We start from the raw sequence: 55,995 nt of genomic DNA, 5'->3' as shown, positions 1-55,995 counted from the left end.
GCCGCCGACTTCATGCAGATCTTCTTCGGCTGGGAAGGCGTGGGCCTGGCCTCCTATCTGCTGATCGGCTTCTGGTTCAAGAAGCCGACCGCCAGCGCCGCCGCCATCAAGGCCTTCGTCGTCAACCGCGTCGGCGACTTCGGCTTCGTGCTGGGCATCATCACCATCTTCTGGATGTACGGGACGATCGAGTTCGCCGAACTGTTCCCGCTGGTGGCGACCAAGGCCAGCACGACCTGGGAGTTTCTGGGCGTCCATTGGTCCGCGCTGGATCTGGCCGGCTTCCTGCTGTTCATCGGCGCCATGGGCAAGTCGGCCCAGTTCTTCCTGCACACCTGGCTGCCGGACGCGATGGAGGGCCCGACCCCGGTTTCGGCCCTGATCCACGCCGCCACCATGGTGACCGCGGGCGTCTATATGGTCTGCCTGCTGTCGCCCATCTATGAGTACGCCCCCGGCGCGTCGCAGATCATCGCCATCATCGGCGCGATCACGGCCCTGTTCGCCGCCACGGTCGGCCTGACCCAGAACGACATCAAGCGGGTCATCGCCTATTCGACCTGTTCGCAGCTGGGCTACATGTTCTTCGCGGCGGGCGTCGGCGCCTATCAGTCGGCCATGTTCCACCTGTTCACCCACGCCTTCTTCAAGGCCCTGCTGTTCCTGGGCGCCGGTTCGGTGATCCACGGCATGCACCACGAGCAAGACATGCGGAAGATGGGCGGGCTGTGGAAGCTGCTGCCGATCACCTATGCCGTCATGACCATCGGCACCATCGCCATCACCGGCCTGGGCATTCCCGGCGTCGGCGGTTTCGCCGGCTTCTATTCGAAGGACTCGATCATCGAGAGCGCCTTCGCCTCGGCCGCCTCGGGTCATTCGGCGGTCGGCATGTTCGCCTTCTGCATCGGCCTGATCGCCGCCGGTCTGACGGCCTACTACTCGTGGCGCCTGATCTTCATGACCTTCCACAACAAGCCGGTGTGGAAGGAAGAGGGCGACGCCCATCATGCGGACGATCATGCTTCGCACGCCCAGCTGGAAACCCATTCCGAGCCGGTCGCGGATTCGCACGCCCACGACGACCATGCGCACGACGACCATGGCCACCACGGCCCGCTGCACCCGCATGAGAGCCCCTGGGTCATGCTGGTTCCGTTGATCCTGCTGTCGGTCGGCGCGGTCGCTGCGGGCTTCGTGTTTGCGCCGCACTTCATCGGCCACCACGAGCATGAGTTCTGGCGCGGGGCCATCTTCACCGGCGAGCACAACCATGTGCTCCACGAAAGCCACGACGTTCCGACCTGGGTGAAGTGGTCGCCGCTGATCCTGACCCTGACCGGCACGGCCTTCGCCTACTGGATCTATGTCGCTCGCGAGGGCATGGGCCGTCGCATGGCCGAGCGGGACGGCGCGATCTACCGCTTCCTCTACAACAAGTGGTATTTCGACGAGCTGTACGACTTCGTCTTCGTGCGCGGCTTCAAGGCCATCGGCGACTTCTTCTGGAAGATCTTCGACGTGAAGATCATCGACGGCCTCGGCCCCAACGGCGCCGCCTGGGCGTCGCTGAAATCGGCCGGCTGGCTGTCCAAGTTCCAGTCCGGTTTCCTCTATTACTATGCCTTCGTGATGCTGCTCGGGGTGGCCGGTCTGCTCACCTTCGCCATCTTCGCGTGGGGAGTCTGAGCCCGTGCCCTACATCCTGAGCCTCGTTACATTCCTGCCGCTGGTCGGCGCCCTGGCGATCTTCCTCGCTCGGCTGGCGTCCAAGACCCAGGACGCCGCCGCCCCGGCCGCGCGCTGGATCGCCCTGATTACGACCCTGGTCGTGCTGGGCGTGTCGGTCGTGCTGGTCGCCGGCTTCGATCCGTCGAACGTCAGCTATCAGTTCGTCGAGATGGTCCCCTGGTTCGCCGGGGCCAGCTATCATCTGGGCGTCGACGGGATCTCGATCCTGTTCGTCCTGCTGACGGCCTTCCTGATGCCGATCTGCATCCTGGCCAGCTGGAAATCGATCGAGACGCGCGTCGTCGAATATATGATCGCCTTCCTGGTGCTCGAGACCCTGGTCATCGGCGTCTTCACGGCGCTGGACCTCTATCTCTTCTACATCTTCTTCGAAGGCACCCTGGTGCCGATGTTCCTGATCATCGGCATCTGGGGCGGCGCCAACCGGATCTACGCGGCCTACAAATTCTTCCTCTACACCCTGCTGGGGTCGGTGCTGATGCTGCTGGCCATGCTGTGGATGTCGCACACCGCCGGCACCACCAGCATCCCCGAGCTGAAGCAATACGCCTTCGACCCGGCGGTTCAGCCCCTGCTGTGGCTGGCCTTCTTCGCCTCCTTCGCGGTGAAGATGCCGATGTGGCCGGTCCACACCTGGCTGCCCGACGCCCACGTTCAGGCGCCGACGGCGGGGTCGGTCATCCTGGCCGGCATTCTGCTGAAGCTGGGTGGTTACGGCTTCATCCTGTTCAACGTGCCCATGTTCCCGGTCGCGTCCGAGATGTTCCGTCCCCTGGTCTTCACCCTGTCGGTGATCGCCATCGTCTATACCTCGCTGGTCGCCTGGCGTCAGACGGACATCAAGAAGCTGATCGCCTATTCCTCGGTCGCCCACATGGGCTTCGTCACCCTGGGCATCTTCTCGGGCAATGATCAGGGCCTGCAGGGCGCCGTGTTCCAGATGATCAGCCATGGTCTGATCTCGGGCGCGCTCTTCCTCTGCGTCGGCGTCGTCTATGACCGGATGCATACGCGTGAGATCGCCTTCTACGGCGGCCTGACCTCGCGCATGCCCTGGTTCGCCGCCATCTTCCTGATGTTCACCATGGCCAACGTCGGCCTGCCGGGCACCTCGGGCTTCATCGGCGAAGTCCTGACCATGACGGGCGCCTATCAGGCCTCGACCTGGGCGGCCCTGGTGGCGGCCTCGGGCGTCATCTTCTCGGCGGTCTACGCCCTGACCCTGTATCGTTCGGTCATGTTCGGCGAGATCACCAATCCGAAGCTGATGACCATCGCCGACATCGACAAGCGTGAGCTTGCGCTGTTTGTGCCGTTGATCCTCGGCACCCTGTGGCTGGGCGTCCATCCGGCCGCCGTCCTCGATTACACCGGGCCCGCCGTCGAGGCCCTGACCAATGCCTATCGCGTCGCGATCGGCGGGTGAGACCAAGCATGCCTGATCTGTCCTCCGCCCTGCATCTCGCCGCCTCGGAGCTGACCCTCGCGGTCGGCGCCCTGGTCCTGCTGATGGTCGGCGCCTTCATCGGCGACAAGAGCGCCCGGCTGGTGTCCATCCTGTCGGTCCTGCTGCTGATCGCCGCCGCCGTCATCGCCTTCATGGGACCGTGGGGCGTCGCCTTCAACGGCGCTTATGTGGCCGATCCCCTGGCCATCTACGGCAAGAGCGTCATCTATCTGTCCGCCGCCGTGGCCATCGTCCTCGGCGACGGCTGGATGAAGCGGACCCACATCGCCAAGTTCGAATATCCGGTCCTGATCGTTCTGGCTTCGGTCGGCATGGGGATGATGGCGTCCTCGGGCGACCTGATCTCCATGTACGTCGGCATCGAGCTGCACTCGCTGGCCCTGTACGTCCTGGCCGCCTTCCACCGCGACGACGTCAAGGCGTCGGAAGCGGGCCTGAAGTATTTCGTCCTGGGCGCCCTGTCGTCGGGCCTGCTGCTGTACGGCTCCAGCCTGATCTACGGTTTCGCCGGTTCGATGCGGTTCGAGGACATCGCCGCCTTCGCTCAGAACAACCCGGGCCCCGGCCTGGTGTTCGGTCTGGTCTTCCTGATCTGCGGCCTGGCGTTCAAGGTCTCGGCCGCGCCGTTCCACATGTGGACGCCTGACGTCTATGAAGGCGCGCCGACGCCGGTCGTGGCCCTGTTCGCCACGGCCCCCAAGGTCGCCGCCATGGTCCTGATCGCCCGCGCCCTGGAGGGCGGCTTCAGCGAGGCCCACGCCCAGTGGTCGCAGGTCCTGGTCGCCATCTCCCTGCTCAGCTTCGTCGTCGGCGCCTTCGGCGGTCTGGCGCAGAAGGACATCCAGCGCCTGCTGGCCTATTCGTCGATCGCCAACATCGGCTACGCCCTGCTGGGCATCGCCGCAGGCACCAGTGAAGGCCTGCAGGCCATGCTGATGTTCATGACCCTGTATGTCATCGACCAACTCGGCTTCTTCGCCATCCTGCTCAGCCTGTCCAAGTCGGGCCGTCCGATCCGTCGCATCGCCGATCTGGCGGGACTGAAGAAGGATCGTCCGGTCACGGCCGTGGCCCTGACCATCCTGTCGCTGTCGGTCCTAGGCATGCCGCCGTTCTCGGGCTTCTGGGGCAAGTATTATGTCTTCGGCGCCGCCGCCGACGCCGGCCTGTGGCCGGTCGCGGCCGCGGGTCTGGTCGCCTCGGTCGTCGCCGCCTTCTACTATCTGCGCATCATCAAACTGATGTGGTTCGATGCGCCGCTGGACGAGATCGCCACCGACAAGGCCTCCCCGGAAACCAGCCTCATCGGCTGGGCCTGCGCCGCCTTCGCCTTCCCGCTGGTGATCGTGGGTCTGACCTGGCTGGAGCCGCTGACCAAGGTTGCGAGCGCCGGCTTCGGGAACGGGTAGGGCGTTGACGCCCGCCCCCCTGGTCATCCTCGACGAGATCGACTCGACCAACGCTGAGGCCCGTCGCCTGGCCGAGGCCGGAGAGGCCGGGCCGCGCTGGATCGTGGCGCGTCGCCAGACCGCCGGTCGCGGGCGGCGTGGCCGCAAATGGGATACCGAACAGGGCAATCTGGCCGCCACCCTGCTGGTGACCACGCCCAAGTCGGCGGCCGAGGCGGCCCAGGCCACCTTCGTTGCGGCCCTGGCCGTCGCCGACCTGCTGGACGTCTTCGTCTCGCCGGCCCTGGTGTCGATCAAATGGCCGAACGACGTCCTGCTGGACGGAACCAAGGTCTCGGGCATCCTGGTCGAGTCCGGCGCCCATGCGAACGGCGACCTGTGGCTGGCCGTCGGCATCGGCGTGAACCTGGCCCATGCGCCCGAGGACACCGAGCGGGGCGCGACCGCGATCGCCGCCCGGCTGCGGGCCGACCTGGCCTATGTCCCGCCCATCGAGGCCGCCGCCGAGATCCTGGCCGAGACCTTCGCGGTCTGGTGGGGCCGCTGGCAGACGCTGGGCTTCGAACCGGTGCTGGACGCCTGGACCAGCCGCCTGACCGGGCTGAACGGCCCCTGCGTCGCCCGCCTGGACAATGAGACGCTGGAAGGCTTGGCCGAGGGTGTGGAGCCTGACGGCGCCCTGCGCCTGCGTCTGGCCGACGGCTCCGTGCGGCTGATTTCCGCCGGCGACGTCTTCTTCGGCCCTGGATCGCAGCGGGGGGCGGCCTGACATGCTGCTCGCTATCGAACAGGGCAACACCAACACGCTGTTCGCCGTGCACGACGGAACGGACTGGATCGCCCAGTGGCGCGCCGCAACCGAGGCCAGCCGCACCGCCGACGAATACGCCGTCTGGCTGAACCAGTTGATGACCATGAAGGGGCTGGAGTTTGGGGCCCTGACCGGCTGCATCATCTCCAGCGTCGTGCCCCAGTCGATCTTCAACCTGCGCAATCTGGCGCGCCGCTATTTGAACATCGAACCCCTGGTCATCGGCGAGAACGCCGAGCTGGGCATCGATGTCCGCATCGCCAAGCCCAGCGAGGCCGGCGCCGACCGTCTGGTCAACGCCATCGGGGCCAAGCTGGTCTATCCCGGCGACCTGATCGTCATCGACAGCGGCACCGCCACCACCTTCGACATTGTCGCCGACGACGGCGCCTTCGAGGGCGGCCTGATCGCGCCGGGCATCAATCTGTCGCTCCAGGCCCTGCACGAGGCGGCGGCCAAACTGCCCCGCATCGCCATTCAGAAACCTGAACACGTCATCGGCAAGGGCACGGTCGAGGCCATGCAGTCCGGCGTCTTCTGGGGCTATATTTCGTTGATCGAAGGCCTGGTCCAGCGCATCAAGGCGGAATGGGCGCGGCCCATGACCGTCATCGGCACCGGCGGCGTCGCCAGCCTGTTCGAAGGCGCGACCGACAGCATCGATCACTTCGATCCCGACCTGACTATTCGCGGCCTCCTGGAAATCTGGCGTCGTAACGCCCATTTGACTGACTGAATGAAAAAGCAAACCCAAGACGAACTCGTTTTCCTGCCGCTGGGCGGCTCGGACGAGGTCGGTATGAACCTCAACGCCTATGGCTTCGGGCCAGAGGCCAATCGTGAATGGCTGATCGTCGATGTCGGCGTCACCTTCGGCGACCTGTCCACGCCCGGCGTGGACGTGATCGTGCCCGACCCTTCCTATCTGGAAGGCGAGACGATCAAGGGCATCGTGCTGACCCATGCGCACGAAGACCATATCGGCGCCCTGGGCTGGCTGTGGCCGCGCATCAAGGCGCCGATCTACGCCACCCCCTTCACCGCCTATCTGATCCGGGACAAGCTGCGCGAGCGCGGCATCCTGGACGAGGTGCAACTGATCGAGGTGCCGCTGGGCGGGACCGTCGACATCGGCTCGTTCGGCGTGACCTTCGTCAATATGAGCCATTCGATCGCCGAGCCGAGCGGCCTGGCCATCGACACCCCGTTGGGCGTGGTGTTCCACACCGGCGACTGGAAGATCGACGACCAGCCGATCATCGGCGAGAAGACCGACGCCCCCGCTATTCGCGCCATGGGCGACGAGGGCGTGCTGGCCATGGTCTGCGACTCGACCAATGTCTTCGTGCCGGGCGTCGCCGGGTCCGAAGGCGATGTGGCCGTCGCGATCACCAAGCTGATCTCCAGCCTCAAGGGCCGGGTCGCCGTGGGCTGTTTCGCCTCCAACGTCGCCCGGATGGACAGCGTCATCCGCGCGGCCGAAGCCTGCGGTCGTCGCGTGTCCCTGGCCGGCCGCTCGATGCACCGGATCACGGCGGCGGCCAAACACGTCGGCATGCTGCAGGACGTGAAACCCTTCCTGTCGGACGAAGAGGCCCGCGTCTGGCCCGCCGACCAGATCCTGTACCTGTGCACCGGCAGCCAGGGCGAGGCGAGGGCGGCCCTGTCCCGCGTCGCCGACGGCACCCACCCGGTCGTCAAACTGGGCCTGGGTGACCACTGCATCTTCTCGTCGCGTCAGATCCCCGGCAATGAACTGGCCATCGGCAATCTGCAGGATCGCCTCGCGGACCGGGGCGTGCGCCTCTACACCGAGAAGGATCATCCCGGCATCCACGTCTCGGGCCACCCGTGCCGTGATGAGCTGAAGCAGATGTACGAATGGGTGCGGCCGCAGATCGCGGTTCCGACCCACGGCGTGCGCCGCTTCCTGCTGGAACACGCCAACCTGGCCAAGGACATCGGCGTCAAGGAAACCGTCACCCCGCGCAACGGCGACATGGTGCGCCTGGCCCCCGGACCGGCCAAGATCATCGACGAGGTGCCGAACGGTCGCCTGTACGTCGACGGCGGCATGCTGGTGACCGAACAGGGCGAGGCCCTGAAGGAACGTCGCCACGCCTCGACCAACGGCGTGCTGATCGTCAGCTTCGCCCTGGACAAGCGCGGCCGCATCGCCAGCGACATCGATATCCGCAGCGTCGGCCTTCCCGGCGACACCGCGACGCCGCTGGGCGACGCGCTGGATAATCTGGCCGAGCGCGTCGAACAGGTGATCAAGAACCTGAAGGGCGACGCCCTGGACGACGAAATGGTCATCGAACAGGCCGTCGCCCGTGTGTTGAAAAAGGCCAGCCAGCAGATCTGGGATCGCCGTCCCATCGTCGAAACGGTCGTCCTGCGGGTTTAAAGCGCGATCCTCCAAAACAACGCGTCACCCTCGGGCTCGTCCCGAGGGCCCACCTTTCCGCCTCACGGATAGCTGGGATAGGGTGCCGACCTTGCTTCACTCCAGCAAGCCCGCGTGCTGAACCGTGGGCCCTCGGAACAAGTCCGAGGGTGACGGAATCTGAAATCCGACCTCATGCAACCTTGACCGTTCGCGCGCATTTTTCTGCGCGAACGGTCAAGGAGCACCCGATTGATGTCCAGCAAACCCGGCCCCACGCGCGGCCGCCGTCTGCTGGAACGGGTGCGTCACGCCCGTCATCCCTTGCACGGCTGGCGCCGCTGGGCGGTCATTGCGGGGCAGGGGATCGGCGGCTTCGTCGCCCTTTTCGCCGCAGTGAATCTGGCTCTCAGCCTTTCGACCTTTCGCGGCGACGAGCCGCTGTCGCGCACCGTCCACGAACTGCGCGTCCTGTGGTTCAGCCCGCCGGACGGCCAGCCGATGTCGCCGACGGCCTTTCCGACTGTCTATGGCCGCGACCTCGGCCCCGCGCCCGACACCGCCGCCATCCACGCCTATCTGGAGCGGGAGGCCGAGGACGGGGTCTTCCTGCTAGACCACGTGATGGTGGACCGGATCCTGAAGCTGAACGGACGGATCGACGCCCGCAGCCTGCCGTCCGGCGTCTATGTCGGCGCCCACGCCCTTGGGCCGGACCGCCTGCCTTTGGTGCCCGTGACCAAATACATGGCCCACTATCTGCTGTTCCCGCGCCACGCCTATATCCTGGTGGTGCCCGAGAGCGGACCGGCCATCGCCTTCTCCGCCAGCCAGAACGCCAAGTTCGGCATCGACGTCCATCCCGAGCGTCTCTCGGCGGAGATCGCCCCCTATACGCCCGACGCCTACGACTTCCCCAGTTCGGGCGAGGCCCTGCACGAGATGACGCGGATCACCAGGGACCCGGCTCGCGTCGAAGAAGCCATTGAGGCCCTGAAGGGCGCCCAGGGCCGTCTGGCGGCCGAAGGCCTGACCTACGGCCTTCTGGCGCCCAACTCGAACACCGCCGTCGGCTGCGTGCTGCAGGAATCAGGGGCGATCACTCAGGAGGCGCGCTCGTCGATCCTGCTGGCCCTGCGTGCGCCGGGCTTTGGCGCGAACTGCGATTAGCCGTCTCGAAATCCGCCCGAGGTCCGCTATATCTCGTCCATGACCGAACGACTTTTCCTGCTGAATCCCGACTGGCACGACGACCAGGGCGGACCCTGGTTCTGCCCGCCCGGCGCCTATATCGAGGGCGTGCTGGCCTTCTATCCCCAACTGCGGGACGTCCTTGAGGTGGTCTATCTGGACCATGCCCGGCCGCGCCCGCCGGTCATCGCCGAGCTCGGCGAGGCGCATCAGAGCTGCCCGGTTCTGGTCCTGGACGGCGAACTGGACTGGCCCGAGGCTCAGGTCAGCGAAACGACCGGCCGTCGCTTCCTGCAGGATCAAGCCATCGCCCCCTATCTGGCGGCGCGGTATGGCGTGGGCCGGCCGCACCCCTGAGGGCGGCCAAGCCGGTATCCGTTTAGCCGATCGTGGCCTTGCGATAGGTCTCGTTCAGTTCGAACACCTCGGCCGACACCTCGACCTTGCCGGTCGGCTGGGGCAGCGCCGCAGTCAGAATTTCCAGCACCCGCTCGCTCAGGGCGCTCTTCTGCTCCGGCGTGCGGCCCAGCATCAGGCCGATGCGACAGGCCAACATGGCGGTCCCGGGGGCGTCGTCGGCGATGACGACATGGTCCAGGGCGATCAATCGGGTCTTGCAGGCCGACAGGGCGGCGCCGGCGATCTCGACGGCGGCCTGGTGGATCTCCAACGCGACGGGGGACCAGTCGGTCTCGGCCAGGTGGCGGGTGTATTCCAGGGTGATCTGCGGCATGGCGGGGACTCGTCGTGGGGAGGCTGATCCTCTAGACCGGTTTCAACCGGACGCCAAAGTCCGGACAGGAGGTCTCATGCCCATCGGCCCCATGACCATGTTCGGCATCTACATCATCGTCTGGTGGACGGTGTTGTTCGCGGTGCTGCCGCTGGGAACCTCGCGCGAGACCCACACGCCGCCGACGGACGGGGCGCAATGGGGCGCGCCGACCACGCCGAACCTGAAGCGCAAATTCATCACCACCACCTGGGTCGCCGCCATCGTCTGGGCCTTCGTCATGGTGCTGATCTTCACCGGCTGGCTGCCACTGCCGGACTTCTCGCGCGCGCCGGCGGTCTAATCCCCAACCCGGCCTAGCTTTCGCCCCGGTCCAGCGGCTAAAGCCTTGGTCTCTCTCTACGCCTAGGATTCCCCATCATGCGCCTGTCGCGCTTTTTCCTGCCCACGCTGAAGGAAGCCCCTTCGGACGCCCAGATTGTCTCGCATCAGCTGATGCTGCGCGCCGGCATGATCAAGCAGGAGGCCGCCGGCATCTACGCCTGGCTGCCGCTGGGCCTGCGGGTGCTGCGCAAGATCGAGCAGATCGTCCGTGAAGAGCAGCAGAGGGCCGGGGCGGTCGAACTGCTGATGCCGACCCTGCAACTGGCCGACCTGTGGCGCGAGAGCGGCCGCTATGACGCCTATGGCCCCGAGATGCTGCGCATCACCGACCGGCACGAGCGCGAACTGCTGTACGGGCCGACCAATGAGGAGATGATCACCGACATCTTCCGGGCCTATGTGAAGTCCTACAAGTCGCTGCCGCTGAACCTGTTTCACATCCAGTGGAAGTTCCGCGACGAGCGCCGCCCCCGCTTCGGCGTCATGCGCGGCCGCGAGTTCCTGATGAAGGACGCCTATTCCTTCGACGTGGATGAGGCCTCGGCCCGCAAGGCCTACAACCGCATGTTCGTGGCCTATCTGAACACCTTCGCCCGCATGGGCCTGAAGGCCGTGCCGATGCGCGCCGACACAGGCCCGATCGGCGGCGACCTGAGCCACGAGTTCATCGTTCTGGCCGAGACGGGCGAGAGCGCGGTCTTCTGCGACAAGGCCCTGGTCGAAATGCCGGCGCCGGGCGCGGACGTGGACTGGGACGACCTTCAGTCAATCGTTGATCAACGAACGGCGCTCTACGCTGCGACCGAGGAAATGCACGACGAAGCCCGGTTCGAGGCCGAGACCGCCGAGGGCGACCGCCTGTCGGCGCGCGGCATCGAGGTCGGCCACATCTTCTATTTCGGCGAGAAATATTCGGCCCCGATGAAGGCCAAGGTCGCCGGGCCGGACGGCCAGGACGCCAATGTCCACATGGGCAGCTACGGCGTCGGCGTGTCGCGTCTGCTGGGCGCCATCATCGAGGCCAGTCATGACGAGGGCGGCATCATCTGGCCCGACGCGGTGGCCCCGTTCGACGTGGTCGTGATCAATCTGCGCGCCAATGACGCCGCTGTCTCGGCTGCCTGCGAGGACGCGGTCGCCCAGCTCGAGAAGCTGGGCAAGGACGTGCTGTACGACGACACCGACGAACGGCCGGGCGGCAAGTTCGCCACCGCCGATTTGATCGGCGTGCCGTGGCAGCTGACCATCGGTCCCAAGGGCCTGGCCGACGGCGTGGTCGAGCTGAAGCGCCGCGCCACCGGCGAGAAGGTCTCCGTGCCCCTGGCTGAAGCCATCGAAAGGTTGACTGCTTGAACCTGCCGTCCCGTCCTTCCGGCGCCTTCTCCTCGTGGGAGATCGGCCTGGCCCTCCGCTACCTGCGCGCCAAGCGCAAGGAGGGCGGGGTCGCCACCATTGCGGTGATCAGCTTCATCGGCATCATGCTGGCTGTCGCCGTGCTGATCAGCGTCATGAGCATCATGGCCGGCTTCCGCTCGGAACTGCTGGGCCGGATGCTGTCGTTCAACGGCCATATGTACGCCCAGGGGCCTGTCCTGACGTCGGAAGACCGCGACGCCGCCCTGAAGCGGATCGCCGACGTGCCCGGCGTGGTCAGCGTCACCCCGCTGAACGAGAGCCAGAGCCTCGTCCGGGTCGGCAACTTCACCACGGGCGCCATGGTGCGCGGCGTGCGGCCCCAGGATCTGGCCACCACCAAATACGTCTTCGACAGCCTGACGCCCAAGGAACGGGCCGACTTCGGCAAGGGCGCCTATGGCGGCGACCGCATCCTGATGGGCGCCGCCCTGGCCAACTCCCTGGGCCTGCGGGTCGGGGATCCCGTCACCCTCTATTCGCCGACCGGCGCCGACAGCGCCTTCGGCAATCTGGGCGGTCTGGAAAAGACCTATTTCGTCGGCGGCCTGTTCCGCTCGGGCACGGCCGACTTCGACCGCGCCTTCCTGTTCATGCCGCTGGAGCAGCAGCAGCTCTTCTTCGGCAAGGAGGGGGTCTGGGACGCCATCGAGATCAAGGTCGACGACCCCGACCGCGTCGGCGAACTGACCCCCGCCATCCGCGACGCCGCCGGGCCGGGCTCGGTGATCAGCGACTGGCGCGAGCGTCTGGCCGCCTTCTACGGCGCCCTGCGGGTCGAGCGGGTCGCCATGAGCATCATCCTGGGTCTGGTCGTCGCCATCGCCGCCATGAACATCATCTCCGGCATCGTCATGCTGGTGAAGAACAAGACGCGCGACATCGCCATCCTGCGCACCGTGGGCGCCAGCCCCTCCGCCATCCTGCGCATCTTCTTCATGTCCGGCGCCATGATCGGCGTGGCGGGCACCCTGGCCGGTCTGGCCCTGGGCCTGCTGTTCTGCTGGAACATCGGCGCCATCCAGCACGCCATCGAGGCCGTGCTGGGCGTGCAACTGTTCAACGCCGACGTCTATCAGCTGGACGCCATCCCGGCCCTGGTGGATCCGATGGACGTGACCTGGGTCGCCCTGCTGTCCTTCAGCATGAGTTGCCTGGCCAGCCTGCCGCCGTCCTGGACGGCCTCTCGCATCGATCCCGTGGAGGCGCTCCGCTATGAGTAGTCCCATTCTGTCGGTGCGCGGCCTGACCCGCACCTATGACACCGCCAACGGCGGCCTGACCGTGCTTAAGGGCGTGGATCTGGACGTCATGCCGGGCGAGATCGTCGGCCTGATCGGCCCCTCGGGCTCGGGCAAGTCGAGCCTGCTGCACGCCGCCGGCCTGCTGGAGAAACCGACCGAGGGCACGGTCGCCATCGACGGTGAAATGGTGGGGGATCTGGACGAGCGCGCCCGCACCCGCCTGCGCCTGTCGCGGATCGGCTTCGTCTATCAGTTCCATCATCTGCTGGCCGAGTTCGACGCCCGCGACAATGTCGCCCTGCCGATGCGGATCGCCGGTCTCAGCCTCGCCAAGGCCCGCGCCCAGGCGGAGGAAACGCTGACGGCCCTTGGCCTGGGCGAACGCCTGACCCACCAGCCGGCCCAGCTGTCGGGCGGCGAGAAACAGCGCGTCGCCATCGCCCGGTCCCTGGCCAACAAGCCGCGCCTGCTGCTCGCCGACGAGCCGACCGGCAACCTGGATCCGACCACCAGCCAGTCGGTGTTCGAATCCCTGCGCGACCTGGCCAAGACCACGGGCGTCGCCGCCCTGATCGCCACCCACAATATGGAGCTGGCCGGCCACATGGACCGCGTCTTCGCCCTGAAGGACGGCCACCTGGAAGAGCGGGCGGCCCAAAGCCAGGCGTACTGAGTCAAGCCTACTGAGCTAGGCCTACTGAAGGCCCGCCCGCGTCACCCCACGGCCGCATCGCCCCAGATGGCGCGCAGCTGCTGGGGCCGGCGGCAGCCCTGGCGGTAGGCTTCGTAGTGGGCGCGGTGGCGGCGGGCGTAGTCCTGATGCTCCGGCCCGGCGGGCCAGAACCTCTGGACCCCGACGACCGGGGTCGTGAAGCTCTTGCCCAGCACCCGCATCGCCGCGTCGCGCGATGCAACCGCCGCCGCGCGCTGATCCGCCGTGGCGAAGACGGCCGTCCGATACGACGGCCCCTGATCGCAGAACTGTCCGTCCGGGTCTGTCGGATCGATGGTGCGCCAGTAGCGGTCGACCAGGGCGCGATAGCTGACCACGCGCGGATCGAAGGTGACCTGCACCGCCTCCATATGGCCGGTGCCGCCGCGCACCACCTGCTCATAGGTCGGGTTGGCCGTCTGGCCGCCGACGAAGCCCGACACGGCCGAACGCACGCCGGGCAGGCCGTCAAACGCCTTTTCCTCAGACCAGAAGCAGCCGCCGGCGAAGACGGCGGTCTGGGTGGCGGCTTGGTTCTGCGCGTCGGCGCGGCCCAGCGGCGACACGCCGGCGATCAGCGCAAGGGCCAGGGGGGCGGCGAAGGTGCGGGTCTTGGGCATGGGACATCTCCCTTTCTGCAAAGCCCATACGACGCGCCGGGGCGATTGGTTTCAACCCGTCCGCCTGGGGCTAAGAGCGGGGGTTGACGAGAACAATGAGAGAACATAGAACAAGTCAGGAACATTGATCGACCTGGGGATAAGACCATGCCGCGTTTGATGAGAGATCTGCTGTCGCTTGCATCATGCGGCGGCTTCGTCTGGATGGCCTGGCAGGCGGCCCTGATGGTCACCTCGGTCTGACCGGCAGGTTTGGCGCCTTTGGCACGTTTGGCGCCTTGTCACCCTGTTTTAGCGCCAAGGCGCTGAGCGCCATTGGTGTGGTGGCCGAGTCGGGGTCTTATCTGCGGTCTAGGTGAAGGAGTGGACGGGTGAGCGCGGCAGAAGGTCAGGGTTTCGTCCATCTGCGGGTCCGCTCGGCCTATTCGCTGCTGGAAGGCGCGATCAAGGCGGGCAAGCTGGGCAAGCTGGCGGCGGACGCGGGCATGCCGGCCGTGGCCATCGCCGACCGGTCCAATCTGTTCGGCGCGCTCGAGTTCAGCCAGTACACCAAGGACGCGGGCGTCCAGCCGATCGTCGCCTGCGCGCTTCCGGTCCTGGGCATCGGCGGCCAGCAGGCCGTCCGCTGGGCCAAGACCCCGACCGTGGTTCTGCTGGTCCAGAACGAGACGGGCTGGCGAAACCTGTGCGCCCTGTCGTCCTCGGCCTATCTGGACGCGGGTGAAATGGCCGAGCCCGGCGTGGCCTGGAGCCTGATCGAGGCCCGCTCCGAAGGCCTGATCCTGCTGTCGGGCGGCCCCGACGGCCCGGTCGATCCCCTGTTCGTCCAGGGCAAGACGACGGAGGCGGCGGCCGCTCTGGCGACGATGAAATCCGTCTTCGGCGACCGCTTCTACGTCGAGCTTCAGCGCCACGGTCTGGACGACGAGCGGCGGGCCGAGCCCGGTCTGGTCGAATGGGCCTATGCCAACGACACGCCCCTGGTCGCCACCAATGACGTCTATTACGCTAAGGCGGCCCAGGCGAAGTCCCATGACGCCCTGCTGTGCATCGCCGACGGCGCCTTCACCGGCCAGGAAGACCGCCGCCGCATCACCGGAGAACACTGGTTCAAGTCGGCCGAGGCGATGCGGACCCTGTTCGCCGACCTGCCCGAGGCCTGCGACAACACGATCGACATCGCCCGGCGCTGCGCCTTCCTGGTCAAGACCCACGCCCCCATCCTGCCGCGCTTTGACACCGGGGCGGGGCGGTCCGAGGCCGACGAACTGGCCCACCAAGCGCGCGAGGGGCTGAAGGTCCGCCTCAGCCAGATCACCCCCGCCGTGCCGGTCGAGGAATACTGGACCCGGCTGGAGTGGGAGGTCGGCATCATCCAGCAGATGGGCTTCCCCGGCTATTTCCTAATCGTGTCGGACTTCATCAAATGGGCCAAGGAGCACGGCATTCCGGTGGGGCCGGGGCGGGGCTCCGGGGCCGGCTCGCTGGTCGCCTGGTCCCTGACCATCACCGATCTGGACCCCTTGCGGTTCGGCCTGCTGTTCGAGCGGTTCCTGAACCCCGAACGGGTCTCCATGCCCGACTTCGACATCGACTTCTGCCAGGAGCGGCGCGAAGAGGTGATCGACTATGTCCAGGCCCACTACGGCAAGGACCGGGTCGCCCAGATCATCACCTTCGGCACGCTGCAGGCGCGGGCCGTGCTGCGCGACGTCGGCCGGGTGCTGCAGATGCCGCTGGGCCAGGTGGACCGGCTCTGCAAGATGGTGCCGAACAACCCGGCCGCGCCTGTCACCCTGGCCCAGGCCATCGACCTCGAGCCGCGCCTGAAGGAGGCGAGGGACGCAGAGCCGGCGGTCCGCACCCTGCTGGAAACCGCGCTGGAGCTGGAAGGGCTGTATCGCAACGCCTCGACCCACGCCGCCGGCATCGTCATCGGCGACCGGCCCCTGGTCGAACTTGTGCCCCTGTACCAGGATCCGCGCTCCACCATTCCGGCGTCCCAGTTCAACATGAAATGGGTCGAACCGGCGGGTCTGGTGAAGTTCGACTTCCTGGGCCTGAAGACCCTGACCGTGCTGGACCGGGCGCGCGGCTATCTGGAGCGGCGCGGGGCCGCGCCGGACTGGAGCGGCCTGCCGCTGGACGACGCCCGCACCTATGAGCTGATGGCCTCGGGCCAGACCGTCGGGGTGTTCCAGCTGGAATCCCAGGGCATGCGCGACACCCTGCGCAAGATGCGCTGCGGCTCCATCGAGGAGATCACCGCCCTGATCTCGCTCTATCGGCCAGGGCCGATGGAGATGATCGACACCTATATCGACCGCAAATTCGGCCGGGCCGAGGTCGACTATCTGCACCCCAGCCTGAAAGAGGTGCTGACCGAGACCTACGGCGTCATCATCTACCAGGAACAGGTGATGAAGATCGCCCAGATCCTGGCGGGCTACAGCCTGGGCGAGGCCGACCTGCTGCGTCGGGCCATGGGCAAGAAGAAGAAGGAGGAGATGGACTTCCAGCGGGCGCGCTTCGTCAAGGGCGCCCTGGAGAAGACCGTCCCTGAGACCCAGTCCGGTTCGATCTTCGACCTGGTGGCCAAGTTCGCCGGCTATGGTTTCAACAAGTCGCACGCCGCCGCCTATGCCCTGATCTCGTTCCAGACAGGGTGGCTGAAGGCCAATCACCCGGTCGAATTCTTCGCGGCGTCCATGAGCCTGGACCTGTCGAACACAGACAAGCTGGCGGTCTTTTATCAGGACGCCAAACGGTTCGACGTGCCGGTGCTGCCGCCCGACATCAACCGCTCCTCGGCCGACTTCGACGTAGCCTGGGACGATAGCCGGGGCTCGGTCCTCTATGCCTTGGGCGCCATCCGCAACGTGGGCCTTGAGGCGATGCGCCACGTGATCGAGGTGCGCCAGACCGGCGGTCGGTTCGCCGACATCTTCGACTTCCTCGAGCGGGTCGATCCCCGCAGCGTCAACAAGCGGGCGCTGGAAGGCCTGGCCAAGGCCGGGGCCTTCGACAGCATCCACCCGAACCGCCGCCAGCTGGTCGAACAGGCCGACGTCCTGATGGCCTATTGCCAGAGCGTGGCGGCCGAGCGCGCCTCGTCCCAGGTCAGTCTGTTCGGCGGCGACCAGGCCCATGTGGGGCGGCCGCGTCTGAAAAGCGTCGATCCCTGGGTCGGGCCGGAACGTCTGGACCACGAACTGTCGGCGGTCGGCTTCTATCTGTCGGGCCACCCGCTGGACGAGATGACCTCGGCCCTAAAACGCAAGCGCGTCACCTTCGTCGCCGAGGCCATTCCCCTGGCGGAATCCGGCCACGAGGCCTTCCAGATGGCCGGGGTGGTGCGTCGCAAACAGGAACGCGCCAGCGCTCGCACCGGCGAGAAGTTCGCCTTCGTCACCTTCTCGGATCCGACCGGCGAGTTCGAATGCCTGTTCCCGCCCGAACAGCTGCGCAAATGCCGTGAGGTGCTGGAGCCGGGCGCCTCGGTCATGGTGCGGGTCCGCGCCAAGGCGTCCGAAGGCGAGGTGCGGTTCTTCGGCGACGACGCCAGCCGGATGGACAATCTGCTGGACGACGCCAACATCGGCCTGCGTATCCACGTCTCGGCCCGCACCGCCGACGCCGACGCCCTGAAGGCCCGTCTGGAGCGGGCGCGTTCGGGCGCTATCGGCAAGGGCGGCGAGGTGTCGCTGATCGCCTCGCTGGAGGGGCTTCAGGAAGTCGAGGTCAAACTGCCCGGCCGTTACCGCCTCGACGGCGCCCTGCGCGGCGCCCTGAAGTCGGCGCCGGGCGTGCTGATGTTGGAGGAGGCTTGATGATCGCCCTCATCCTGACCGCCGCCCTGTTGGCCGCCGTCTCCGATCCCGCCCCCAACGCGACCGCGGCTGCGCCCGCCGTCAGGAGCATCGTCATGTCCCACGCCGTCGGAACCTTCGACGTCCAGATCACGCCCGTCGCACCAGACCCGGACGCGCCCGCCGGCGCTCCGGGCCGAATGCTGCTGGCCAAGACCTTCCACGGCGCATTTGAAGGCGGCGGTTCGGGCGAGATGCTGGGCGTCCTGAAGGGCGGGTCGGGCGCCTATGTCGCCATGGAGCGCGTCAGCGGCGTGCTGGATGGCCGCCGTGGGTCCTTCGCCATGGTCCATCGCGGCGTGATGGACGCCGGCGCGCAGGACCTCCTGATCACCATCGTCCCCGGTTCGGGCGAGGGTGAACTGGCCGGCATCAGCGGCGTCTTCCATCTGACCATCGTCGAAGGCGAACACCGCTACGACCTGGAATACAGCCTGCCCGACGCTCCTTGACGGGGTCAGGCCTCGCCGGGGGAGTTCAACAGCCGTCCATAACTGTCCACCAGGCTGGTATAGACCGGCACGAAGATCACCGCCGTCGATCCGCCCGAGGTCACCGGCGCCTTGATCTCGAAGTGCAGATGGATCGTCGTCGCGTTCCCGCCGAAGTCGGCCGAGACCGTGCCGATCTTCTGCCCCCGGGTCACGGCCTGACCCTCATGGATCAGGGCCCGCACGCCCGGCATGTCCATGTGCAGATAGCGGTAGATCCGGCCGCTGGCCCCCTGGATGAAGACGGTATAGCTGCCGATCGAGGTCACGGTTCCGGACTCGGCCGCGACTACGGCGTGAACCTTCTTCACGCAGGTCGAGGGCCGAATGTCCTGCCCTTGGTGCCCCTTGCCGCTGGGACACATGCCGTTGGTCCAGGACCGGCTTTCGCAGAAGTTGTCCCGCCACGGATAGGCGTAATTCCGGCTGTCGCACTGCCCGCCCGGCCCAGGCGCCTGATAGCCGCCGTATCCATAGACCTGGGAGTTGGCGAAGGCCGGCGCCGCCTCGATGGGAAACCGCATGCCCGGCGCCCACAGGGTCACGTCCGTCGCCCCTGCGCCTGATCCGGGATAGAGGGCGCCCGGGGGTTCGTGCGGCCAGGTAACGGGCTCGGGCGCCGGCGGGGTCGGCGGCGCCTCCGCCTCTGCGACCGGGGGTGTCGGCGTCGCCGGAGCATCGGCTGGAGGCGGTGTCTGACCGCACCCTGACGGCGAACAGGCGGCCAGCAGAAGAAGGGCAGGAAGGGCCAGGCGTTTCACTGTCCGCCTCCGCCGAGCAGTTGAAGAGACGCCGCAAAGGCCACGGCAGCCGCCTCCGTACAGTCCGGCGGCCCCAGGGTGTCGCAGACGAAGGTCAGATTATAGGCTGCGCCGAAGCGGACGAACGCGACATCGACGCCGTATTCGGTCTGCTCTGTATGGACCTGCGTCAGCCCCCGCTCCGCCGCCAGCGCCCGTGCGGCCGCTGCCGGCGCCGCTGCTCGAACAAAGGCTCGAGATTGCGCCGGGACGGGAGCCGGCGCGGCGGGCGCAACGCCCGTGGGCGACTGGAGGGCCCGGACAGATCCAAAGATTTCGACGATCAGTCCCTCCTTTCGCACCACCAGCGTGTACTGCCGGTCGCCGGGATAGAAGCGGGCGCTGCTTAACAGGCTTGGATCGGCAGGGCCGAGCACCGGCACGGGCGAAGCCTCGATCTGTGCGAGGATGGGTGCGGTCGTGCGACCCTGACCCAAGAAGCCTCGAAGCCGCCCGGCCAGGGGATCCTGCCGTGCGAGGGCTAGCGCGGCCTGGTCCGCCCTACCTCGCGCCAAGGCGGCTTCAGTCGGAGTTGGTCCGGTCGGCGGAGCCTGTCTATTCGGCTGGGGCTGAACCTGCGTCCAGGCGACGCCGGCGCCCAAGGCCGCCGCCGCTCCAATGGCCCCAAGGCTGGTTCTCCAAGCCATGGCGTTTCCCCCGTTCCCCGAGTTACACATATCACTGATAGTCGAGGCGGGCGAGGCGGAAAATCCCGCTCAGACAAAGGCCAAGCTTATGAATTTACGGAACCTCACACTTCCGTGAGGGGTTTCACCTGTCTCTAGGGAGACATCAAATGAAAAACATCCTCATCGTCAGCGCCGCCTCGCTGGCCCTGCTCGCGGCTTGCAACCAAGGGGACTCCGCCGGGCAAAATGCCGGAGAAGCGGTGAACGCCACCCAAGACGCCGCCTCCGGCGTCGTCGGACAGACCTCGGCCACGACGCTCGGCGCCAATACCATAGACGGTTTCGTCACCGGTCTCGCCACCGGCAATATGTACGAGCTTCAGTCCGCAGAAATCGCTGCGTCCAAATCGACTAACGCCGACGTAAAGGCGCTTGCCGCGATGATCGAGAAGGACCACACGGCTGCAGGCGAGAAGTTGGCCGCAGCCGTCCCGACAGCCGCGCCGAACGTCGCCCTTCCCACCGCCCTGGATGAGCGTCGCAAGGGGCTGATCGACAACCTCAATGCGGCGACTCCCGGCGATTTCGACAAGGTCTACCTGACCCAGCAGGTCGCAGCGCACAACGAGACCCTGACCCTGCTCGACGGCTTCGACGACAATACGGACGCCCCGACGTTGGCGTCTCTGGCGCGGGAGCTGACCCCGACGGTCATGGCGCACCGCGACCGCGCTCAGGCCCTGCTTGACGCCATGAACTAAGGCCTGCGGGCATGACTTTGGAAGGCGGTCTCGAAAGAGGCCGCCTTTCTGTCTGTTCGACGAGTGCTTGCTATTTGGGCGTATCCCGCCTAAACGGCCCCCGCACTTCGCAACGCGGGCGAGGCGCGTTTCGGGGAGACATCCCGACACGCTCCATTCCGAGGGTCCTCAGGCCTTTAATCCCCGCGCCACGTTTGATCGGAAAAAGGAACTAACGATCATGGCTCTGCCTGAATTCTCGATGCGCACCCTGCTGGAAGCGGGCGCTCACTTCGGCCACCAGACTCACCGCTGGAACCCGAAGATGGACCGCTACATCTTCGGCTCGCGCTCGAACATCCATATCATCGACCTGTCGCAGACGATGCCGCTGTTCCACCAGGCTCTGGTGGCTGTGCGTGACGTCGCCGCCAAGGGCGGTCGCGTCCTGTTCGTCGGCACCAAGCGCCAGGCCGCCGATCCGGTCGCCGAAGCAGCCAAGCGCTGCGCCCAGTACTATATGAACAACCGTTGGCTCGGCGGCACTCTGACCAACTGGCGCACCGTCTCGGGCTCGATCGCTCGCCTGCGCGAGCTGGAAGGCATCCTCGAGAACGGCGGCGAAGGCCGCGTTAAGAAGGAGCTGCTGAACCTGCAGCGCGAGAAGGACAAGCTGGAACTGTCGCTGGGCGGCATCAAGGACATGGGTTCGATTCCGGACATCATGTTCGTGATCGACACCAACAAGGAAGCGATCGCGATCCAGGAAGCCCGCAAGCTGAACATCCCGATCATCGCCATCCTGGACACCAACTCGGATCCGGACGGCATCACCTATCCGGTCCCCGGCAATGACGACGCCGCCCGCGCCATCCAGACCTACTGCGACCTGATCGCCGACGCCGTCCTGGACGGCCTGGCCGCCGGCGCGTCGGCTTCGGGCGTGGACCTGGGCGCTGCGATCAATCCGGAAGAGCCCATGCTGCGTGAAGCCTCGACCCCGGTCGAAGCCGACGCCGCGCCGGCCGGTACGGAAGAAGTCGCTGCTGAACTGCTGGCCTCGGATGACGCCTCCGCCAACACTGAAGCTCTGGACGCGGTCGAGACCGAACAGGCTGCAGGCTAAACGTCTGACGGCCTTCGCGCTAAAGCAGCGAGCCGCCGTGCGGCAAGCGATAGCGCAATATGAGGGCCGTGGTTTGAACTGACACACGGCCGGGCTAAGTCAGCCCGGCCGTTCCCACATACGAAATCCCCCAAGGAGAAGAACATGGCCGAGATCACTGCCGCCCTCGTGAAGGAACTTCGCGAGCGTTCGGGCGTCGGCATGATGGACTGCAAGAAGGCGCTGGTCGAAAACGACGGCAACATCGAAGCAGCGATCGACTGGCTGCGCGCCAAGGGCCTGTCCAAGGCCGCCAAGAAGGCCGACCGTGTCGCCGCTGAAGGTCTCGTCGCCGTCGCGTCGAAGGAAGACGGCAAGGGCGAAGTCGCCGCCGCCATCGAGTTCAACGCTGAGACCGACTTCGTCGCCCGTAACGAGCTGTTCCAGAACGCCGCCAAGTCGTTCGCCCAGCTGGGCCTGGAGCATCACTCGGTCGAGGCCCTGCACGGCGCTGAACTGGAAGCCGGCAAGACGGTTCAGGACGAAGTGACCAATATGATCGCCACCATCGGCGAGAACATGCAACTGCGCCGCGCCGCCCGCCTGTCGGTGTCGGAAGGCGTCGTCTCGACCTATGTCCATAACGCGGTTTCGCCGGGCGTGGGCCGTATCGGCGTGCTGGTCGCCCTGGAAGGCGAGGGCGACAAGACCGCTCTGCGCGAACTGGGCCGCAAGATCGCCATGCACGTGGCCGCCACGGCGCCGCTGTCGCTGAACACCGACGACCTGGACCCCGCCGCCATCGAGAAGGAACGGACCGTTCTGACCGAAAAGGCCAAGGAAGAAGGTCGCCCGGAAGCCATGATCGCCAAGATCGTGGAAGGCCAGATCAACAAGTTCCAAAAGGACGTGGTGTTGTCCAAGCAGCCGTTCGTGATGGACCCGGACGTGACCATCGAACAGCTGGTCGCCAACTCGGCCAAGGAACTGGGCTCTTCCAACCTGCACCTGGCCGGCTTCGTCCGCCTGGCGCTGGGTGAAGGCGTCGAGAAGGTCGAAGGCCCCGATTTCGCGGCCGAAGTCGCCTCGATGATGGGCGGAAACTAAGCCTCACTCCCTCATTCGTGAGGGATTTCTATCAGAAGGGCGCGTTCGGCTTTGATGGTCGGCGCGCCCTTCGTCTATAAGAAGTCGCCTGATTCAACGGCGCCGCAGACAACGGACCCACCCGCATGCCCGACGCCCCCTCGAACTTCCGCTACAAACGCGTCCTGCTGAAGGTTTCCGGCGAGGTGCTGATGGGCGATCAGTCCTTCGGCGTCGACATGAAGACCGTGGACACGGTCGCCAAGGCCGTGGCGCAGGTCGCCGCCGAGGGCGTCGAGATCTGCCTGGTGATCGGCGGCGGCAATATCTTCCGCGGCCTGTCCAAGGCCGCTGCGGGCATGGAGCGCGCCCAGGCCGACTATATGGGCATGCTGGCGACCATCATGAACGCCCTGGCGATGCAGTCGGCGCTGGAGAAGATCGGCGTCTCGACCCGCGTGCAGAGCGCCATTCCTATGGCCGCCATCGCCGAGCCCTACATCCGCCGTCGCGCCCTGCGTCATCTTGAAAAGGGTCGGGTGGTGATTTTCGCCGCCGGCGTCGGCGCGCCTTTCTTCACGACGGACTCGGGCGCCGCACTGCGCGCCGCCGAAATGGGTTGCGACGCCCTGTTGAAGGGCACCAGCGTGGACGGCGTCTATACCGCCGACCCCAAGAAGGATCCGGCCGCGACACGTTACGAGACCCTGACCTATCAGGACGTTCTCGCCAAGGATCTGCGGGTCATGGACGCCTCCGCCATCGCCATGATGCGCGATACGGGCATTCCGATCGTCGTCTTCTCGATCCGGGAAGACGATTCCCTTCGCCGGGCGCTGACCGGCGAGGGCACCTGCACGATCATTCAGGATCCCGCCTGACCGATCGGTAGATTACGATAGACGAGAGAGACCAAGACCATGGCCAAGCCCGAACTGAAGACCTATCGCGACCGCATGGACCGGTCCGTCGCCGCCCTGAAGGAAGAGTTCAGCGGCTTGCGCACCGGCCGGGCGAACGCCGGTCTGCTGGATCCCGTACGTGTCGAAGCCTATGGTTCGGCTTCGCCCCTGACGGCGGTGGCCGCCGTCAGCGTGCCTGAGCCCCGCATGATCAGCGTCAATGTCTGGGACAAGGGCATGGTCGTGGCGGTCGAAAAGGCTATTCGTAACGCCAATCTGGGCCTGAACCCCATCGTCGACGGCCAGACCCTGCGCATTCCCGTACCCCCCCTGACCGAGGAGCGCCGCAAGGATCTGGTCAAGCTGGCGGGGAAGTACGCCGAGCAGCAGAAGATCTCAGTGCGCAATGTGCGCCGCGACGCTAACGACGACCTGAAGAAGGCCGAGAAAGCGGGCGAGATCAGCCAGGACGAACAGAAGAAGATGGAAACCGAGGTCCAGAAGGAAACCGACGCCGCCATCAAGCGGATCGACGAGACCTTGAAGACCAAGGAACAAGAGATCATGCAGGTCTGAGGCGGATCACTTGGGCCTGAAGGGATCGAACGACAGATGACGGCAGACAGCGCCGCGCCTTCAGGCCCGGGTCCGGATGGACCGCGTCATGTCGCCATCATCATGGACGGCAATGGCCGCTGGGCCAAGGCGAAGGGGTTGCCGCGCGCACTGGGCCACCGTGAGGGTGTGCAGGCGCTGAAACGGACGATCCAGGCCGCGCCGGACTTCGGAATTCGTTGCTTGACCGTCTTCGGCTTCTCGACCGAGAATTGGAGCCGCCCCGCCGAAGAGGTCTCGGACCTTATGGGACTGGTGCGGACCTATGTCGCCAGCGATCTGGCGCGACTGGAGAAGGCGGGGGTGCGTCTGCGCATCCTTGGGCGTCGCGAGGGGCTGCCCGCCGACATCGCCGCTATCATCGACAAGGCCGAGGCGCAGACGGCCCACAATGACAAATTCATGCTTCAGGTCGCCTTCAACTATGGCGGCCGGGCCGATCTGATCGACGCCGCGCGGCGGCATGCGGAGCGCATCCTGGCCGGCGAGACCACCGAGCCGTTGAATGAAGAGAATTTTGCGGCCGGACTGGCGACGGCGGGGTCGCCGCCGCTGGATCTGATCATCCGCACCTCGGGCGAGCAGAGGCTGTCGAACTTCCTGCTCTGGGAAGCGGCCTATGCCGAACTGGTGTTCCAGGACATCCTGTGGCCCGACTACGGCCCGAAGGCCTTGGGCGAGGCGGTCGCGGCCTTCGCCCAACGTGAGCGCCGCTATGGCGGACGAGAACCCGCGCCTGCCCGTGTGTCGGCCTGATGGCGGTCAAGGGACGTGATATTGCGCTGAGGGCGGCCTCAGCCGCCGTGCTTGCGCCGGCTGCGGTCGCGGCCACCTGGTTCGGCGGCGTCTGGTTCCTGGCGCTGGTTCTGGCCGCCAGCGTGGTGCTGTCTTTCGAATGGGGCGCGATGAGTGCGCCGAGAGCCCGACGCACGGTTGGGGGCGCAGTGGCTCTCGCAGTCATGGCTGCGGTCGTCAGCGCCTATTTCGGCGTCATGTCCGTGGCCTTTGTCGTTCTGGTGTTCGGCGCGGCTGCGGCAGGTCTCTACGCCCGCAAACAGGGACAGCAGGCCATTGATGCGGCCTATGGCGTGCTCTATCTGGGTTGGCCGTCCGTTCTGCTGATCTGGCTGCGTGACGGCGAAAGTCCGGTCGGGTTGCACTGGACGGCTCTGGTCTTCGCGGTCACCTGGTCGGCGGATATCCTGGCCTATCTGGCCGGTTCCACTTTCGGCGGTCCCAAGCTGTGGCCGCGCTATTCGCCCAACAAGACCTGGTCCGGCTTTGTCGGCGGCATTCTGGCGGGCGCAGTCGCCGGCGCCGTGCTGACGGCTTGGTTCGACATGGGGCGGTTGACGATTTTCTGGGGCGCGATCCTGGGGCTGGCGGCGGCGCTGGCGACCATGGCGGGCGACCTTTGGGAATCGGCGCTCAAGCGGCGGTTCGGGGTCAAGGACGCAGGCAACACCATACCGGGGCATGGTGGGCTGCTGGACCGCGTGGACGGAATGATGTTCGCGGTGGTGGTCGTGGCGGCGGGGCGCCTAGCGGTGCTTCTTCTGGAACGGGGCGCGTCTTGATCCGTCGTCGCGTCACGGTTCTGGGCTCGACCGGCTCGGTTGGCTCCTCGACTCTCGATCTGATGGAACAGGCCGAGGCGTCGGGCACGGGCGGTTTCGAGGTTGAGGCCCTGACAGGCGGCGCCAATATCGTGAAGCTGGCCGAGCAGGCGCGGCGGTGGAAGCCCAAACTGGCTGTGACCGCCGATCCGGCAAGATTGTACGATCTGCGAGACGCCCTGGCGGGAACCGGCGTGGCCGTGGCGGCTGGGGAGGCGGCGATCGTCGAGGCGGCGACGCGGCCGGCGGACTGGATCATGGCTTCGATCGTCGGTGCGGCGGGTCTGAAGTCGGCGTGGGCGGCGGCGGACACAGGCGCGATTCTGGCTCTGGCCAACAAGGAGAGCCTGGTCTGTTGCGGACCGGCGCTGATCGAGCGGGTCAAGCGGGCAGGGGGGCGGCTGATCCCGGTCGATTCCGAGCATTCGGCCATCTTTCAGGTCTTTCCCGCCGAGGCGCCTGAACAGGTGGCGAAACTGGTGCTGACGGCGTCCGGCGGTCCTTTCCGGCAGACGTCGCTCGCCCAGATGGCGGGGGTCACGCCCGAACAGGCCGTCGCCCACCCGAACTGGAGCATGGGCGCCAAGATTTCGGTCGACAGCGCCACCATGGCCAACAAGGGCCTGGAGATGATCGAGGCTGCCTATCTGTTCGGCATGCCGCAGGAGCGTATCGACGTGGTGGTGCACCCGGAGTCGATTATCCACAGCCTTGTGGAATATGTGGATGGCTCCACCCTGGCCCAGATGGGCCCCCCGGACATGCGCACGCCGATCGCCTGCGCCTTGGCCTGGCCGGATCGGATCGCCTGGCCTGCACCCAGGCTGGACTTGGCCGCCTTGGGGCGGCTGACGTTTGAAGCGCCCGATCTGGCGCGGTTTCCGGCCTTGGATCTGGCGCGCCAGGCGTTGGCCGCAGGGGGCGCCGCCCCAGCCGTGTTCAACGCCGCCAACGAGGTGGCGGCTTTCGCATTTCTTGACCGCAAGCTGGGCTTTCTCAATATTGCCGCAGTCGTCGCCGAAACCCTTGAGCGTGCGACGAAAGCGGGGATGGTTTTCGGCTCTGGAGACGCCTGTGGCGCGGCCCTTTCGGTCGATGCCGAGGCCCGTCTCATGGCTGAAACTATAATCGCCGGATTGGCGAACGTGGCCTGATCGGCCTGGGGAGACGATTTTACAATGCTGGGCGCCCTGGGTCAGATCCTGATCTACATCGTGCCGTTCCTGCTGGTGCTGACCTTCATCGTCACCATCCATGAGCTGGGTCACTTCCTGGTCGCCCGCGCCTTCGGCGTGAAGGTGGACCGTTTCGCTATCGGCTTCGGCAAGGCGATCTTCAGCCGCACGGATCGCCACGGGATCGAATGGCGGTTCGGCTGGATGCCGCTGGGCGGCTATGTGAAGTTTTCAGGCGATCTGGACGCTTCCAGCGTGCCTGACCAGGCGGGGTTGGCTGAACTGCGGCAGCGAGTGATCGCCGAGGGTGGGCCGGGCGCCGAGCGCGACTATTTTCACTTCAAGCCGGTATGGCAGCGCGCGCTGATCGTCGTCGCCGGGCCCGCCGCCAATTTCGTCCTGGCAATCACCATCTTCGCGATCGTCTTCATGAGCGTGGGGACGCAATTGCGTCCTGCCCGCGTGGCTCAGGTTCAGGCCGGTTCGCCGGCCGCAGCTGCGGGCTTCCAGGTCGGCGACCTGATCACTGGCGTGAACGGCAAGGCGATCAAGGACGGTGGCGAGGTGACACGCACCGTCATGCTGTCCAGCGGTGATCCGGTTCGGTTTACCGTTGAACGTCAGGGACGGGCCGTCGAGCTGACGGCCACGCCCGAACGCCGCGAGGAAAACGATCCCATCGCCGGTCGAGTCAAGGTTGGGCGTATCGGCCTGGGTCTCGCGCCTGCGGCCGGCGATTTGCGCCACGTCCGCTATGGACCTGTCGAAGCTGTGGCCGAAGGCGTACGCCAGACGGGCGATGTCATCGGCTCGACCCTAACCTATCTGGGACGTCTGGTGACGGGGCGTGAGTCCGGCGATCAGTTCAGCGGCCCGCTGGGCATAGCCAAGGCGACCGGGTCCCTGACAACGGCTGCGGTCGAAGCCAATCCGGACCCCGGCGCCATTGCGATCAACCTTCTGCTGACGTTGACAACCTTCGCCGCCATACTTTCGATCGGAATCGGCTTTCTAAATCTGTTGCCCATTCCTGTGCTGGACGGCGGCCATCTGCTTTTCTACGGCTATGAAGCCGTAGCCCGGCGGCCCGTGGCGGCGCGGTATCAGGAGATGGGCTATCGCGCAGGTCTTGCGCTTCTGGCGGGATTTATGTTGTTCGCGACGTGGAACGACCTACAGAAGCTCAACATCTTCCAATTCCTCGGCGGGCTCGTCTCGTGAGCCGACGCCAGCCCCCGATGGTTTTCAGAATGAACGACATGAAATCTCGCGCCGCCGTCCGACTGGGCGCCCGTTCCAGCCTCCTCGCGCTGGCCGTCGCCGCCGGGCTCGGCGCCCCCGCTCTGGCGCAATCGGCGCCGGCGCCGGCCCCGGCTCCGCAGACCGCGCCCGCTGACGGCCAACCGCCGCGCGTCGAGATCGCCGCGCCTCAAACGCTGACCGTCAACCGCATCCTGGTCCAGGGCGCGCAACGGATCGACCAGACGACGGTCCTGTCCTATCTGCCGATCCGACCCGGGGACAATGTCGACGCCCAGGTGCTGGACGTCGCAGTGCGGACCCTGTCGCGCACCGGCCTGTTCGCGGACGTGCAACTCGGCGTCCAGAACGGCGACCTGATCGTGCAGATCGTCGAGAACCCGATCATCAACCAAGTGGTGTTCGAGGGGAACAGCGCCCTGTCCGAGGACAAGCTGACCAAGGAGGTCACGCTCCAGCCTCGCGGCATCTACACCCGCGCCAAGGTGCAGGAAGACGTCGGCGCCATCGTCGAACTGTATCGCCTGCAAGGCCGTATTTCCGCGACCGTGACGCCCAAGCTGGTCCAACTGGAGCAGAACCGCGTCGACGTCATCTTCGAGATCAACGAAGGCGCCGAGACCGGCATCAGCGCCATCAATGTGCTGGGCAACCAGGCTTTCTCCGACAATGACGTCCGCGACGTCATGGTGACGGAACGATCGCAGTGGTGGAAATTCTTCTCCAGCAACGACAACTATGATCCGAACCGTCTGGACTATGATCAGGAGCAGCTGCGCAAATTTTATACGAACCGCGGCTACTATGACTTCCGCATCATCTCTTCGGTCGCTGAGCTGCAGCCGGATGATCAGGCCTTCCAGATCACTCTGACCCTGAATGAAGGCGACAAGTACAATTTCGGCAAGGTCGACGTCATCACAGAGAATGACCGCCTGAACGCCGAGTTCCTGAAGGCCCTGGTGCCGATCCGCGAAGGCCAGCTCTACGAGAGCGACAAGATCGAGCAGGCGGTCGACGCCCTGACCTTCGCCGCCGGTTCGGCCGGCTACGCCTTCGTCGAGATCAATCCGACCTATCGCGCCAATCCCGAGACCGACACGGTCGACGTGACCTTCAACGTCTCCGAAGGCCAGCGCGTCTATATCGACCGCATCAATGTGGTCGGCAACACCCGCACCATTGATCCGGTCATCCGGCGCGAACTGATGCTGACCGAAGGCGACGCCTTCAATCGCGCCCTGATGGAGCGTTCGCGCAACAATCTGCGCGCACTCGGCTTCTTCAAGGATGTGACGATCGAGGAGACGCGCGGCAGCGCGCCGGACCGTTCGGTCATCAACGTCAATGTGGAAGAACAGCCGACGGGAGAGCTCTCGGTCGGCGCCGGCTTCAGCTCGGTCGACTCCTTCACGGTCAATCTGGGCATCTCGGAACGGAACTTCCGCGGCCGGGGCCAGAACGTCGTCGCCCGGATGGAATGGGGCTCGCTGCGCCAGCAGGTCGATTTCCGCTTCACCGAGCCGAAATTCCTCGGACGCGATCTGCGCGCCGGTTGGGATCTGTTCCACTCGCGCTACGACCTCAGCGAATATTCGTCGTACGATTACCGCTCGACCGGCGGCGGCCTGCGGCTGTCCTATCCGCTGAACGGCAATATGCTGCTCAGCACCCGCTACTTCCTGAAGTCGGACGAGATCATCGTACCGACCGGCTATTGCACCACGACCGGCAGCGGTTCGTCGGCGCTTTGCGACCAGGTCGGCAGCTATATCAACTCGTCGGTCGGCTATACGCTGCAGATGAACTACACCAATGATCCGGTTCGGCCGACGCGTGGCTGGTCCAGTTCGTTGCGCCAGGACTTCGCCGGTCTGGGCGGGGACGTGAACTATGTGAAGACCGAGGCTGACGCGGCCTGGTACTACGGCTTCACCCCGCAGTGGGTCGTCAGCGTTCAGGGTTCGACCGGCTATATCAGCGGCTGGAACGGCGATCCGATCCGGATCAACGACCGCTTCTTCAAGGGCGGCAACAGCTTCCGCGGCTTCGAGACCGCCGGCATGGGACCGCGCGACCTAGATACGACCGACGCCCTAGGCGGCAATTTCTACGCCATCGGCACGGTTGAGCTGACCCTGCCGAACTATCTGCCCGAACAGTACGGCATCAAGACCTCGCTGTTCGCCGACGTCGGTACGCTGGGCGTGCTCGATGACCGCTACAAGCTGACCTCGACCGGCACCGTCGATTCGACAATCGCCGACGAACTGTCGCTGCGGGCCTCGGCCGGGGTCAGCATCCACTGGAAGTCGCCGATGGGGCCCATCCGGTTCGACATCTCCAAGGTCCTGTCCAAAGAAGACTACGACAAGACGGAATCCTTCCGCTTCTCGACCTCCACCCAGTTCTAAGGAAGCGACGCAAAAGCGCTCGCACGAGGATTACCCCATGAAAGCTCTGATCATCGCCGCCACGGCCGCCGCTTCTCTGGTCGCCACCGCCGCCTCTGCCCAGACGGCCGCGCCCGCAAACCCGGGTCCGGTCGTTCCGGGCGTGTGCGTCTATTACAACGCCCGCCTGCTGGCCCAGTCGGCTGCCGGTCAGGCCGTCGAGGCCCGTATGCAACAACTGGCCCAGGAAGTTCAGGGCGAGCTTCAGCCCTATGCCACGGCCATCCAGTCCGAAGCCCAGCAACTGCAGACCTCGGGCGCCAGCCTGCCGGCTGACCAACTGCAGCAGCGCCGTCAAGCCCTGCAACAGCGCGCGCAAGAAGCTCAGCAGCTGGAAGGCACCCGCGAGAACGAACTGCGCTACACCCTGGCCATGCAACGCCAGGCCATCACCGAAGCCGTTTCGCCGATCCTGACCGCCCTGTACCAGGAGCGCGGCTGCGGCCTGCTGCTGGATCGCGAGAGCGTCTTCATGATGAACCCGGCCATGGACCTGACCGATGCGGCCATCCAGCGCCTGAACACGGCCCTGCCGACTCTGTCGTTCAACCGTATGGCGGTTCCGGCCCAGCAGTCGCAACAGCCGGCCGCCGCTAACTAAGGTCCACATGCCCGACACCCGCTTCTTCGAAACCCTCACCCCCCTGTCCGTCGTCGATCTGGCGTCGCAAATCGGAGGCGAGGTCGAGAGGGGCGGGGATCGGATAATAGGCTCCGTCGCGCCCCTGTCCTCTGCGGACGGGGGCGCGATCGCATTTCTGGGCGACCGCAAATTCGCCGCAGCCCTGGCCGCGACCAAGGCGGGGTGCGTGATCGTGCCGTCCGAGGCCGTGGCGTCCGCCCCCGCAGAGTCCGCCGTCATCGTGTCCCGCACGCCTCAGGCGTCCTGGGCCATGGCCTCAGCCCTGCTGCACCGCCCCATTACGCTCGACCGCCCTATTGCGGCGTCCGAGGCGGCCGAGGACGACACTGTGGTGGTTGAGCCGGGCGTCGTGCTCGGCGAGGGTGTCCGTATCGGACGCGGCACGCGCATCTGCGCCAACACCGTCATCGGTCCGGGCGTGCAGATCGGCCGGGATTGCGTGATCGGTTCGAACGTCACCGTCGGCTTCGCCCTGATCGGCGACCGGGTGAAGCTTTACGCCGGCGCGCGCATCGGCGAGGCGGGCTTCGGCGCCACGGGCACGGCTTCCGGCGTTATGGACATCCCCCAGCTGGGGCGTGTCATCCTGCAGGATGGCGTCACGGTCGGCGCCAATTCCTGCATCGACCGGGGCGCCTATGACGACACGGTCATCGGCGAGAACACCAAGATCGATAATCTGGTCATGGTGGGCCACAATTGCGTCATCGGGCGCAACTGCCTTCTGGTCGCCAATACGGGCATCTCGGGCTCCGTGACCGTCGGCGACAATGTTATATTCGGCGGCAAGGCCGGCGTCGGCGATCATATCACCATCGGCGAGGGCGCACGCGTTGCGGCGGGCGCGGGCGTCCTGGCGAATATTCCGGCGGGCGAGACCTGGTCGGGTTATCCGGCCCGTCCGATCCGACAGTTCTTGCGCGAAACCGTCTGGCTCGCCAAACAGGCCTCTTCAAAGAAGGCCCCGAAGGAATCATAGGGATGAGCGAAGACGGCAAGATCGATTACGCCGAGGTGATGCGGCGGCTGCCGCACCGCTATCCCTTCCTGCTGGTGGACAAGGCCGAAGATTTCGTGCCCCGGACCTCCATCGTGGGCGTCAAGAACGTCACACACAACGAGCCCTTCTTCCCCGGCCATTTCCCGATCGACCCCGTCATGCCCGGCGTGCTGATCGTCGAAGCCATGGCGCAGACGGGCGCCCTGCTGATGTCCAAGACCCTGGACGTGGCCGTGGCGGACAAGGTCATCATGTTCATGTCCATAGACGGCGTGCGTTTCCGCAAACCGGCGCGGCCGGGCGACCAACTGCGGATGGAGGTCAAGGTGATCAAGGCGCGCGGCGACGCCTACAAGTTCCGGGGGGAGACCTTCATCGACGGCAAGCTGGCGGCCGAGGCCGAATTCATGGCCATGGTCGTGACCGTACCCACTCCAGCGACCGAGCCCGCCGCCTGATGACCCTTCACCCCACCGCCCTGATCGACGCCACGGCGACCCTAGCCGAAGGGGTCGAGGTCGGGCCCTGGTGCACCGTCGGGCCGAATGTGGTCCTGGCCGAGGGCGTGCGTCTGGTCAGCCATGTGGTGGTTCAGCAGGACACGACGGTGGGGGCGGGGACGGTGATCCATCCGTTCGCCGTCATCGGCGGGGACCCGCAGCACAACGGCTATAAGGGCGAGCCGGTGCGACTGGAGATCGGCGAAAACAACCAGATTCGCGAGCATTGCACCTTCAATCGGGGCACGCCGCAGGGGACGGGTGTGACCGTCGTCGGGTCCAACAACCTGTTCATGACCGGCGCCCACGTGGGCCACGACTGCGTGGTCGGCAGCAACCTTGTCATGGCCAATAACGCCACCCTGGGCGGCCATGCTCATATTGGCGACAAGGTCTTCCTGGGCGGCCTGTGCGCCGTGCACCAGAACGGCCGTGTGGGGCAGGGGGCGATCATCGGCGGTCTGGCCGCCGTGACCCGAGACGTCATCCCCTATGGCTCGGCCTGGGGCAATCACGCGCGACTGCGCGGACTGAACCTGATCGGACTGAAGCGCAAGGGCTATGGCAAGGATCAGGTGCGCCGTCTGCTGGCCGCCTATCGCGACCTGTTCGAGGGCCAGGGCGAGTTCGCCGGCCGGATCGAGGGCGTGGCCCAGGCCTATGCCGACCTGCCGGAGATCATGGAGATCATCGCCTTCATCCGCGACGGCGGGCGGCGTCCGCTGTGTCTGCCGAACGCGGAATGAGCCCTGCCGGAAAGCTGGGCCTGATCGCCGGCGGCGGCGGCCTGCCGGCGGCGGTGGCGGCGCGGTGCGACGCCGAGGGGCGGCCGGTCTTCATCATCCGGCTGGCCGGGTTCGCCGATCCCCACCTGACCCGCTGGCCGGGCGCCGAGTTCGGCATGGCCCAGATCGGCGCCATACTGAAGGCGCTGAAGGCTGAAGCCTGTACGACCGTCTGTCTGGCGGGCATCGTCAACCGGCCGGATTTCAAGAGTTTGAAGCCGGACTTCAAGGGCGCGACCCTGCTGCCGGGGATCGTCGCAGCGGCGACCCAGGGCGACGACGCCTTGCTGCGCAAAATCCTGTCGGTGTTCGAGGCGGAAGGGTTCGCGGTGGAAGGCGCCGATGACATCCTGGGCGGCGAGACCCTGGCGCAGGGCGCGCTCGGCGCTGTGACCCCGACGCCGGAGCAGGTCGCCGACCTGAGAAAGGCCCTGTATGTCGCCGAAAAGTCAGGCGAACTGGACATCGGCCAAGGTGCGGTCGTCTGTGACGGTCTCGTTCTGGCGGTCGAAGCCCAGGAGGGTACTGACGCCATGCTGAACCGGGTGGCGGGGCTGCCGGCCGATCTTCGCGGTTCTGCGTCGGCCCCCAAGGGGGCGCTGGGCAAGGCGCCCAAGCCGATCCAGGATCTACGTGTGGACATGCCGGTGATCGGGCCGCGCACGGTCGAGCTGGCGGCGGCGGCGGGCCTGGCGGGGATCGCCGGCGTGACGGGGCGGCTGATCCTGATCGACCGGCCGGCTATAGTGGCGGCTGCGGACCGGCTGGGTCTGTTCGTCTGGGGTGAAGACCGATGAGCCGTCCGTTGAAGATCATGCTGGTCGCGGCCGAGGCTTCCGGCGACGCCCTGGGCGCCGGCTTGGCCCAGGCGCTGAGGAACCGGTTGGGCGAGGCGGTGAGCTTCGTCGGCATCGGTGGTCCCCGTATGGCGGCGGAGGGCGTCGTGAGCCCCTTCGACATCGCCGAGCTTTCGATCCTGGGCTGGATCGAGGGCCTGCGCGCCTATGGCATGGTCCGGCGTCGGGTTCGGGAGACGGCGGCGCTGGCTGCAGCCGAACAGCCAGACGCCGTGGTCCTGATCGATAGTTGGGGTTTCACCATTCGGGTGGCCGAGGCGATCCGCGCCGCAAGGCCGGACGTGCCTCTGATCAAATATGTCGGACCTCAGGTCTGGGCGTCTCGCCCCGTTCGGGCCAAGACCCTGGCGCGGACCGTGGATCACCTGCTGGCACTCTACAGCTTCGACGCGCCCTGGTTCGAGCGGGCAGGCCTGCCCACGACCGTGGTGGGGTCTTCGGCGCTTCATGTGGATATGGACCACGCCGACGGCGCGGCCTTCCGCGCCCGCCGGGGCATAGCCGCCGATGCGAAACTGTTGCTGATCCTGCCGGGCAGTCGCCCCGCCGAGATCGCGCGGATGACGCCCGTCTACGAGGCGACGGTGGCGCGCCTGAAGGCGCAGGACCCGACGTTGGACGTCGCTGTGGCGGCTGCGGGCACGGTGTCCAAGGATGTGATCGGTCGCGTGTCCGCCTGGCCCTTCCGCGTCCATCTGGTCGATGAGGCCGAGAAATATGACGCCATGCGCGCGGCCACGGCGGCCCTGGCCACCAGCGGCACGGTCTCGACCGAACTGGCCCTGGCCGGCGCGCCCATGGTCATCGCCTACAAGATCGGCGGGCTCAGTTATGAGCTGATGAAACGGGTCGTGACGGCGAAACACATCACCCTGTTCAACATCGCCGCCGATCAACGGATCGCCCCGGAGTTCATCCAGGGCGAGGCGTCTGTCGAAAATCTGGCCGGCGCCGTCGGGCGGTTGCTGAACGATCCCGAGGCTGCGGCCGAGCAAGCGAGGCGTCAGACGGCGGCGCTGGATCTGATGGGGCGAGGCGGGCCGGATCCTTCGGCCCTGGCCGCAGAGGCGGTGCTACGGGTCATAGAGGCCAAGGCCGCCAGATAGGCGCCTCGGTTCTGTCTGTCTCAGACAAAGAAAAACGCCGGGGCCTGCGCCCCGGCGTTCTGCATTTCAGGCCTGTGGCGCTCGATCAGCCGCGCTGTTCGATCGGCACATAGTCGCGCTCGGTCGGGCCCGTGTAGAGCTGACGCGGGCGGCCGATCTTCTGTGACGGATCCGCCATCATTTCCTGCCACTGGGCGATCCAGCCCACGGTGCGGGCCAGGGCGAACAGGACGGTGAACATGCTGGTCGGGAAGCCCATCGCCGACAGGGTGATGCCCGAATAGAAGTCGACGTTCGGGAACAGCTTGCGCGAGGTGAAGTATTCGTCGTTCAGGGCGACCTTCTCCAGCTCCTTGGCGACCAGGAACAGCGGGTCGTTCTCGCGGCCCGTGGCGGCCAGGACTTCATAGGCCGACTGCTGCATGACCTTGGCGCGCGGATCGTAGTTCTTGTACACGCGGTGGCCGAAGCCCATCAGCTTGTACTTGCGGTCCTTCACGCCCTGGATGAACTCCGGGATGTTGTCCGGGGTGCCGATCTGCTTCAGCATGGTCAGCGCCTCTTCGTTGGCGCCGCCGTGCGACGGGCCCCACAGGCAGGCGATGCCGGCGGCGATACAGGCGAACGGATTGGCGCCCGACGAGCCGGCCAGGCGGACGGTCGAGGTCGAGGCGTTCTGTTCGTGGTCGGCGTGCAGGGTGAAGATGCGGTCCATGGCGCGAACCAGAGCCGGATCGACGTGATAGTCCTCGGCCGGCACGGCGAAGCACATGCGCAGGAAGTTCTCAGCGTAGGACAGGTCGTTGCGCGGCGACACAAACGGCTGGCCGACGTGATACTTGTAGGCGCGGGCCGCGATAGTCGGCATCTTGGCGATCAGGCGGATGGCCGAGATGTCGCGCTGGACTGGATCATGGATGTCCAGGCTGTCGTGATAGAAGGCCGACAGGGCGCCGACCGTGCCGACCATGATCGCCATCGGGTGGGCGTCGCGGCGGAAGCCTTCGAAGAAGCGGTCGAACTGGCTGTGCAGCATCGTGTGCATGGTGATGCTGTTCTCGAACTTCTCGTACTGCGCCGCAGTCGGCAGTTCGCCGTGCAGCAACAGGTGGCAGACTTCCACGAAGTTCGATTGCGAGGCCAGCTGGTCGATGGGGTAGCCCCGGTGCAGCAGCACCCCGGCGTCGCCGTCGATATAGGTCAGGGCCGACTCGCACGCGGCGGTGGAGGTGAAGCCCGGGTCGAAGGTGAAGGCGCCCGTACCCGCATACATCTTGCGGATGTCGATGACGTCCGGGCCGGTGGAGCCCGAAAGGACCGGAAGCTCGATGGTCTTGCCCTCGAAGGACAGGGTCGCCGAGCCGGCGGTATTGGCTTGTTCAGTCATGAAATGCCCCTTTGCATCACACGTCCAGGCGCGGGGAGGCGTCGGCCGCTTTTTTGGTTGTGGGTGATCACTTAGTCTGTTGCAGCGCATCATCCAAGCGCCCGAGACTTTCGTCGCGCCCAAGAGCGGACAAAGTTCGTGCGATATCGGGTGAAGTTGACCCAGCGGTAAGGGCCGTCCGCATCGGCGGACCAATCTTGCCGAACCCGACCTCTTCGGATTCGGCGAAGCTCTTGAGTTCGGCTTCCAGGGCGAAGACGTCCCAGGACTGGAACAGGGCCAGCCGGTCGCGCAGGCGCGCAAGACGCTCCGAGGTCTCGCCCGACAGCAGGGCGCGGCCTTTTTCGTCGAGGGCCAGGGGGCGGGCCTTGAGCACGAATTCGGTCTGGTCGGCCAGGTCCAGCACGGTCTTGGCGCGGTCCTTGACGAACGGCATGGCGCGCTGAAGCCTGGCCTCGTCGGCTTCGGCAAGGCTGCGGCCTCGGGCCAGATGAATATCGAGCGTCAGCTTGGCCAGGCGCTCGTCGTCGGCCAGGCGCAGCCAGTGCGAATTGACGTGGGCCAGCTTGTCGAAGTCCAGACGGGCCGGCGCCTTGCCGATGCCTGCCAAGTCGAACCATTCGACGGCCTGAGCATCGCTGAACAGTTCGTCATCCCCGTGCGCCCAGCCCAGCCGGGCGAGATAGTTGCGCATGGCCTCGGGCAGATAGCCCATCTCCGCATATTCGTGGACCGCCTGGGCGCCGTGCCGTTTCGACAGCTTGGCGCCGTCGGGGCCGTGGATGAGGGGGATGTGGGCGAAGGTCGGCCGTGTCCAGCCCAGGGCGTCATAGATCAGGCTCTGGCGGGCGGCGTTGTTCAGGTGGTCGTCGCCGCGGATGACGTGGGTGACGCCCATATCGTGGTCGTCGACCACGACGGCGAGATTATAGGTCGGTGCCCCGTCCGAGCGCAGCAGGACCAGGTCGTCGAGGTCGTCGGTCGACCAGCTGACCGAACCCTGGACCTCGTCCGCGACGGTGACGGTGACGGACTGCGGCCGGCGGAAACGGACGACATGCGGCAGGGCCAGGTCGTCGACGGTGGGCGTGCGGTCGCGCCAGGGGGATTCGAAAGCCCGGCGCTCGGCCTTGGCGGCGTCGCGCAGGCGACCGGTTTCCTCAGCCGTCGTGAAGTCGCGATAGGCGTGGCCGGTATCGAGCAGTTGGTCGACCACTTCGCGATGGCGGTCGGCGCGGCTGAACTGAAACACAGGCGCTTCGTCGGCAAACAGCTCGAGCCAGCTTAGGCCGTCGAAGATGGCCTTCACCGCTTCGTCGGTCGAGCGTTCGCGGTCGGTGTCCTCCACCCGGATGAGGAAACGCCCAGCGTGTCTCTTGGCGTACAGCCAGTTGAACAAAGCGGTTCTCGCGCCGCCGATATGCAGATAGCCTGTCGGCGAGGGGGCGAAGCGGGTGACGACTGTCGAGGAAGGTGAGGTCATGGGGGAAGGGTCCGTAAGCGAGGCCCTTATACGCCCCGACGCGTCAAAGCCTACCCCCGGTGCGAGATTGAGGGGCTGGCTAGGTGAAGAGGTCGCAGCCCAGACGTTGAGGTGGCGGCTGTGGGCGCCGGTGGCCTTTGGGACGGGAAGCGCGATCTATTTCGCCCTGCGGGTTGAACCGCTGTTGTGGCCGCTGCTGGTGGCGTCCGGACTGGCGCTTGCGGCTTGGCTGACGGCCAAGCGGCGCGGCGGGAGGCGGAGCCGGACTTGGCCGTTGATGATCCTGGCCTGTCTGCTCGGGGGCATGGCGGCCGCGAAGGTGCGAACCGAGGCCGTCACCGCGCCGATCGCACCCACCTTGAGCGAGGCGACGATTATCGAAGCCTGGGTGGTCGATGTCGATAGCCCGGGCCAGAACGGCGCGCGTGTTGTCGCGGCGCCGGTTTGGATTCGAGGGGTCGAGGCGGAGCGAACGCCGGTGCGGTTGCGGGCCACGGTGCGGGGTGAGCCGCCGAGACCGGGAGAGGCGATTCGACTGTTCGCCATCCTCAATCCGCCGCCAGCGCCCGCCGGCCCCGGCGCTTATGATTTCGGCCGCAACGCCTTCTTTCAGGGCATGGGGGGCGTAGCCTTCGCCCTGGGTGAGACACGCCGGATCGATTTGCCGCCGGCGCCCTGGCGACTTCGGCTGGCCATGGCGGTGAACGGAGCGCGCTATACCCTGGCGGAACGGATCGTGGCGCGGCTGGGGGAGCGGACCGGCGGGATCGCGGCGGCCATGACCACCAGCCATGAAGCCTGGATCAGCCAGGAGGACATGGATGTGATGCGGGACTCAGGCCTAGCGCATATTCTGTCGGTCTCGGGCCTGCATATGGCCATCGTCGGCGGCTTCGTATTTTTCGCCGCACGGCTGGGTGTGGCGGCCTGGCCTTGGCTGGCGCTGCGGGTTCCAGGCAAGAAGGTGGCGGCCGTTACGGGTCTCGCAGCTGTGTGCGCCTATCTGGTGGTGTCAGGCGCGCCGCCGCCGGCCGAGCGGGCGGCGATTACGGCCTCCATCGCCTTTCTGGCCATTCTTCTGGATCGGCAGGCGGTGACCATGCACGGGCTGGCGGTGGCGGCGTTCGTAGTGCTGGCGATCCAGCCGGAAGCCATCGTCACGCCAGGCTTCCAGATGTCGTTCGCGGCGACGGCGGCGCTGGTGGCCTTGGTTGAGGCCTGGCCCAAGCGGGTGCGCGAGATTTCAGCGCCCTGGCCCATTGTGGCGGTGCAGAGGTTCGGCGGCTGGTTGACGGCGGCGGTGGCGGCGAGTGTGGTGGCGGGACTGGCGACGGGACCGTTCGCCATGCAGCATTTCAACCGGACGGCCATGTACGGTCTGGTGGCCAATCTGGGGACTGCGCCGGTGGCGGACTTCGTCCTTATGCCGGCCTTGGCCCTGGGGGCGGCGCTGGAGCCTCTGGGATTGGGCGGGCCTTTTCTGGCGGTTGCGGGGTGGGGCGTCGATCTGATGCTGGCGATAGGGGCTTGGACGGCGGGGCTGCCGGGCGCGGTGCGGACGGTGGCCAGCGCGCCGGACTATGTGCTGCCCGTCGCCTTTCTGGGGGTGTTGTTCGTCTGTCTGTGGCAGGGGCGGTTGCGGTGGCTGGGGCTGCCGCTGGCGGCGGCGGTGCTGGTCTGGCCGCGTGCGCCGACGCCGGATGTCTGGATCGGCGACGGCGGGACCAATGCGGCGTTTCATCGTCAGCGCGAGGCGGTCATTCTCCGGCCGGGGGTGCGCGAATTTGCTGTAGATTTGTGGTCACGGCGGCGTGGTCTGGCGACGGCGGATCGACCGGAAGCCAGCTGGGCCTGCGAGCGATATTCATGCCGACCCGAGACCATCGAGGCGGGTCCGATCGCTCTGTGGTGGGGACGTCGGGCGCCGGACACAGCGCAGATGGAGACTCTGTGCCGCGCCGCGCCAATCGTCAGCCTGCGGGCGGTCGTCCACGCCTTGCCGAGCGCATGCGACGGCCGGCTGGTGCTGGATGGGGCCGATTTCTCGCGCGGCGGGGCGGTGGAGCTATGGCGCGACGGTTCTGCCGGAGCGAACCGCTGGCGAGCGGTCTGGACGGCCGACGCGCGCGGGGATCGACCCTGGGCGCGCCAGCCGGATCCGGATGTCAGTGATAGCGGCGCATGAGACCGACCAGCTTGCCCTGGACCTCGACCTGGTCGGGACCGAAGATCCGGGTCTCGTAGTGGCGGTTGGCGGGTTCCAGGGCGATGGAGCCGCCCTTGCGGCGCAGACGCTTCAACGTGGCCTCTTCGCCTTCGACCAGGGCCACCACGATCTCGCCGTTGTTCGCCGTGTCGCCGCGACGGATGACCACCAGGTCGCCGTTCAGGATGCCGGCCTCGATCATCGAGTCGCCTTCGATCTCGAGGATGTAATGGTCGCCCTTGCCCAGCATGGATTCGGGCACCGACAGGCGCTCCTGCTCGTGCTGGATGGCGGCGATAGGGGTGCCGGCGGCGATCTTGCCCAGCAGGGGCAGTTCGCGCGTGTCGTTGGCTGCGGATGCCGCTGCGGGACGGGAAGCGCCGCCGCCGCCTTCGATCACATCGGGTTTGAACCCGGCCCGGCCGCGCGGGGCGCCGGCGGTGGCCTGTTCAGGCAGTTTGGTCACTTCCAGGGCGCGGGCGCGGTGGGCGAGGCGACGGATGAAGCCCCGTTCCTCCAGCGCCGTGATCAGCCGGTGAATGCCCGACTTGGACGCCAGATCCAGCGCCTCCTTCATCTCGTCGAACGAGGGGGAGACGCCGGTCTCCTGAATCCGTTCGTGGATGAACATCAGCAATTCGTGCTGCTTGCGCGTGAGCATCGCCAGGCCCTCATAGGCCCTTCCCTCGAATCGGAACGGGCCGTGAACATTGACGATGTTCTGTAAGTGTTCCTTCCTAATGTCAACTTAACGGCGTCGCTTCACCACGCGCGTCAGGATGAATCAGGCGGCCAGAAGCTTGCGGGTCGCGGCCTCGACGTCGGCCTGACGCATCAGGCTTTCGCCGACCAGAATGGCCTGGGCGTGGGCGGCGGAGACGCGCTCCACGTCGTCGGGCGTGAAGATGCCGCTCTCGGCGACCAACAGGGCGCGGACGGGGCTGAGCATGGACAGGCGCTCGGTCACCTCCAGATCGACCTCGAAAGTGCGAAGCGAGCGGTTGTTGATCCCCACCAGATCGCCGCCAAGAGCGCAGGCCCGGGCCATCTCGGCTTCGTCGTGGGTTTCGATCAGGGCGTCCATGCCGAACCGTTCGGCCTCGGCCAGCAGTTCGGCGGCCAGCCGGTCGTCGACCATGGCCAGGATGATCAGAATACAGTCGGCGCCGAGCGCCCGGCTTTCGGCCACCTGCCAGGGGTCGACCAGGAAGTCCTTGCGCAGGCAGGGCAGGGCCGTGGCGGTGCGGGCCTGGCCCAGATAGGCGTCGTCGCCCTGGAAACTGGGGCCGTCGGTCAGGACCGACAGGCATGTGGCGCCCCCGGCCTCGTAAGCCATGGCGAGGGCGGCGGGGTCGAAGTCGGAACGGATCAGGCCCTTGGACGGGCTGGCCTTCTTGATCTCCGCGATCAGGGCGGGGCGGCCGGTTTCTTCGACGGTGCGGTCGAGGGCCGCACGGAAGCCGCGCGGGGCCGAGGCGGCCTGGGCCAGGGTCTCGATCGCGTGCTGGGAGGTCGCGGCCTTGCGGGCGGCGACATCCTCGCGCTTGTAGGCGGCGATGCGGTCCAGGACGTCGGTCATGCTTTGTCTTCGGTATCCAGCGGCGTGGAGGTGATGCGGGCCAGACGCTCCAGCGCCTCGGCGGCCCGGCCGTCGTCAATGGCGGCGGCGGCGAGGACGGCCCCTTCGGCGAGGTCCGTCGCCCGATCCGATACCACGAGGGCGGCGGCGGCGTTCAGCAACACGATGTCGCGGTAGGGGCCGGTCTGACCCGCCAGCAGGGCGCGCAGGGCGGCGGCGTTCTCCTCGGCGTCGCCGCCGCGGATGGCGTCAATGGAGGCGCGCGGCAGGCCGGCGTCTTCGGGGGTGACCTGGAAGCGGCGGACGGCGCCGTCTTTCCACTCCGCCACTTCGGTCGGACCCGAGGTCGCCAGTTCGTCCAGACCCTGTCCATGGACGGTCCAGGCGCGGGTGGCGCCCAGCCGGCCCAGAACTTCGACCAGGGGCTCCAGCAGGCGGGGATCATAGACGCCCATGACCTGGCGCTTCGCCGACGCCGGGTTGGAAAGCGGGCCCAACAGATTGAACACGGTGCGAAACCCGATCTCGGCCCGCACTGGTCCTACATGGCGCATGGCCCCGTGGTAGGCGGGGGCGAACAGGAAACAGATGCCGGCTTCGTCCAGCGCCTTGCGCTGTTGGGCCGGGCTGGCCGCCAGGTTGACGCCCAGAATCGACAGGACGTCGGACGAGCCGGATTTCGAGGATATGGCCCGGTTGCCGTGCTTGGCGACCTTCAGGCCTGCGCCGGCTAGGACCAGGGCGGCGGCGGTGGAGATGTTGAAGGTGTGCTGGCCGTCGCCGCCGGTGCCGCAGGTGTCGATCACCTCGTACGGATGATCCAGGGTCAGGGCGGCGTCGCGCATAGCCTGGGCGAAGGCGGCGATCTCGTCCACCGTCTCGCCGCGGATCCGCAGGGCGGTGACGGCGGCGGCGACCTGGGACGGGGTCGGTTCGCCGCGCAGACAGGCGGCGAAGAAGTCGTGCGCCTGCTCGGACGTCAGGGGGTGGCCCTCGACCAGTCGGGCGAGGATCGGCTTGAACCCGTCAGCCATGATCAGGCGGCCGCGAGGCGCTTCACGCCGGCGATCTCGAGGAAGTTGGCCAGCATGTCGTGGCCGTGTTCGGTGGCGATGGATTCCGGGTGGAACTGGACGCCGTGGATCGGGCGGCTGCGGTGCTGGAGCCCCATGATTTCGCCGTCGGCGGTCCAGGCGGTCACCTCGAGACAGTCGGGCAGGGTTTCACGCTTCACCGCCAGCGAATGATAGCGGGTGGCGGTGAAGGGGGAGGGCAGGCCGGCGAAGACGCTGTGGCCGTCGTGCAGGATCGGCGAGGTCTTGCCGTGCATCAGGGTCTTGGCGCGGATCACGTCGCCGCCGAAGGCCTGGCCGATGGCCTGATGGCCCAGGCAGACGCCCAGGATCGGCATGGAGGCTGGGGCGCTCTCGATCAGCGGCAGGCAGATGCCGGCCTGATCCGGGGCGCAGGGGCCGGGGGACAGCAGGACGGCGGCGGGGTTCAGCGCCCAGGCCTCGTCCGCCGTCAGATCGTCGTTGCGCACCACATGGGTCGGCGCGCCCAACTCCGCGAGGTAGTGGACGAGGTTGTAGGTAAAGCTGTCGTAGTTATCGACGACGAGGATCATGATCTGGCTTCTAGGCGTGACAAGCCGCCGCGCCAAGCGTGCGCGGCGTTAAAGCGCATCTTAACATTGGCGGGGGCAGATGGGGGTTGTGAAACTGAGCGCCGAAAAAGACATCGCCGACAAGATCGCCGCCGCCAAGGCGAAGCTGGTCGTGGTCGAACCCAAGCCGATCAGCCCCTATGCGGCTCTGGGCGCCGCCGCCCTGGCCGCGACGGCGGCCGTGGTCATGGCTGGTGTCGTCGTGTTGGGGCCGGGCGTCCGCTTTGACGAACCCCCGGCGACCTACGGGCCCTAGCGATTGCCGGTGCGGAAGCGCCAGGCGTCGTCGGCGGCCCGCATCGGGGCGCGGGCCTTATGCCGGGTCTCGGCGTATTCGGCCGCAGGATCGCTGTCGGCGACCACGCCGGCGCCGGCCTGGACGAAGATCTGATCATCAGCGAACAGGGCGGTGCGCAGAGTGATGCAGATGTCCGCCTCGCCCCCGGCCGAGATGTAACCGACGCCGCCGCCGTAGCCGACGCCGCGCTTTTCGGTCTCCAGCTCGTCGATCACTTCCATGGCCCGCACCTTGGGCGCGCCCGACAGGGTGCCGGCGGGAAGGGCCGCGAGCAGGGTGTCGACGGCGTCCAGCTTCGGATCGGCCTTGCCGCGCACATTGGAGACGATGTGCATGACCTGGCTGTAGCGTTCGACGACGAAGCTCTCGGTCACCTCGACCGTGCCCGGCGCGGCGACGCGGCCGACGTCGTTGCGGCCCAGGTCCAGCAGCATCAGATGTTCGGCCCGCTCCTTGGGATCGGCCAGCAGTTCGACCTCCAGGGCCTTGTCCGCCTCGGGCGTGGCGCCGCGCATGCGGGTGCCGGCCAGGGGGCGGATAGTGACCTGGCCGTCCTTGAGCCGGACCAGGATCTCCGGGCTGGAACCGGCCAGCTGGAAGCCTTCGAAGTTCAGATAGAACAGATAGGGCGACGGGTTCTGGCGACGCAGGGAGCGGTAGAAGGCGAAGGGATCTTCGGTCCAGGGGGCCGAGAAACGGTGGCTGAGCACGACCTGGAAGATGTCGCCGGCGGCGATATAGTCCTTGGCTCGGGCCACCATCTCGCCGAACCCGGCCTCGTCCACAGGCGAGGCGAAAGCCGGGGCGGGCGTAGGCTGAGGCGCAGCGCGCACCGGCAGAGGCTCGCGCAGGCCGGTTTCGAAGGCGTCCAGCCGGGCGACAGCGGCGTCGAAGGCTTCACGCGCGTCGCCGCCCATGTCGGGATAGGCGGCGGAGACCAGGATGATCTCCTGGCCGACCGAATCAAAGATCGCGACCAGGGACGGGCGGGTCAGGACCGCATCGGGCAGGTTCAGCGAATCGGGATTGGGTTCCCCCAGAGGCTCGAGCAGGCGCACCATGTCGTAGCCGAACACGCCGAACAGGCCGGCGGCCATCGGCGGGAGGCCCTCGGGCAAGTCAAACTTCGAGGCGGCGATCAGGGCGCGCAGCGACTGAAGCGTCGGCAGGGCCTCGGGCGTGAACCGGCCCTCGGCGACGGCGGGGCCGCGCGCCAGCTCCGCCGCGTTGGAGCGGCAGCGCCAGACCACGTCCGGGTCCAGGGTCAGGATCGAATACCGGCCTTTGACCGCGCCGCCCTCGACCGACTCCAGCAGACAGGCATAGGGCCGGCTGTGACCGAGTTTCAGATAGGCGGAGACCGGCGTCTCCAGGTCATCGATGACGCGCCGCACCAGCACCTGCGGCCGACCGGCCGAAAGGCCGGCGGCGAAGGCGTCGAAATCGGGTTCGCCGGAAGCCGCCTCGGTCATTGGGCCGGAGCGGCGGGGGCGGTCGGCTCGGCGGCCAGGCCCAGGGCCTGACGCGCCAGGGCGACGTCGTTCTTGGCCTTGGAGCGTTTGGCGCCGGCGGTCATTTCCGTCTGCACCATGGCCTGGACCATTTCCTGGGTGATGCGCGGGCGGGCCTGTTCCGCCAGCGGGCCGGCGACCGCGGGGTTTGCGGCGCGAACATTGTCGACTCGGCCGACCAGATAGCCGTTCTCGCCGGGTTGCGAGAAGACCTGGCCCTTGCCCTGGCCGAACAGGCCTTGGAGCGCGCCCTGACCGAGCGACTGTTGCGTGGCCTGGTCGCGCACCACGCCGGTGCGGACCGTCAGGGGCGCGTTGACCGAGCGGGCCACGGCGGCGATGTCCTGGCCCTGGCGGACGCGGCCGGCCAGTTCCTCGGCCTTGGCGGCCAGACGGCGCGAGATCTCACGCTGGGTCCATTGGGCGGCCAGGGGCGCGCGGACCTCCTCCAGGGTCGGCAGGGCCGACGGACGGATATCGTTCACACGCACGGCGAAATACTGGCCCTGGCCGGCGTCGATGACGTCGCTCTCGCCGCCCTTGGTCAGGCTCCAGGCCGTTTCGAAGACCTGGGGCGGGGCGTTCAGGGCCTGGCCGTTCGGCAGCTTGCCGTCCTGGGTGAAGGGGGGCAGGTCGACGACCCGGCCGCCGGCGTCACGGGCTGCGTCGGCCAGATTCTTGCCGGCGGTGCGGGCGGCTTCGTATTTTTCGACCTTGGCGTAGGTCTGGCCCTTCACGTCCTCTGCGCGCAGTTCCTGGACGATCTGCTCGCGCGCGCTTTCCAGCGTGGCCGGTCGGCCCGGCTGGACCGCCGTCAGCTTGACGACGGCGAAGCCGACGCCGGCCTGGACCGGATCCGAGACCTGGCCGGCTTGCAGGCCGAAGACGGCGGCGGCGGTCGCGGCGTCGCCGATGGCGGCGCGAGGCGTGGCGTTGAAGTTGGCGGGCTGGATGCTGTTGGCGCGACCGACGTTTTCAGGCGACTGACCGGCGCGCAGAGCGGCGGCGATCTTCTGGGCCACGTCGCGGTTCGGCGCCGTCAGCGTGACGAAGGTGCGGGTTTCCGGCTGGCTCAGGCTGTCCTTCTTGAACTCGAACCGCTCGCGGATCCGGTCGTCGGAGATGGAGGGGGCGGCGCCGGGGTCGGGCGTGAACAGAACGACCGAGACCATGCGGAACTCCGGCGCGCGCAGACGGGCGGCGTTCTCCTGAATATAGGCGTTCAACTGGGCGTCGGTGGGGGCGGGAACCTCGCCCGCCATGGCGGGCGTGACCTCGAACCAGCGGCCATCGCGGGTTTCGAAAGCGGCGCCGGCGAGCAGGGCGCCATAGATGCGCGGCGCGCGGGCGCCCGCGAAGACGGCGGAGCCGAAATGCTCGGTCGCATACTGGTCGCGCAGATCCTGCTCCAGCATGGCCGGGGTCAGGTTCTGCTGGGCCAAAGCGGTCTCATAGGCCTGTTGATCGAACTGGCCGGTGACGGAGTTGAAGAAGGCCGGGATCTGGCGGATCTGCTTGACGATCAGCTCCTTGCCCGGGCGGATGCCTGCCTTCCAGGCCCAGTTCAGGAAACCAAGCTGTTCGGTCTGGCTGTCCAGGAAACGGGTGTGGATGTTCTCGGCGATCAGGTCCTCGTTGGTCACGGGACGACCGGCCTGCTGCTGGATGTTTTCGCGCACCCGCCCGAAGGCGGCGGTGAACTCGGCCTCGTTCATCGAACGGTCGCCGGCGTCGATCACATGTTTCGGCCCCAGGTTGGCGAAGACATCCATGCGGGCGCCCACGATCACGAAGCTGATCGCGATCAGCACGAGCAGGGCGGCGGCCCACTTGGAGCGCGAGAAGGCGCGGAAGGCGGTGATCATTCGAAGACCCGGAGATGTGCCGACAGTGGCGTCGCTCCGGCGTATAGTCGGGCCGGGCGCGCCCCCGCAAGGACGGCGTGGTGTCCAGATTGAGGCGCCCCCCTTGGCTTGCCCGTTTCCTCCCCTTAGAGAGGCGCGATGAAACAATCCGTGAAGCTGATCGTCGGCAATTGGAAGATGCACGGCGTGGCCGCCGATCTGGTCGAGGCCCGAGCGCTGATTGAAAGCGTCCATGATGTGCGGGCCGATTGCCGCATCGCCCTGTGTCCTCCCGCGACCCTGACGGATCGCATGCGACAAGTCTTGGCCGGCGGGCGGATCGAACTGGGCGGCCAGGATTGCCACCAAGCGCCGTCGGGCGCCTGCACCGGTTCGGTCTCGGCCGAGATGCTGGTCGATGCTGGGGCGACCCTGGTGATTTTGGGACATTCGGAGCGTCGCGGCGCCTTCGGGGAAACGAACGAAGAGGTGTCGGCGAAGGTCGAGGCGGCGATTGCAGTGGGGTTGGAACCCATCGTCTGCGTCGGGGAAACGCTGGAACAACGTGAGGCGGGGCAGGCGGCGGCGATCGTCAGCGCCCAAGTCGAGGGCTCGCTGGCGGACGGTCTATCCGAACGACCTTTTGCGGTGGCCTATGAGCCGGTGTGGGCCATAGGCACGGGCCTGACGCCTAGCCTGGAGCAGATCGCAGAGGTTCACGCCGCCGTGCGGTCGGCCATGATCCGGCGTCTGGGGCAGGCGGCGCGGCGGGCTCCGATCCTCTACGGCGGGTCGGTGAAGCCGGACAACGCGGCCGAAATCCTGGGCGTGTCCGAGGTCGGCGGCGCCCTCGTCGGGGGGGCTTCGTTGAAGGCCGAGGATTTCCTGAAGATCATTCGCGCGGCCTGACGTCGGCTTGAGGTTTGCCCCTCGGCGGCTTCGGTGATAGAGGCCGCCGCTTGATCGGCGCAGCTCCGCGCCTACATGAATGACGCCATGCTCCAGACCATCCTGCTCGTCGCCATCATCCTGATCGCCGTCTCCCTGACGGGCGTCGTGCTGCTGCAACGTTCCGAGGGCGGCGCCCTGGGCATGGGCGGCGGCCCTTCGGGTTTCATGACGGCGCGCGGCGCCGGCAATCTGCTGACCAAGATCACCTGGATTCTGGCCTTCCTTCTGTTCGGCCTGACGATCGTGCTGACGGTCGTCGGCAATATGGATCGCGCCTCGGTCTCGGTGATCGACGCCGACGCCGTCGGCTCGCTGGCCACCACGCCGCAGACCCAACAGCAACAACCCGCGCAGCCGCAACCGGCCGCGCCGGCTCAGCCGGCGGCGCCGTCGCTGGACGATCTGGAAGCCAGCCTGCCGTCGGCGACGACGGCGCCGGCGACCGCTCCGGCCCAGCAGCCCGCCCAGTAACGGGCCGATAAACGACCCGACGTCCCGAAAGCGCGCCGCAGGGCGCGCTTTCTTCTTTTGATCAACAGTTCGATTCGCGGCGGCCGATGCGTCGTTCGCGAATCATGGAGTAAGGTGTCCGCCCATGGCTCGCTATGTGTTCATCACCGGCGGCGTGGTTTCCTCGCTAGGAAAAGGCCTCGCCTCCGCCGCTCTCGGCGCTCTTCTGCAGGCGCGCGGCTACAAGGTCCGCCTGCGCAAGCTCGATCCCTATCTGAACGTCGATCCGGGCACGATGAGCCCGTACCAGCACGGCGAAGTCTTCGTGACCGACGACGGGGCCGAGACCGATCTGGACCTGGGCCACTATGAGCGGTTCACCGGGGTGTCGGCGGCCAAGTCCGACAATATCACCACGGGCCGGATCTATTCGACCATCCTGGAGAAGGAGCGTCGCGGCGACTATCTGGGCGCGACCGTCCAGGTCATTCCGCACGTCACCGACCAGATCAAATCCTTCTGCCTGACCCCGGCCCTGACCGATGAGGGCGATGCCGTCGACTTCGTCCTGGTCGAGATCGGCGGCACGGTCGGCGACATTGAGGGACTGCCCTTCTTCGAGGCCATCCGCCAGCTGGGGCAGGACCTGCCGCGCGGCCGGTCGTGCTTCGTCCACCTGACCCTGCTGCCCTTCATCAAGACGGCCGGCGAGATGAAGACCAAGCCGACGCAGCATTCGGTCAAGGAGCTGCGCTCGATCGGCATCCAGCCGGACATTCTCCTGTGCCGCTGCGAACAGCCGATCCCGGCCGAGGAAAAGCGCAAGATCGGCCAGTTCTGCAACGTCCGCGAAAGCGGCGTCATCCAGGCGATGGACTCGGCCGACATTTACGCCGTGCCGCTGGACTATCACCGGGAGGGGCTGGACCGGGAAGTCCTGGCCCATTTCGGCATCGAGGACGCGCCCGAGCCCGATCTGTCGCGCTGGAAGGAGATCGCGCGCCGCAGACTGCACCCGGACGGCGAGGTCACCATCGCGGTGGTCGGCAAGTATACGGTGCTGAAAGACGCCTACAAGTCGCTGATCGAGGCCCTGCACCACGGCGGGGTCGCCAATAACGTCAAGGTCAATATCGACTGGGTCGAGGCCGACACCTTTGAAGGGGACCCCGAGGCCTGCGAGGAGCGGCTGCAGGGCGCCCACGCTGTGCTGGTCCCCGGCGGCTTCGGCGAGCGCGGCTCGGAAGGCAAGATCGAGGCGGCGCGGTTCGCTCGTGAACGCAACATCCCGTATTTCGGCATCTGCTTCGGCATGCAGATGGCCGTGATCGAGGCGGCGCGGAACTTGGCCGGCTATCCAAAGGCCTCGTCCACCGAGTTCGGTCCGACCGCCGAGCCGGTCGTGGGCCTGATGACCGAATGGACCCAGGGCAATCAGCGGGTATTGCGCCAGCAGGGCGGCGACCTGGGCGGCACCATGCGGTTGGGCGCCTATGATTCGACGCTGACCGAAGGCTCGAAGATTGCGGAGATCTATGGCTCCACCGCCATCAGCGAGCGGCATCGCCACCGCTATGAGGTCAATATCAACTATCGCGAGGCGATCGAGGCGAAGGCTGGATTGGTGTTCGCCGGCTTGTCGCCCGACGGAGTCCTGCCGGAGACGGTGGAGCGGCCGGACCACCCGTGGTTCATCGGCGTTCAATACCATCCCGAGCTGAAGAGCCGGCCGTTCGCGCCGCACCCGCTGTTCGCCAGCTTCATCGAGGCGGCCGTGGTGCAGAGCCGGCTGGTCTGATCAAACCGCGTTCACGGACCTGCGATTCCGCTCGGTATCGGTTTTGCAGTAAAATGCCTGGAACGGATCGAAATGGGACGATCCGACAGGATGGACCGTCGATGATCGGCGCCTTGCTTTATCACCTGCACCGGCATGTCCGCCTGGTGTTGATCGCCGGCGGACTGGGTTTCGTCATCGGCGTGGCTGTAGTCGGCTATGAGGTCGTGCGCAGTCTCGAGGCGCAGTCGGCCCACTCGGCGGAGACCGAGCGGGCCTGAGCCGTCAGTCGATCTTCAGGCGCATGAAGACCATACCGCCGTCCGGATCGCCGCCGTAGATCGGCTCCAGCGCGTCCGGCACGCGGTTCACCGCATAGAGGGCGCCGAGGCCGAAGCGGACGCGGGGGGCGATCCGCCAGTCGCGCACTGCGCCCAGCGAGGCTTTCCCAACCGTGTAGAGGGGGCCGTGGCCGCCATCGACGCCGGGGACCAGTTCGTCCGTCTCGATCCGCTCGGCGCGGGCGAACACGGTCCAGCGGTCGTTCGGATGGACGGCGGATTCCAGCAGCCAGCCGTCCTTGGACTCGTCGTGACTGTTGGTCTTGCGGCCCCAGGCCAGGGCCGAGGACCACCAGCCGGTCTCGCCCAGGCGCCGGGTGTGGATCGCGCTGGCCGACCATTTGGTCTCGTCCTCGTCGGGCTCCAGCTGTTCCGGGGCCGAGACATCGGCGTAGGAGGCCTGGAGCGACCAGTCGGCGGTCGGGTTCCAGGAGCCACGGACCGACCAGCTGTCCAGTTTGGGCGTGTCGATGCCCCAGCGTTCCTCGTCCGGTTCGCGTCCCTTGAAGGCCGAGGTCTCGATCTTGAACCGGTCGTGGGCCCAGCCCAGGGTGGTGACGCCGAAGACGATATGGGTCGAGTCCAACCAGTGGTGGGTGATGGGCGCCTCGGGACTGTCCATGGCGCTCATCCGGTGCATGAAGGCGGGCGGGCCAAAGGCGGGCTCGCCGGGCAGGCCGATGTAGCCGTAGAGGCTGTCCTTGTCGGACAGGCGCTTCGAATAGCTGGCCGACAGCTCCATGAAGAAATCGTGCGGGTGCTGGCGATCGACCAGGGGATCGACGCCGTTCGCCGTCTCGCCGGCGGCGAGCAGCAGCGGATAGCCGGACTTGCCCATCAGGGGGTCGGGGCTGAGCATGGCGCGCAGGTTCAGGGTCGAGCCGTCGTCGAAGTCGCGGCGGGCCGTGGTCATCAGCATGCCCGAGACGAAGGTCTTGTCGCCGCCGCGCGGCCCGGACTGGGTGTCGTAGGTCAGGTTCAGCAGGGCGTGGGTCATCACCGTCCAGTCGCCTCGGACGGTGTGGATGCCGGCGTGTTCGCCGGAGTCGGGCTGCCAGCTGGTGCCTGACGCGTCGCGGCTCATGGGCCAGGGGCCGTAGGGGCTGGTCATGGCGTGGGGCATGTCGGCCATGTCGTGGCCGGCGTGAGGGTCGGCGGCGGGCGCCGCCTGATGATGGGAATGGTCCTGCGCCGTCGCAGCCTGAGCGAAGGCGAGCAGGGAGACGCCGGCGAGGGCGCCGACGAGCGTATGGGGAGCCATGAAGGCCTCCTTGAATGATCGTGACTGAAGGCGCCGGGAGGGGCGCGGGGGTTCAGGCGATCAGGAGGCGGGGCGGGCCGGGTTCGGGCGAGAGCAGGAGCCCGGCCGGGACGTTGAACAGCGGGGCGGTGAGGCGGGCCGGGGAGACGGTCGGGTCGGGATCTGAGGCGGGGTCGAGGTTGGGCGCCGCCACGCAGGCGACGCAGCAGGCCATCACCTTCATTGTTTTGCCGGGGGCTTTGACGGGTTGGTCAGGCGTCTGGTCCGGGGCGGCGTGGCTGGTCTCATGGCAGGGCGATGAGGCCGTGGCCGGCGACGCCGAGACGCCGACGGCGCCCAGCGTCAGCACCGCAAGGGCGCCGATCAGCAGCAGGAGGGACGAGACGATCTTCACGCCGCCGAGGATAGGCGCTGCAACCCCCCGTCGCAATGGATCGGCCGTGTCATTCACCGCGCCGGCTTCTTGTCGACCAGGGGCAGGCCCGGCGCGTCCGGCGGGGTCTGACCGCCCGCGCCCAGTTCGCGCTGCATGAAGACGACGTCGCGCCAGTCGTCGTGTTTCCAGCCCGCCGCCTTGAAGATTCCGGCGTCGGCGAAGCCGCGTTGGCGGTGCAGGGCGATGGAGCCGGCGTTGTCGGAATCGCCGATCACGGCGACCATCTGGCGCAGGCCCAGGGCTTCGCAAGCGAGGATCAACTCGTCGAGCAGGGCGCCGGCGACGCCGGCGCCCCGGGCCTCGGGCGCGACATAGATCGAGTCCTCGACCATGTAGCGATAGGCCTGGCGGGTGCGGAACGGGGCGGCGTAGGCGTAGCCGACCACGGCGCCGTCGATCAAGGCGACCAGGCGGGGCAGGCCCAGGGCCTGGACCGAAGCGAACCGGGCGGCCATCTCGATCTCGTCCGGCGGCTCCAGCTCGAAGGTGCCGCGTCCGTTGGCGACGCTTTCGGCATAGATGGCGGTGATGGCCGCCATGTCGGCGGGGGTCGCCTCGCGGATCAGGACGTCAGGCCGCATCAACCCAGCAGCCGCGCGGCCTGGGGGGCGAAATAGGTCAGGACGCCCGCACAGCCAGCGCGCTTGAACCCGTGCAGGGTCTCCAGAACGGCGCGGTCGTGATCCAGCCAGCCGTTGGCGACCGAGGCCTGCATCATCGCGTACTCGCCCGACACCTGATAGGCGAAGGTCGGGACGCGGAAGGTCTCGGAGACGCGGCGGACGATGTCGAGATAGGGCATGCCCGGCTTGACCATGACCGCGTCGGCGCCTTCCGACAGGTCCATGGCGACCTCCTTCAGGGCCTCGTCCGAGTTGGCGTAGTCCATCTGATAGGTCTTCTTGTCGCCCTTCAGCGCAGTCGAGGAGCCGACGGCGTCGCGATAGGGGCCGTAGAAGGCCGAGGCGAACTTGGCCGCATAGGACAGGATCAGGGTGTCGTGGAAGCCGTTGGCCTCCAGGGCCTCGCGCACCGCCTGGATGCGGCCGTCCATCATGTCGGAGGGGGCGACCACGTCGGCGCCGGCGTGGGCATGGATGAAGGCCTGTTCGGCGAGGCGGTCCAGGCTGGCGTCGTTGACGATCCGGTCGCCCTCCATGACGCCGTCATGGCCGTGGTCGGTGTAGCAGTCCAGCGCCACATCGGTCATGACCCCGATCTCGGGCGCGGCGTCCTTGATGGCCTTGATACAGTCGGGGATCAAGCCGTCAGGATCGGTGGCGCCGGTGCCGACCGCGTCCTTGATGGCGCCGTCCACGTTCGGGAACAGGGCGATCATCGGAATCCCCAGGTCGCGCGCCTCGACCGCCGCTGCAGCGGCCGCCTTGGGCGACAGGCGGAAGACGCCGGGCATGGAGGCGACGGGGACGCGGTCCTCGGCGCCGTCGTGGACGATCAGCGGCCAGATCAGGTCTGCGGGGGTCAGGACGGTCTCGGCGACCAGGCGGCGGACCCAGGGACTGGCGCGCAGACGCCGGGGACGGGCGAGCGGGAAGGGGGCGGGCTGATAGGGAAGCATGGACGGGTGACTTTCGAAATCTGTCGCCGGACTAGCGCCGCCGGGGCCGGGGCGCAAATCGCGTGAGGCTTCGGATCGTTTCCAACGTGATACCGGCTTGCGCGGAGCGACGAAATGCGAGCCTATCTCGGCAGAATCCGGCGCGACAAAATCAGGGAGACGGCGATGATGAGACGTTTGGCGGCGAGCGCGGCGGTGCTGGCCCTGGCGGCGGGGCTGTCCGGCTGCGTCATCATCGCGTCCGAGGGCGAAGAGCGGATCGTCGTCGCGGACTCCTCGGGTCCGGCGCTGGATCTGGGCGCGCCCGCCTATGTCTCGCTCTATACGGATGCCGTCGCCGATCCGAAGCGTCCGGCGGAAGAGGTCGCGCGCGATCCCCTGCGCCATCCGGCCGAGATTCTGGCCTTCGCCCAGCTGGCGCCGGGCGACAAGGTGGCCGATGTGCGCCCCGGCGCCGGCTATTTCACCCGTCTGTTCTCGGACGTGGTCGGGCCGACCGGCCGAGTCTATGCCTTCGTGCCCGAGCGGACGATGGCGCGCGAGAACCCGCTGGCCGACGCCCTGGTCGCCGCCTATCCCAATGTGACGCGGGTCAACGGCCTGCTGGACGCCATGACCTATGACCAGCCGCTGGACATGGTCTTCATGAGCCAGGAGTATCACGACTTCCACATCCCCGGTTTCAACACCGATGTGGCCAAGATGAACGCGGCCGTGTTCGCGGCCCTGAAGCCCGGCGGCCGCTATATCCTGATCGATCACGAGGCGGCGGCGGGAGCCGGGATCTCGGCGGTCCAGACCCTGCACCGGATCGAGGGCGACTATCTGAAGCGCGAGGTCGAGGCCGCGGGCTTCGTCTTCGAGGGCGAGAGCGCGGCCGTGGCCAATCCCGAGGACGACCACAGCCTGAACGTCTTCGACGCGGCCATTCGCGGCAAGACCGACCAATTCGTCTATCGCTTCAGAAAGCCGGGCTGAGGGCTTCAGAGTCGGGAACGTCGGTTGAACGGACTCTCGCCTCCCGCGCCTCCCGCGCCCGTCTGAGGGCGCCGGCCTCGGCCCGGAGAAGCGGGCCGGGGACGATATAGTCGGCATAGACCGGGCGGCGCCTGGCCTTGAACTGCCGCAGGAACAGACCTTCGCGCTCGGTCAGGGGTTCGGCTTCGCCGGCGGCGATCAGCTCGAGCCGGTGTCGCTGCAGCGCATAGGCGAAGGCGTCGTCATGGCGGGCGTTGGACGGGCGGCGACGGCGCATCGGAGTCTCCTTCTGGACGTGGGTGAATTGGCTCTGCCTTCGCGGGAAACCCGCGAAGTCGGGGAGGGCTCGGGACGCCGGGTCTGCGCCCGGAGTGGATATGTTTTTACCGTTTCGGCGCAGGCGTCGTCCCGAGAGGCCGTTTTCCACACGCGCTCCGGCTGGCGGCCCTCGTCTTCGAGCCTTGCCGGATCGGCGGGCCGCCTTGCGACG

Annotated in this window: 54 protein-coding genes (1 of these 54 only partly in view); 37 read left to right on the top strand and 17 right to left on the bottom strand. The window is 67.0% G+C overall.

The window, feature by feature from the left end:
• The 8 genes from nuoL to PKE72_RS12790 all read left to right on the top strand — a co-directional run.
• On the top strand, positions 1 to 1,689 hold the 3' portion of the coding sequence (gene nuoL, locus PKE72_RS12825; protein ID WP_271165775.1) for an NADH-quinone oxidoreductase subunit L. The gene continues 405 nt to the left of window position 1, outside the view; the window shows 1,689 of its 2,094 coding nt (coding positions 406-2,094); the start codon falls outside the window, past its left edge; it ends in the stop codon at positions 1,687 to 1,689.
• 4 nt (positions 1,690 to 1,693) lie between these two features.
• Positions 1,694 to 3,178, top strand: coding sequence for an NADH-quinone oxidoreductase subunit M (locus tag PKE72_RS12820; RefSeq protein ID WP_271165774.1), 1,485 nt, complete (start codon positions 1,694 to 1,696; stop codon positions 3,176 to 3,178).
• Between the two features lie 8 nt (positions 3,179 to 3,186).
• The gene (gene nuoN, locus PKE72_RS12815; protein WP_271165773.1) at positions 3,187 to 4,629 is read left to right on the top strand and encodes an NADH-quinone oxidoreductase subunit NuoN; all 1,443 of its coding nucleotides are present in this window, start codon (positions 3,187 to 3,189) and stop codon (positions 4,627 to 4,629) included.
• Positions 4,630 to 4,633: 4 nt separating this feature from the next.
• The gene (locus PKE72_RS12810) at positions 4,634 to 5,398 is read left to right on the top strand and encodes a biotin--[acetyl-CoA-carboxylase] ligase (protein ID WP_271165772.1); all 765 of its coding nucleotides are present in this window, start codon (positions 4,634 to 4,636) and stop codon (positions 5,396 to 5,398) included.
• Position 5,399: 1 nt separating this feature from the next.
• Positions 5,400 to 6,176: a type III pantothenate kinase gene (locus PKE72_RS12805; protein ID WP_271165771.1), complete on the top strand. Its 777-nt coding sequence runs from the start codon at positions 5,400 to 5,402 to the stop codon at positions 6,174 to 6,176.
• A complete protein-coding gene (locus PKE72_RS12800) occupies positions 6,177 to 7,850 on the top strand; it encodes a ribonuclease J (protein ID WP_271165770.1) in 1,674 nt (557 codons plus the stop codon).
• A gap of 234 nt (positions 7,851 to 8,084) precedes the next feature.
• Positions 8,085 to 8,999 carry a hypothetical protein gene (locus PKE72_RS12795; protein ID WP_271165769.1) on the top strand — a complete coding sequence of 305 codons (915 nt, stop codon included), beginning with the start codon at positions 8,085 to 8,087 and terminating at the stop codon, positions 8,997 to 8,999.
• A gap of 39 nt (positions 9,000 to 9,038) precedes the next feature.
• Positions 9,039 to 9,377, top strand: coding sequence for a DUF3088 family protein (locus tag PKE72_RS12790; RefSeq protein WP_271165768.1), 339 nt, complete (start codon positions 9,039 to 9,041; stop codon positions 9,375 to 9,377).
• 22 nt (positions 9,378 to 9,399) lie between these two features.
• On the opposite strand, the gene PKE72_RS12785 is transcribed toward PKE72_RS12790, so the two are convergent.
• Positions 9,400 to 9,753, bottom strand: coding sequence for a 5-carboxymethyl-2-hydroxymuconate Delta-isomerase (locus PKE72_RS12785; protein ID WP_271165767.1), 354 nt, complete (start codon positions 9,751 to 9,753; stop codon positions 9,400 to 9,402).
• Positions 9,754 to 9,829: 76 nt separating this feature from the next.
• Between PKE72_RS12785 and PKE72_RS12780 the strand changes: the two genes are divergently transcribed.
• The 4 genes from PKE72_RS12780 to PKE72_RS12765 all read left to right on the top strand — a co-directional run bounded on the left by PKE72_RS12780 (position 9,830) and on the right by PKE72_RS12765 (position 13,467).
• Entirely contained in the window at positions 9,830 to 10,096 is a 267-nt protein-coding gene (locus tag PKE72_RS12780) for a DUF1467 family protein (protein WP_271165766.1), read from the top strand.
• A 77-nt stretch (positions 10,097 to 10,173) separates the two neighbouring features.
• The gene (gene proS / locus PKE72_RS12775) at positions 10,174 to 11,490 is read left to right on the top strand and encodes a proline--tRNA ligase (protein ID WP_154725278.1); all 1,317 of its coding nucleotides are present in this window, start codon (positions 10,174 to 10,176) and stop codon (positions 11,488 to 11,490) included.
• Positions 11,487 to 12,773: a lipoprotein-releasing ABC transporter permease subunit gene (locus PKE72_RS12770; RefSeq protein WP_271165765.1), complete on the top strand. Its 1,287-nt coding sequence runs from the start codon at positions 11,487 to 11,489 to the stop codon at positions 12,771 to 12,773. The genes proS and PKE72_RS12770 overlap by 4 nt, the downstream gene beginning before the upstream one ends.
• On the top strand, positions 12,766 to 13,467 hold the full coding sequence (locus PKE72_RS12765; RefSeq protein WP_271165764.1) for an ABC transporter ATP-binding protein: 702 nt from the start codon (positions 12,766 to 12,768) through the stop codon (positions 13,465 to 13,467). The genes PKE72_RS12770 and PKE72_RS12765 overlap by 8 nt, the downstream gene beginning before the upstream one ends.
• A 41-nt stretch (positions 13,468 to 13,508) precedes the next feature.
• Here the strand turns inward: PKE72_RS12765 and msrA are convergent, their stop codons facing one another.
• Positions 13,509 to 14,126: a peptide-methionine (S)-S-oxide reductase MsrA gene (gene msrA / locus PKE72_RS12760; RefSeq protein WP_271165763.1), complete on the bottom strand. Its 618-nt coding sequence runs from the start codon at positions 14,124 to 14,126 to the stop codon at positions 13,509 to 13,511.
• Positions 14,127 to 14,497: 371 nt separating this feature from the next.
• Between msrA and dnaE the strand changes: the two genes are divergently transcribed.
• Together dnaE and PKE72_RS12750 are read left to right on the top strand one after the other, a co-directional pair.
• Positions 14,498 to 17,956 carry a DNA polymerase III subunit alpha gene (gene dnaE, locus PKE72_RS12755; protein WP_271165762.1) on the top strand — a complete coding sequence of 1,153 codons (3,459 nt, stop codon included), beginning with the start codon at positions 14,498 to 14,500 and terminating at the stop codon, positions 17,954 to 17,956.
• Positions 17,956 to 18,447 (top strand): DUF3224 domain-containing protein, encoded by a 492-nt coding sequence (locus PKE72_RS12750; RefSeq protein ID WP_271165761.1) that lies wholly within the window; start codon positions 17,956 to 17,958, stop codon positions 18,445 to 18,447. Before dnaE ends, PKE72_RS12750 begins: the two co-directional genes overlap by 1 nt.
• 5 nt (positions 18,448 to 18,452) lie before the next feature.
• Here the strand turns inward: PKE72_RS12750 and PKE72_RS12745 are convergent, their stop codons facing one another.
• Positions 18,453 to 19,247 carry a M23 family metallopeptidase gene (locus PKE72_RS12745; protein WP_271165760.1) on the bottom strand — a complete coding sequence of 265 codons (795 nt, stop codon included), beginning with the start codon at positions 19,245 to 19,247 and terminating at the stop codon, positions 18,453 to 18,455.
• A complete protein-coding gene (locus PKE72_RS12740) occupies positions 19,244 to 19,933 on the bottom strand; it encodes a hypothetical protein (RefSeq protein ID WP_271165759.1) in 690 nt (229 codons plus the stop codon). The genes PKE72_RS12745 and PKE72_RS12740 overlap by 4 nt, the downstream gene beginning before the upstream one ends.
• A gap of 149 nt (positions 19,934 to 20,082) precedes the next feature.
• Between PKE72_RS12740 and PKE72_RS12735 the strand changes: the two genes are divergently transcribed.
• The 16 genes from PKE72_RS12735 to lpxB all read left to right on the top strand — a co-directional run bounded on the left by PKE72_RS12735 (position 20,083) and on the right by lpxB (position 35,758).
• Positions 20,083 to 20,676: a DUF4142 domain-containing protein gene (locus PKE72_RS12735; RefSeq protein ID WP_271165758.1), complete on the top strand. Its 594-nt coding sequence runs from the start codon at positions 20,083 to 20,085 to the stop codon at positions 20,674 to 20,676.
• A gap of 220 nt (positions 20,677 to 20,896) precedes the next feature.
• The gene (gene rpsB / locus PKE72_RS12730) at positions 20,897 to 21,781 is read left to right on the top strand and encodes a 30S ribosomal protein S2 (RefSeq protein WP_271165757.1); all 885 of its coding nucleotides are present in this window, start codon (positions 20,897 to 20,899) and stop codon (positions 21,779 to 21,781) included.
• 144 nt (positions 21,782 to 21,925) lie between these two features.
• Complete coding sequence (tsf, locus tag PKE72_RS12725) at positions 21,926 to 22,867, top strand: translation elongation factor Ts (RefSeq protein WP_267513680.1); 942 nt, start codon at positions 21,926 to 21,928, stop codon at positions 22,865 to 22,867.
• Between the two features lie 125 nt (positions 22,868 to 22,992).
• Positions 22,993 to 23,727: a UMP kinase gene (gene pyrH / locus PKE72_RS12720; RefSeq protein WP_271165756.1), complete on the top strand. Its 735-nt coding sequence runs from the start codon at positions 22,993 to 22,995 to the stop codon at positions 23,725 to 23,727.
• Positions 23,728 to 23,766: 39 nt separating this feature from the next.
• Positions 23,767 to 24,324: a ribosome recycling factor gene (frr, locus tag PKE72_RS12715; protein WP_271165755.1), complete on the top strand. Its 558-nt coding sequence runs from the start codon at positions 23,767 to 23,769 to the stop codon at positions 24,322 to 24,324.
• A gap of 36 nt (positions 24,325 to 24,360) precedes the next feature.
• Positions 24,361 to 25,119 (top strand): polyprenyl diphosphate synthase, encoded by a 759-nt coding sequence (uppS, locus tag PKE72_RS12710; protein ID WP_271165754.1) that lies wholly within the window; start codon positions 24,361 to 24,363, stop codon positions 25,117 to 25,119.
• Positions 25,119 to 25,940: a phosphatidate cytidylyltransferase gene (locus PKE72_RS12705; RefSeq protein ID WP_271165753.1), complete on the top strand. Its 822-nt coding sequence runs from the start codon at positions 25,119 to 25,121 to the stop codon at positions 25,938 to 25,940. Before uppS ends, PKE72_RS12705 begins: the two co-directional genes overlap by 1 nt.
• Positions 25,937 to 27,133 (top strand): 1-deoxy-D-xylulose-5-phosphate reductoisomerase, encoded by a 1,197-nt coding sequence (gene dxr / locus PKE72_RS12700; RefSeq protein ID WP_271165752.1) that lies wholly within the window; start codon positions 25,937 to 25,939, stop codon positions 27,131 to 27,133. The genes PKE72_RS12705 and dxr overlap by 4 nt, the downstream gene beginning before the upstream one ends.
• A gap of 24 nt (positions 27,134 to 27,157) precedes the next feature.
• A complete protein-coding gene (gene rseP / locus PKE72_RS12695; RefSeq protein WP_271165751.1) occupies positions 27,158 to 28,375 on the top strand; it encodes an RIP metalloprotease RseP in 1,218 nt (405 codons plus the stop codon).
• A gap of 29 nt (positions 28,376 to 28,404) precedes the next feature.
• Positions 28,405 to 30,828 (top strand): outer membrane protein assembly factor BamA, encoded by a 2,424-nt coding sequence (gene bamA / locus PKE72_RS12690; RefSeq protein ID WP_271165750.1) that lies wholly within the window; start codon positions 28,405 to 28,407, stop codon positions 30,826 to 30,828.
• A gap of 37 nt (positions 30,829 to 30,865) precedes the next feature.
• On the top strand, positions 30,866 to 31,468 hold the full coding sequence (locus tag PKE72_RS12685; RefSeq protein ID WP_271165749.1) for an OmpH/Skp family outer membrane protein: 603 nt from the start codon (positions 30,866 to 30,868) through the stop codon (positions 31,466 to 31,468).
• Between the two features lie 7 nt (positions 31,469 to 31,475).
• On the top strand, positions 31,476 to 32,489 hold the full coding sequence (gene lpxD / locus PKE72_RS12680) for a UDP-3-O-(3-hydroxymyristoyl)glucosamine N-acyltransferase (protein ID WP_271165748.1): 1,014 nt from the start codon (positions 31,476 to 31,478) through the stop codon (positions 32,487 to 32,489).
• 2 nt (positions 32,490 to 32,491) lie between these two features.
• On the top strand, positions 32,492 to 32,968 hold the full coding sequence (gene fabZ / locus PKE72_RS12675) for a 3-hydroxyacyl-ACP dehydratase FabZ (RefSeq protein ID WP_271165747.1): 477 nt from the start codon (positions 32,492 to 32,494) through the stop codon (positions 32,966 to 32,968).
• Positions 32,968 to 33,756, top strand: coding sequence for an acyl-ACP--UDP-N-acetylglucosamine O-acyltransferase (gene lpxA / locus PKE72_RS12670; RefSeq protein ID WP_271165746.1), 789 nt, complete (start codon positions 32,968 to 32,970; stop codon positions 33,754 to 33,756). The genes fabZ and lpxA overlap by 1 nt, the downstream gene beginning before the upstream one ends.
• Complete coding sequence (gene lpxI / locus PKE72_RS12665; protein ID WP_271165745.1) at positions 33,753 to 34,592, top strand: UDP-2,3-diacylglucosamine diphosphatase; 840 nt, start codon at positions 33,753 to 33,755, stop codon at positions 34,590 to 34,592. Before lpxA ends, lpxI begins: the two co-directional genes overlap by 4 nt.
• Positions 34,589 to 35,758 (top strand): lipid-A-disaccharide synthase, encoded by a 1,170-nt coding sequence (gene lpxB, locus PKE72_RS12660; protein WP_271165744.1) that lies wholly within the window; start codon positions 34,589 to 34,591, stop codon positions 35,756 to 35,758. Before lpxI ends, lpxB begins: the two co-directional genes overlap by 4 nt.
• An 85-nt stretch (positions 35,759 to 35,843) precedes the next feature.
• On the opposite strand, the gene gltA is transcribed toward lpxB, so the two are convergent.
• Both gltA and gltX read right to left on the bottom strand, forming a co-directional pair.
• Entirely contained in the window at positions 35,844 to 37,145 is a 1,302-nt protein-coding gene (gene gltA, locus PKE72_RS12655) for a citrate synthase (protein WP_271165743.1), read from the bottom strand.
• Between the two features lie 67 nt (positions 37,146 to 37,212).
• A complete protein-coding gene (gene gltX, locus PKE72_RS12650; protein ID WP_271165742.1) occupies positions 37,213 to 38,628 on the bottom strand; it encodes a glutamate--tRNA ligase in 1,416 nt (471 codons plus the stop codon).
• Between the two features lie 67 nt (positions 38,629 to 38,695).
• On the opposite strand from gltX, the gene PKE72_RS12645 reads away from it, so the two are divergent.
• Positions 38,696 to 40,813, top strand: coding sequence for a ComEC/Rec2 family competence protein (locus PKE72_RS12645; RefSeq protein ID WP_271165741.1), 2,118 nt, complete (start codon positions 38,696 to 38,698; stop codon positions 40,811 to 40,813).
• On the opposite strand, the gene lexA is transcribed toward PKE72_RS12645, so the two are convergent.
• The 4 genes from lexA to PKE72_RS12625 all read right to left on the bottom strand — a co-directional run bounded on the left by lexA (position 40,794) and on the right by PKE72_RS12625 (position 44,040).
• Positions 40,794 to 41,495 (bottom strand): transcriptional repressor LexA, encoded by a 702-nt coding sequence (gene lexA, locus PKE72_RS12640; protein ID WP_271165740.1) that lies wholly within the window; start codon positions 41,493 to 41,495, stop codon positions 40,794 to 40,796. The two genes, PKE72_RS12645 and lexA, sit on opposite strands and share 20 nt — an antisense overlap.
• Before the next feature lie 123 nt (positions 41,496 to 41,618).
• Positions 41,619 to 42,413: an indole-3-glycerol phosphate synthase TrpC gene (gene trpC / locus PKE72_RS12635; RefSeq protein WP_271165739.1), complete on the bottom strand. Its 795-nt coding sequence runs from the start codon at positions 42,411 to 42,413 to the stop codon at positions 41,619 to 41,621.
• A complete protein-coding gene (trpD, locus tag PKE72_RS12630; RefSeq protein WP_271165738.1) occupies positions 42,410 to 43,447 on the bottom strand; it encodes an anthranilate phosphoribosyltransferase in 1,038 nt (345 codons plus the stop codon). The genes trpC and trpD overlap by 4 nt, the downstream gene beginning before the upstream one ends.
• Positions 43,448 to 43,449: 2 nt before the next feature.
• Positions 43,450 to 44,040: an anthranilate synthase component II gene (locus PKE72_RS12625; RefSeq protein ID WP_267513650.1), complete on the bottom strand. Its 591-nt coding sequence runs from the start codon at positions 44,038 to 44,040 to the stop codon at positions 43,450 to 43,452.
• Between the two features lie 88 nt (positions 44,041 to 44,128).
• Here PKE72_RS12625 and PKE72_RS12620 point away from each other — a divergent pair, with 88 nt between their 5' ends.
• Positions 44,129 to 44,335, top strand: a complete 207-nt coding sequence (locus PKE72_RS12620) for a hypothetical protein (protein WP_035307384.1) — start codon at positions 44,129 to 44,131, stop codon at positions 44,333 to 44,335.
• On the opposite strand, the gene trpE is transcribed toward PKE72_RS12620, so the two are convergent.
• Both trpE and PKE72_RS12610 read right to left on the bottom strand, forming a co-directional pair.
• Positions 44,332 to 45,849, bottom strand: coding sequence for an anthranilate synthase component I (gene trpE / locus PKE72_RS12615; protein ID WP_271165737.1), 1,518 nt, complete (start codon positions 45,847 to 45,849; stop codon positions 44,332 to 44,334). The two genes, PKE72_RS12620 and trpE, sit on opposite strands and share 4 nt — an antisense overlap.
• Positions 45,846 to 47,753, bottom strand: a complete 1,908-nt coding sequence (locus tag PKE72_RS12610; RefSeq protein ID WP_271165736.1) for a peptidylprolyl isomerase — start codon at positions 47,751 to 47,753, stop codon at positions 45,846 to 45,848. The genes trpE and PKE72_RS12610 overlap by 4 nt, the downstream gene beginning before the upstream one ends.
• A 138-nt stretch (positions 47,754 to 47,891) precedes the next feature.
• Between PKE72_RS12610 and tpiA the strand changes: the two genes are divergently transcribed.
• From tpiA to PKE72_RS12590, 4 genes are all read left to right on the top strand, one after another.
• Positions 47,892 to 48,641: a triose-phosphate isomerase gene (gene tpiA, locus PKE72_RS12605; protein WP_271165735.1), complete on the top strand. Its 750-nt coding sequence runs from the start codon at positions 47,892 to 47,894 to the stop codon at positions 48,639 to 48,641.
• A gap of 87 nt (positions 48,642 to 48,728) precedes the next feature.
• Entirely contained in the window at positions 48,729 to 49,154 is a 426-nt protein-coding gene (gene secG / locus PKE72_RS12600) for a preprotein translocase subunit SecG (protein WP_373878098.1), read from the top strand.
• 124 nt (positions 49,155 to 49,278) lie between these two features.
• The gene (pyrG, locus tag PKE72_RS12595) at positions 49,279 to 50,931 is read left to right on the top strand and encodes a CTP synthase (RefSeq protein WP_271165733.1); all 1,653 of its coding nucleotides are present in this window, start codon (positions 49,279 to 49,281) and stop codon (positions 50,929 to 50,931) included.
• 101 nt (positions 50,932 to 51,032) lie between these two features.
• Positions 51,033 to 51,191: a hypothetical protein gene (locus PKE72_RS12590; protein ID WP_271165732.1), complete on the top strand. Its 159-nt coding sequence runs from the start codon at positions 51,033 to 51,035 to the stop codon at positions 51,189 to 51,191.
• Between the two features lie 4 nt (positions 51,192 to 51,195).
• Here the strand turns inward: PKE72_RS12590 and PKE72_RS12585 are convergent, their stop codons facing one another.
• The 4 genes from PKE72_RS12585 to hemB are packed head-to-tail and all read right to left on the bottom strand — an operon-like array spanning position 51,196 to position 54,527.
• Entirely contained in the window at positions 51,196 to 52,512 is a 1,317-nt protein-coding gene (locus PKE72_RS12585) for a hypothetical protein (protein WP_271165731.1), read from the bottom strand.
• A gap of 52 nt (positions 52,513 to 52,564) precedes the next feature.
• Positions 52,565 to 52,963 (bottom strand): hypothetical protein, encoded by a 399-nt coding sequence (locus PKE72_RS12580; protein WP_271165730.1) that lies wholly within the window; start codon positions 52,961 to 52,963, stop codon positions 52,565 to 52,567.
• On the bottom strand, positions 52,960 to 53,529 hold the full coding sequence (locus tag PKE72_RS12575; RefSeq protein WP_271165729.1) for a GNAT family N-acetyltransferase: 570 nt from the start codon (positions 53,527 to 53,529) through the stop codon (positions 52,960 to 52,962). Before PKE72_RS12575 ends, PKE72_RS12580 begins: the two co-directional genes overlap by 4 nt.
• Complete coding sequence (gene hemB / locus PKE72_RS12570; protein ID WP_271165728.1) at positions 53,529 to 54,527, bottom strand: porphobilinogen synthase; 999 nt, start codon at positions 54,525 to 54,527, stop codon at positions 53,529 to 53,531. Before hemB ends, PKE72_RS12575 begins: the two co-directional genes overlap by 1 nt.
• Before the next feature lie 165 nt (positions 54,528 to 54,692).
• On the opposite strand from hemB, the gene PKE72_RS12565 reads away from it, so the two are divergent.
• Positions 54,693 to 55,505, top strand: coding sequence for a class I SAM-dependent methyltransferase (locus PKE72_RS12565; RefSeq protein WP_271165727.1), 813 nt, complete (start codon positions 54,693 to 54,695; stop codon positions 55,503 to 55,505).
• Here the strand turns inward: PKE72_RS12565 and PKE72_RS12560 are convergent.
• Positions 55,489 to 55,782 carry a hypothetical protein gene (locus PKE72_RS12560; protein ID WP_271165726.1) on the bottom strand — a complete coding sequence of 98 codons (294 nt, stop codon included), beginning with the start codon at positions 55,780 to 55,782 and terminating at the stop codon, positions 55,489 to 55,491. The genes PKE72_RS12565 and PKE72_RS12560 overlap by 17 nt on opposite strands.
• Between the last annotated feature and the right edge of the window lie 213 nt (positions 55,783 to 55,995).

The organism is Brevundimonas intermedia (assembly GCF_027922165.1).
Lineage (GTDB): Bacteria > Pseudomonadota > Alphaproteobacteria > Caulobacterales > Caulobacteraceae > Brevundimonas > Brevundimonas intermedia.
Note: the sequence above shows the minus strand (reverse complement) of the source record. Positions and strands in the feature narration are given on the sequence as shown.

Excerpts from the sequence above, each read along its gene's own strand:
- nuoN (WP_271165773.1), top strand. The coding sequence starts at position 3,187 with ATGCCTGATCTGTCCTCCGCCCTGCATCTCGCCGCCTCGGAGCTGACC.
- PKE72_RS12805 (WP_271165771.1), top strand. The coding sequence starts at position 5,400 with ATGCTGCTCGCTATCGAACAGGGCAACACCAACACGCTGTTCGCCGTG.
- PKE72_RS12800 (WP_271165770.1), top strand. The coding sequence starts at position 6,177 with ATGAAAAAGCAAACCCAAGACGAACTCGTTTTCCTGCCGCTGGGCGGC.
- PKE72_RS12795 (WP_271165769.1), top strand. The coding sequence starts at position 8,085 with ATGTCCAGCAAACCCGGCCCCACGCGCGGCCGCCGTCTGCTGGAACGG.
- PKE72_RS12790 (WP_271165768.1), top strand. The coding sequence starts at position 9,039 with ATGACCGAACGACTTTTCCTGCTGAATCCCGACTGGCACGACGACCAG.
- PKE72_RS12785 (WP_271165767.1), bottom strand. The coding sequence starts at position 9,753 with ATGCCGCAGATCACCCTGGAATACACCCGCCACCTGGCCGAGACCGAC.
- PKE72_RS12780 (WP_271165766.1), top strand. The coding sequence starts at position 9,830 with ATGCCCATCGGCCCCATGACCATGTTCGGCATCTACATCATCGTCTGG.
- proS (WP_154725278.1), top strand. The coding sequence starts at position 10,174 with ATGCGCCTGTCGCGCTTTTTCCTGCCCACGCTGAAGGAAGCCCCTTCG.
- PKE72_RS12765 (WP_271165764.1), top strand. The coding sequence starts at position 12,766 with ATGAGTAGTCCCATTCTGTCGGTGCGCGGCCTGACCCGCACCTATGAC.
- msrA (WP_271165763.1), bottom strand. The coding sequence starts at position 14,126 with ATGCCCAAGACCCGCACCTTCGCCGCCCCCCTGGCCCTTGCGCTGATC.
- PKE72_RS12750 (WP_271165761.1), top strand. The coding sequence starts at position 17,956 with ATGATCGCCCTCATCCTGACCGCCGCCCTGTTGGCCGCCGTCTCCGAT.
- PKE72_RS12740 (WP_271165759.1), bottom strand. The coding sequence starts at position 19,933 with ATGGCTTGGAGAACCAGCCTTGGGGCCATTGGAGCGGCGGCGGCCTTG.
- PKE72_RS12735 (WP_271165758.1), top strand. The coding sequence starts at position 20,083 with ATGAAAAACATCCTCATCGTCAGCGCCGCCTCGCTGGCCCTGCTCGCG.
- rpsB (WP_271165757.1), top strand. The coding sequence starts at position 20,897 with ATGGCTCTGCCTGAATTCTCGATGCGCACCCTGCTGGAAGCGGGCGCT.
- tsf (WP_267513680.1), top strand. The coding sequence starts at position 21,926 with ATGGCCGAGATCACTGCCGCCCTCGTGAAGGAACTTCGCGAGCGTTCG.
- pyrH (WP_271165756.1), top strand. The coding sequence starts at position 22,993 with ATGCCCGACGCCCCCTCGAACTTCCGCTACAAACGCGTCCTGCTGAAG.
- frr (WP_271165755.1), top strand. The coding sequence starts at position 23,767 with ATGGCCAAGCCCGAACTGAAGACCTATCGCGACCGCATGGACCGGTCC.
- uppS (WP_271165754.1), top strand. The coding sequence starts at position 24,361 with ATGACGGCAGACAGCGCCGCGCCTTCAGGCCCGGGTCCGGATGGACCG.
- PKE72_RS12705 (WP_271165753.1), top strand. The coding sequence starts at position 25,119 with ATGGCGGTCAAGGGACGTGATATTGCGCTGAGGGCGGCCTCAGCCGCC.
- rseP (WP_271165751.1), top strand. The coding sequence starts at position 27,158 with ATGCTGGGCGCCCTGGGTCAGATCCTGATCTACATCGTGCCGTTCCTG.
- bamA (WP_271165750.1), top strand. The coding sequence starts at position 28,405 with ATGAACGACATGAAATCTCGCGCCGCCGTCCGACTGGGCGCCCGTTCC.
- PKE72_RS12685 (WP_271165749.1), top strand. The coding sequence starts at position 30,866 with ATGAAAGCTCTGATCATCGCCGCCACGGCCGCCGCTTCTCTGGTCGCC.
- lpxD (WP_271165748.1), top strand. The coding sequence starts at position 31,476 with ATGCCCGACACCCGCTTCTTCGAAACCCTCACCCCCCTGTCCGTCGTC.
- fabZ (WP_271165747.1), top strand. The coding sequence starts at position 32,492 with ATGAGCGAAGACGGCAAGATCGATTACGCCGAGGTGATGCGGCGGCTG.
- lpxA (WP_271165746.1), top strand. The coding sequence starts at position 32,968 with ATGACCCTTCACCCCACCGCCCTGATCGACGCCACGGCGACCCTAGCC.
- lpxI (WP_271165745.1), top strand. The coding sequence starts at position 33,753 with ATGAGCCCTGCCGGAAAGCTGGGCCTGATCGCCGGCGGCGGCGGCCTG.
- lpxB (WP_271165744.1), top strand. The coding sequence starts at position 34,589 with ATGAGCCGTCCGTTGAAGATCATGCTGGTCGCGGCCGAGGCTTCCGGC.
- gltA (WP_271165743.1), bottom strand. The coding sequence starts at position 37,145 with ATGACTGAACAAGCCAATACCGCCGGCTCGGCGACCCTGTCCTTCGAG.
- gltX (WP_271165742.1), bottom strand. The coding sequence starts at position 38,628 with ATGACCTCACCTTCCTCGACAGTCGTCACCCGCTTCGCCCCCTCGCCG.
- lexA (WP_271165740.1), bottom strand. The coding sequence starts at position 41,495 with ATGCTCACGCGCAAGCAGCACGAATTGCTGATGTTCATCCACGAACGG.
- trpC (WP_271165739.1), bottom strand. The coding sequence starts at position 42,413 with ATGACCGACGTCCTGGACCGCATCGCCGCCTACAAGCGCGAGGATGTC.
- trpD (WP_271165738.1), bottom strand. The coding sequence starts at position 43,447 with ATGGCTGACGGGTTCAAGCCGATCCTCGCCCGACTGGTCGAGGGCCAC.
- PKE72_RS12625 (WP_267513650.1), bottom strand. The coding sequence starts at position 44,040 with ATGATCCTCGTCGTCGATAACTACGACAGCTTTACCTACAACCTCGTC.
- trpE (WP_271165737.1), bottom strand. The coding sequence starts at position 45,849 with ATGACCGAGGCGGCTTCCGGCGAACCCGATTTCGACGCCTTCGCCGCC.
- PKE72_RS12610 (WP_271165736.1), bottom strand. The coding sequence starts at position 47,753 with ATGATCACCGCCTTCCGCGCCTTCTCGCGCTCCAAGTGGGCCGCCGCC.
- tpiA (WP_271165735.1), top strand. The coding sequence starts at position 47,892 with ATGAAACAATCCGTGAAGCTGATCGTCGGCAATTGGAAGATGCACGGC.
- secG (WP_373878098.1), top strand. The coding sequence starts at position 48,729 with ATGCTCCAGACCATCCTGCTCGTCGCCATCATCCTGATCGCCGTCTCC.
- pyrG (WP_271165733.1), top strand. The coding sequence starts at position 49,279 with ATGGCTCGCTATGTGTTCATCACCGGCGGCGTGGTTTCCTCGCTAGGA.
- PKE72_RS12590 (WP_271165732.1), top strand. The coding sequence starts at position 51,033 with ATGATCGGCGCCTTGCTTTATCACCTGCACCGGCATGTCCGCCTGGTG.
- PKE72_RS12585 (WP_271165731.1), bottom strand. The coding sequence starts at position 52,512 with ATGGCTCCCCATACGCTCGTCGGCGCCCTCGCCGGCGTCTCCCTGCTC.
- PKE72_RS12575 (WP_271165729.1), bottom strand. The coding sequence starts at position 53,529 with ATGCGGCCTGACGTCCTGATCCGCGAGGCGACCCCCGCCGACATGGCG.
- hemB (WP_271165728.1), bottom strand. The coding sequence starts at position 54,527 with ATGCTTCCCTATCAGCCCGCCCCCTTCCCGCTCGCCCGTCCCCGGCGT.
- PKE72_RS12565 (WP_271165727.1), top strand. The coding sequence starts at position 54,693 with ATGATGAGACGTTTGGCGGCGAGCGCGGCGGTGCTGGCCCTGGCGGCG.
- PKE72_RS12560 (WP_271165726.1), bottom strand. The coding sequence starts at position 55,782 with ATGCGCCGTCGCCGCCCGTCCAACGCCCGCCATGACGACGCCTTCGCC.